Raw genomic sequence first — 57,671 nt, forward strand, 5'->3', positions numbered from 1 at the left:
TTCGCGACGGACGCCGACGCGGTGACCCGGCAGGTCCTCGACGGGGTGCGGCCGGGTTCGGTCGTCGTCATGCACTGCACGCGCAGCGCCGCCCCGGTGACCGAGGAGGTGGTACGGGCGGTCGTGCCCGAGCTGCGCCGTCAGGGATACCGCTTCGTGAAGGTGTCGGAGCTGGTCGGCGCGACGAACGGCCGCGGCTGACGGGCCCGGGCCTACGCTGGAGGCATGAGCAGTGACGACGACCACGGCTCCGACCCCGGCGACTACTGCCTGATCGACGCGACCCGCCCGCCCCGGGCCGACGGCCCGCCGTACGCGGAGTGCGTGCTGTGCCGGGAGCCGACGGAGTACCCGGAGTCGTACAAGGGCATCACGCTCTGCCCGGTCTGCGAGTGGCAGGAGGCACAGCGCACGGCCTGCTCAGGCTGATCTGCGCGAGCTGAGCCGGCAGGCCGCGGCGGTCGCGGCCGAGGCGATGACGGCCGCCGCGACCAGCGGCAGCAGCGGCAGCGGGACCGCGCCCGACTTCGACCCGGCGACCAGGCCGCTGACCGCCGCCCGTGCCGGGGAGCCCGTCGCGACCAGCGCAAGCAGGGCCGCCAGGAGCAGCGCCGGTACCGCGCGGCCGGGCGAGCGCAGCACCGGCCAGGCGGTGAGCGCGCCGACGGCGGTGCCGAGCAGGGCGCACACCAGCGCGGCGAGCAGTCCGGCGCCGCCCGCCGGGAGCGGCGGTACGCGCGTGCCGTGACCGGTGCTGACGGGGTCGCTGATCAGCGTCACGACGACGGTCGCCGCCGTGCCCAGTACCGCCGCGGCGGCGAGGGCCACCAGCACGCACGCCAGGTGGGCCCGAGCCGGGCCGCGCGCCGCCGACACGCATCCCCGGGCCGCGGGCGGCTCACCGGTGACGCAGACCCGCACCAGCCAGGCCGCGACCGGCAGCAGCATTGCCGCCGCCCAGCCCAGCGAGTCGAGCACCGGCTGCCCGCCCTGCACCCCGATGCCGAGGGCGGCGGCGTACAGGACGACGGGCGGGAGCCAGCGCTGGGAACGCAGCAGGAGGGCGGCCTGGTAGCGCAGGAGGGCGGTCATCGGTGGTCCTCGGGGGCCTGCACGCTCACCACGTGCCAGGGCGGCCGGGCGGTCAGGAGCGCACGGAGCAGCACGTCGGAGTGGGAGGCGACGACGGTGAGCGCGCAGGAGCCGGGGCGGGTCTCCTCGGCGGACACGGCGATGCGCAGTGCGTCGGCGGGCGGGGCGGCGCCGGGCGGCCCCTGCACCCGGACGACGACGCGCGGTCCGGCCGGTGCCTTCGCGGGTGCGGTACGGCGGTGCAGGGTGCCGTCGCGCACGGCGTACGCGGCGTCGGGCGCGTCGGCCAGGCGGCGCGGGTCGTGGTCGACGAAGACGACGGCACCACCCGCTTCCGTGCGCTCGGCGACGGCCCGTTCCAACTCGGCCCGGGCGTCCGTGTCGAGGCCGGTCCAGGCCTCGTCGAGGACGAGCAGCTCCGGTTCGGCGAGCAGCGCCTGCGCCACGGCCACCTTCTGGCTGCTGCCCTTGGACAGCCGGGAGAGCGGGGTGGCGGCGTACCCGGCGGCCCCGAGCCGCTCCAGCCACTGCCCGGCGGCGCGGGCCGCGGCCCGGCGGGACAGCCCGTGCACGGTGCCCAGGTGGGTGAGGTAGGAGACGGCGGTGAAGGGCAGGGCGGCCGGGAAGCGTTCGGGGACGTAGGCGGTGCGCGGGCGGCCCGTGACCCGGCCCTCGGTGGGGGCGTCTATGCCGGCGAGCATGCGCAGCAGGGTCGACTTGCCGGTGCCGTTGGTGCCCTCGACGCGGACGAGGGCACCGGGCGCCACGCTCAGGTTGACGCCGCGCAGCACCCAGGGGCCGCGGATGCCGTAGCGGCGTCCCACGCCGTCCAGCCGTAGCTCGGGTTGCATGGGGACATACTCTCGCGGGCGGTCGGTTGGCAGACTGTAGGGCGTGAGCAACGACCCGACGACGCCCGTCCCCGTCCCCGTCCCTGTCCCCGACAGCCCCTTCCGTCCCGAGCCCGGCGACCGCGACCTCGCGCCGCAGTTCGTCCTGCCGCTCGTCGTACGCGTCGAGCGTGCGGCGCCGCCGCCCCGTACCGACGCGCTGGAGACCGCGGCCCGGGCGGTGCTGGTGATGCTCGGCGACGAGCGGTCCAGCGGTGACGGCGAGTGGGCGCGGGCGATGCGGGACTGGCAGGACGCCCGTATCCGCAAGGTCGTGCGGCGGGCCCGCGGCGCCGAGTGGCGGCGGGCCGAGGCCCTGCCCGGCATCACCGTCACCGGCAAGACGGCCGAGGTGCGGGTCTTCCCACCGGTCCCGCTGGACGGCTGGCCCAAGGACCTGGCCCGTCTCCAGGTCTCCGGCACCGACCTCGACGACCCGGAGCCCCCGCTCGACGCCGACCTCTCGGCGCCGGTGCTCTGGATGAACCCCGACCTGGACATGTCGGCGGGCAAGGCGATGGCCCAGGCCGGTCACGGTGCGCAGCTCGCCTGGTGGGAGCTGGACGACGCGGCCCGGGCCGCCTGGCGGGACGCGGGCTTCCCGCTGGCGGTGCGCACCGCGGCCCCGGCCCGGTGGGGCGGCCTCACGACGAGCGGCCTGCCCGTGGTGCGCGACGCCGGGTTCACGGAGATCGCGCCCGGGTCGTGCACGGTGGTGGCGGACCATCCGGCGTTGCGGCGGGGCAACCCGTAGGCGGCGCCGTCCCGCGCTCCGTGGCATCGTGGGGGCATGACCATCGACGTCCGCCCGGCCTCGGTCTTCGAGGACGTCCGGGCCCTGCTCGGCCCCAAGTCGCCGCAGGCCAACGTCTGTTGGTGTCTGAGCTACCGCGTCCCCTCCAAGGTGAACAACGAGCTGCGCGGACCGGCCCGCGGCGCCTACGTCGCCGAGCTGTGCCGTACGGGACCGCCTTTGGGGGTGCTCGCCTACGACGGCGACGAGCCGGTCGGCTGGGCCGCGGTGGCGCCGCGGGCGGACACATCCTTCGCACGCAACCGCAAGATCCCGCACGTGGACGATCTGCCGGTCTGGTCGTTGTGGTGCGTCCGCGTGCGCCCCGGGCACCGGAAGAAGGGGATCTCGCACTCCCTGATCGCCGGGGCCGTCGACTTCGCCCGCTCCCGGGGTGCCCCGGCGATCGAGGCGTATCCGCTCGACAACGGGGGCGCGAAGGTCGACCTGACCATGGCATACGCCGGGATCCGGAGGAACTTCGAGCGTGCCGGGTTCGTCCACGCCGCCGACACCACCTCGGTACTGGCCGGACACCCCCGAGTGCTGGTTCGGCTCGACCTGCGCTGAGGCCCGGGGCCGCCCGCGAACCTCAAATGTTCCTCTGAAGACGCCCCCCTCGGGGTTCGGGCCCGGCCGCTCGGGCGATACCCCGGTCATGACGACAGTGAGGGAGGGATCGACCATGCGACGACTGGGCACCGGTATCGGATGGCGCCCGGAAATCGCGGACGTCGTCGAGGGGATGCCCGGCATCGACTGGGTCGAGGCCGTGTCCGAGAACCTCTGTCCGGGGCATCTGCCCGACTCGCTGCTGCGGCTGCGCGAGCGCGGGGTGACCGTCGTGCCGCACGGGGTCTCGCTCGGGCTCGGCGGCGGAGAGCGGCCGGACGCGGGCCGGCTGGCGGCGCTGGCCGAGGGGGCGGAGGTGCTGGGGTCGCCGCTGGTCACCGAGCACATCGCGTTCGTCCGGGCGGGCGGGGCGCTGACCGCCTCCCCGCTCCTTGAGGCGGGGCACCTGCTGCCCGTGCCGCGCACCCGTGACGCCCTCGACGTGCTCTGCGAGAACGTGCGCATCGCGCAGGACGCGCTGCCGGTGCCGCTCGCCGTGGAGAACATCGCCGCGCTGTTCTCCTGGCCGGGCGAGGAGATGACGGAGGGGCAGTTCCTGTACGAGCTGGCCGACCGGACGGGGGTGCGGCTGCTGATCGACGTGGCGAACCTGCACACCAATCACGTCAACCGGGGCGAGGACCCGGCCGAGGCGCTCGCCGAACTGCCCCTGGAGGCCATCGCCTACGTCCATGTCGCGGGCGGCTTCGAGCGGGACGGCGTCTGGCACGACAGCCACGCCCACCCCGTTCCGCGGCCGGTGCTCGACATCCTGACCGACCTCGCCTCGCGCGTGGCACCGCCGGGCGTCCTGCTGGAGCGGGACGAGAACTTCCCCCACGGCGACGAGATGCGGGGTGAGGTGGAGGCGATCCGCGTCGCCGTGGAGAAGGGGCGGCGGGCGGCGGGTACGGCAGCCGCCGGGAGCGCGGTGGCGCCGCGCATCTCGCGTATCGGTTCCGGTCCCGGTTCTGGTTCTGGTTCCGGTTCCGGTTCCGGTTCCGGTTCCGGCGCCGACGACGCCGTACGGCAGCGGCTCGGGCTCGCGCAGGCCGCGCTGCTGTCCGCGCTGGTCGCGGGGACGCCGGTGCCCGAGGGGTTCGACCGGGTGCGGCTGGGGGTGCAGGCGCGGGCGCTCGCCGGGAAGCGGGCCGACGTGGTCGCGAAGGTCGCGCCCGAACTGCCGGTGATCCTGGGGCGGGAGTACCGGCCGGCCTTTCTCGCCTACGCGCAGGGGTGCCCGATGAGCGGCGGCTACCGGCGGGACGCCCTCGACTTCGCCGCGCACGTGCTGCGGTCGGCTCCGGGGGACCTGGACTCGGGCGTGCGGGGGGAGTTGCGGGAGTGGTGGCTGGAGCGGTCGGGGCCGGTGCCGCGGTCGGCGCGCCCCGGGGTCCGGTTGGCCCGTGCGACCAGGCGTGTTCTGCTGCGCCGCTGAGCCGGGCACGACCACGCCGGGACATCACCAAACGGAACGTCACATACCCGCAACACTGCGTCCCGAAATATGAACAGGGCATGGCGCCGGCGAAAGCCTTTGGCATAGAAGTACGGCATGTTCTGGGTCCTTTTCCTCCTCTCGGCCTGGGCCGTCGCCGGCCTGTCTTGCCTGCGGCTGTGTCTGGCCGCCGTGCGCGCGGCGGCCGTCGATCCGCACGCCGTCGCCCGTGAGCACGCGCTGACGTTGTACGAGGCGGCGTTCCTTTCCGGCGGCCCGCGGCGGGTGGCCGACCTGACGCTGGTCTCCATGGCACGCCAGCGTCGGCTGCTGCTCGCGCACACCGGCTGGGCGACCGTCGTCGATCCGTGCGGGCGCGACGACATGGAACGGTCGGTCATAGGCGCGATAGGACCCGGGGGACAGTCCCGGATAGCGCCCGTACGGAGCACCGCGGCCACCGCGGAGGCGGTGCGGGGGCTGTCCGACCGGCTGGTCGACGCGGGTCTCGCCGTGCCGGACGACGGCGCCGACGGTGTCGCGGCCGGGGTCCGGCGGGTGCGGGTCGCCGCGGTGGCGGTGTGCGCGCTGGGCGCCGCCGCCCTCGCGCTGCCCCTTCCCGCGGGCCAGCCGCGCCCGCTGGTCGCCCTGTGGTTCGCGCTGCCGCTCGCCCTGGCCCTGGGCTGTCTCGCCATCACGCGGATGGAGGTCCACCCGTACTCGCGCTGGGCCTCCCCGGCCGGGCAGCGGCTGATCGGTGCCCTCGTCCAGCAGGCCGACGGCACGGCCGACGACCGTACCTACCTCACCTCGGTCGCCGTACGCGGCGTACACGCGATCGGCGAGCCGGACCTGCGGGCGGCCTTCGCCCACCGCGAGAAGTACGCCGGGGACCGCTGGGAGCGCCAGGCCTGACGCGCCGGGGGCGTACGGAGGCACTCGGCGCCGACACTCGCGGGCGGTGCTTGCCCCGCCCGGCCGCCGCACCAAACATCCCTTGTGTCACGCCGTGCACCGAAGGGATACGCGATGCGAGCTGCCGCCCTCCACTGGGCCGCCGGGTCCTTGCTGCTGACGACCCTCGCCGTCGCCCCGGCGCGGGCGGCCCCGGCGAGCCCGGCGCCCCCGACGGCCGGCCCGGGGTCCGCCGAGGCGCGCGGCACCGCCGTGGCCGCCGAGGCGCGCGGCACCGCCGTGGCCGCCGGGCGCGCGGCGGCGGCCGGCATCGAGTTCGGCAGGTGCCCGAAGGCCGAGGAACTGCCGGGCAGCATGCACTGCGGGACGGTCGATGTACCCCTGGACTACGCGCACCCCGACGGGAAGCAGATCAGGCTCACCGTCAGCCGGGTGCGGGCCACGCACAAGGACCCGGACGACGGCGAGCACGAGGTTCCCGGCCAGGGTGCCCTCCTCTACAACCCGGGCGGCCCCGGCGCCTCCGGGCTGTACTTCCCGCTGGTGGGCATGGTGCCCGAGTGGAAGCGCATCGCGGCCGCCTACGACCTCGTCGGGTACGCCCCGCGCGGGGTCGCGCCCTCCGCGCCGCTGTCCTGCCAGGACCCCGGGACCTTCTTCAAGGGGCCCCGGCCGGCGCCGACGCGGCCCTCGGACGCGTACAAGGAGCAGCGCGCCGCCGAGGCCGAGGCGTACGCGCGCGACTGCGCCGAACGGAGCGGGGACGCGCTGCGGCACTACCACTCGCTCAACAACGCCCGTGACCTGGAGGTCGTCCGCGCCGCACTGGGCGAGCGACGGCTCACGTTCATGGGCGCGTCGTACGGGACCTACCTCGGGGCGCTGTACGCCGAGCTGTTCCCCTCGCACGTACGGCGAATGGTGTTCGACTCGGTGGTGAACCCGGACCCCGGGCAGGTCTGGTACCGCAACAACCTCGAGCAGTCGGAGGCGTTCGAGGACCGCTGGGACGCCTTCAAGGAGTGGGTCGCCGAGCACAACGACGTGTACGGGCTCGGGGACACGGCGAGGGAGGTGCAGGACAGCTACGAGGAGGCGAGCGCGCGGCTGGCGGAGAAGCCCGCGGGCGGGACGGTGGGACCCGCGCAGTTGCAGGGGGCGATGCTGAAGGCCGGGTACTACGACGACTACTGGCCGCACCGCGCCGAGGCGCTGTCGGCCTATCTGAAGGGGGATCCGCAGCCGCTGGTCGACCAGGCGGGGACGCGGACCGAGGAGGGTGCCGTCGCGGCGGAGAACTCCAACGCCGTGTACACGGCCGTCGAGTGCAACGACGCGCCCTGGCCGACGGACTTCGAGGTCTGGGACCGGGACAACACGCGGCTCGCCCGCCGGGCCCCGTTCGAGACCTGGGACAACGTGTGGACGAACCTGCCCTGCGCCTATTGGCAGGTGCCCCGGCAGCGGCCCCTCGACGTGCGCACCGCGCCGGGTGAGCTGCCGCCGACGCTGATCCTGGCCGCCGAGCGGGACGCGGCCACCCCGTACGAGGGCGCGCTGGAGCTGCGGCGGCGGCTGTCGGGCTCGGTGCTGGTGACCGAGCGGGACGCGGGGACGCACGGCATCGCCGCCGGCCCGAACGCCTGCGTCAACGCCCACCTGGAGGCGTACCTGCTGCGGGGCCGCCTCCCGGCGCGGGACGCGTCGTGCGCCGGGAGGCCGGAGCCGCGGCCGAGGCCCACGGCCGAACCGAGGTCCACGGCCGAGCCAAGGTCCACGACCCCGAAGGCGTGATCAGGCCAGCCCGGCCACCAGCTCCGCGATGTCCTTGCGGCGCCCCGTGTAGAACGGGATCTCCTCGCGGACGTGCCGGCGGGCCTCGGAGCCGCGCAGGTGGCGCATGAGGTCGACGATGCGGTGCAGTTCGTCGGCCTCGAAGGCGAGGATCCACTCGTAGTCGCCCAGCGAGAAGGAGGCCACCGTGTTGGCGCGCACGTCCGGGTAGCCGCGGGCCATCTTGCCGTGGTCGGCGAGCATGCGGCGACGGTCCTCGTCGGGCAGCAGGTACCAGTCGTAGGAGCGCACGAACGGGTAGACGCTGATGTAGTTCCGCGGCGTCTCGTCGGCCAGGAAGGCCGGGATGTGCGCGCGGTTGAACTCGGCCGGCCGGTGCAGCGCCATGTTCGACCACACCGGCTCCAGCGCACGGCCCAGCTTCGTGCGGCGGAAGAGGTTGTACGCCTCCTGGAGCTGGTCGGCGGTCTCGGCGTGCCACCAGATCATCAGGTCGGCGTCGGCGCGCAGACCGGAGACGTCGTAGGTGCCGCGGATCGTCACGTCCTTCGCGGCGAGCTGGTCGAACAGCTCCTGGACCTCGTCGGCGTACCCCGCGCGCTCCTCGGGGAGGGTGTCCTTGAGCTTGAAGACGGACCAGAGGGTGTAGCGGATGGCCTCGTTGAGGTCCTTGGCCAGCTTGCCCTTGTTGGGGATCCGGTCGGCAGCGGGGGTGGTGGCGTCGTCACTCATGCCCCTATTCTCCCGCTCCGCCGTGCAGACTCCGCACCGGGTGGGCCGTGAGCTGCTCCACACCCCGCAGGTCGCCCCGGAGCCGGTCCGCGGCGGCGTACGCGCTCGCGATGCTCGCCGGGATGCCGACGCCGTCGTAGGCCGCGCCGCACACCGCGAGACCCGGGAGCTTCGCGACGTGCTCGCGCACGCGGGCCACGCGCGCGTGGTGGCCGACGGGGTACTGGGGCAGGCCGTCCCGCCAGCGGGTGACGCGGGTGGCGACGGGCTGGGCGGTCAGTCCGGTGGCCTCCGCGAGGTCGTGCCGGGAGACGGCGACGAGGCCCGCGTCGTCGCGGCCGAGGATCTCCGTGTCGCCGTACCGGCCGACCGAGGCGCGCAGGACGACCAGGTCCGGGTCCTCGTCGGCGATCCAGCCCCACTTGCGGGAGGCGAAGGTGGACGCCTTGATGGTGTGCCCGTCGACCGGCGGCACGAGGAAGCCGCTGCCCTCGGGGAGCGCGGTGGCCTCGGAGCGGCGGTAGGCGAGGGTGATCAGGGCCATCGAGGCGTACTCCACCGCGGACAGCTCGGCAGCGGCGGCGGGCGCCTCGGCGCGCAGCAGTCCGGCGGCCGGGCCTGCGGGCACGGCGACGACGACGGCGCCGGCGTGCAGCACCCGGTCGCCGGCCGAGATCCGCCAGCCGCCGGTGGCGGTGCGGCGCAGCTCCGTGACGGGCGCCCGGGTGACGATCTCGCCGCCCCGCGCGCGCACCGACTCGGCGACGGCGAGGGGGAGGGTGCCGATGCCGCCCTCGATGCCCATGAACACCGGCCCGCTCGCCGGCGAGGTGGCCGTCCGGCCCTGGAGCGCGCGCACCGCCTCGGTGAGGGAGGTGTGGGTGCGGGCGGCCTCGAAGAGCTGGGGTACGGCCGAGCGCAGGGAGATGCGGTAGGCGTCGCCCGCGTAGACGCCGCCCAGCAGGGGTTCGACGAGGCGGTCGACGACCTCGCGGCCCAGGCGCGCGGCGACGTACTCCCCCACGGCCACGTCGTCGCCGACCTCGGTGCGGGGCAGTTCGGCGTCGCGCTCGATGCGGGCGAGGCCCTCCTCGGAGACCACGCCGGTCAGGGCGGCGGCGGTGCCGGGGACGCCCATGACGTGGCCCTTGGGCATGGGGCGCAGGGTGCCGCGGGTCCACAGGGAGGCGGACGCGGTGGACGGCGGCTGGAGGCGGTCGGCGAGACCGGCCTCGCGGGCCAGGCCGACGGCCTCGGGGCGGCGGGCCAGCATCGACTCGGCGCCGAGATCGACGCGCACCCCGGCGATCTCGCCGGGCAGCAGCTTGCCGCCGACGCGGTCGGACGCCTCAAGGACGGTCACCCGCGCGCCGCGCTCCAGCAGGCGGTGGGCGGCGGCCAGTCCGGCGATGCCTGCTCCGACGACGACTACATGTCCCGTGCCCGTGGGAATCTCACCCGCGGGGCTCTCGCTTGCGCACATGACCCAAGCGTCTCAGACCCCGCCGCCCCGGCCCCGGGGCCGGGTGGCCCCGTCACCGGGCCCACAGGTCCCGCAAGGTCCCGCAAGGTCCCGCGAGTCCGGACCGTGATCTCTTCGGAACCGTTCCGCGCCGTCGTCGGCGCCCCTCCGCGCGTCGTAGAGACATCAGTTGTCACGACCCTCGGGGGGACTCACCATGCAGTCACGACGATCAGCGACACGACGGTCCGCACCGCCCGCCCGCGCCCTGGCCGGCCTGCTGCTGGTCACGGCACTCGCGCTCACCGGCTGCAGCGGGTCGGGCGGCGGTTCCGACTCGGCCGGCGCCGCCGCCAAGGCCCCCGCGTCCAAGGCGGACTCCCAGGCGGACGGCCGGGCCGGGGCGGCCGGTGAGAGCGGCCAGGCTGACGGCGCCGGGGCGAGCGCGCCGCCGAAGCTCGCCCCGGCCCACATCATCCGCACCGTCTCCCTGAGCGTGCAGGTCAAGGACACCGCCAAGGCGCTCGACGCGGCCCGCACCGCGACCGAGAACGCCGGTGGCTACGTCGGCGACGAGACCACGAACCGGGACGCGGAGGGGCATGAGCGGACCGAGGTGACGCTGCGTGTGCCCGTGGAGCGGTACGAGGACGTGCTCGACGACCTGGAGGGCGCCGGGAAGCTGCTCCGGCGCGACGCGAAGGCCGAGGACGTCACCGACCAGGTGGTGGACGTCGAGAGCCGCGTGAAGTCCCAGCGCGCCAGCGTGGCCCGCGTCCGCGAGCTGATGGACCGGGCGACGAAGCTGAGCGACGTGGTGGCCCTGGAGGGCGAGCTGAGCACCCGCCAGGCGGAGCTGGAGGCGCTGCTCGCCCGGCAGGCGTCCCTGAAGGACCGTACGAGCCTGGCCACCATCACCCTCTCCCTGTCCGAGACGCCGGTGAAGCGGGTGGAGAAGAAGGAGGAGGACGAGGACCCCGGGTTCACGGACGCGCTGGCCGGCGGCTGGGACGCCTTCGTGACCATGCTGCGCTGGGTGGCGGTGGTGCTCGGCGCGGTGCTGCCGTTCGCCGCGGTCGCGGCGCTGCTCGCGCTGCTGTGGCTGCGGGTCGTACGCCCCCGGCTGCCGCGCCGCCCGGCCCCGACAGCGGCAGCGGCACCGGCACCGGCGCCCGAGGGCGCGCGCCGCGAGGAGGCGCACGGCGAGGAGCCCGGCGCGCAGGACTGACAGGGCAGGACCGACGGGACTGAAATGCCCCGCCCACGTACCGTGTTCGCATGAACATGAGTGCTGCGGGCGGTACGAGGGAGCGACTGGTCGTGATCGGCGGTGACGCCGCGGGGATGTCCGCGGCGTCGCAGGCGCGCCGGCTGAAGGGACCCGGCGAGCTGGAGATCGTGGCGTTCGAACGCGGCCACTTCAGTTCGTTCTCGGCGTGCGGCATCCCGTACTGGGTGGGCGGTGACGTGGCCGAACGGGACCGGCTGATCGCGCGCACGCCCGAGGAGCACCGCGCCCGGGACATCGACCTCAGGATGCGCACCGAGGTCACGGAGATCGACGTCGCCGGCGGGCGGGTACGCGCGCGTGACGTCGATTCCGGGGCCGAGTCCTGGACGTCGTACGACAAGCTCGTGATCGGGACCGGGGCGCGCCCGATCCGGCCGGAGCTGCCGGGCGTCGACGCGCCCGGTGTGCACGGGGTGCAGACGCTGGACGACGGGCAGGCGCTGCTCGACACGCTGGCACGCGCGCGTGGCCGTCGCGCCGTGGTCGTCGGCGCCGGGTACATCGGTGTGGAGATGGCCGAGGCGCTGATCAACCGCGGTTACGAGGTGACGGTCGTCAACCGCGGCCGGGAGCCGATGTCGACGCTGGACCCGGACATGGGCCGCATGGTGCACGAGGCGATGGAGGGCCTCGGCATCACCATGGTGAACGGCGCCGAGGTCACCAAGGTGCTGACCGGGGACGACGGCCGGGTCCGGGCGGTGGCCACCGAGGACGCCGAGTTCCCGGCGGACGTGGTGGTGCTCGGCATCGGCGTACGTCCCGAGACGGGGCTCGCCGGGGCCGCGGGGCTGCCGCTCGGCGCCCACGGCGGACTGCTGACCGACCTGGCGATGCGGGTGCGCGGGCACGAGAACATCTGGGCGGGCGGTGACTGCGTGGAGGTACTCGACCTGGTCTCCGGGCAGGAGCGGCACATTCCGCTCGGCACCCACGCCAACAAGCACGGTCAGGTCATCGGCACCAACGTGGGCGGCGGTTACGCCACCTTCCCGGGCGTGGTCGGCACCGCGGTCAGCAAGGTCTGCGACCTGGAGATCGCGCGGACCGGGCTGCGGGAGAAGGACGCGCTGCGGGCGGGGCTGCGGTTCGTGACGGCGACGATCGAGTCGACCAGCCGTGCGGGCTACTACCCGGGGGCCTCCCCCATGACGGTGAAGATGCTCGCCGAGCGGCGCACCGGACGGCTGCTCGGCGTCCAGATCGTCGGCCGTGAGGGCGCGGGCAAGCGGGTCGACGTCGCCGCGGTGGCCCTCACGGCCGGGATGACGGTCGAGCGGATGACCGCCCTGGACCTGGGGTACGCGCCGCCCTTCTCACCGGTGTGGGACCCCGTCCTGGTGGCCGCCCGCAAGGCGGCGCGGGCGGTGGAGCGGCAGCGCTGAGCGGCAGCGCTGAGCGGGCCGCCGGGGCCTACGCCGTCCCGTTGATGCGGTCGATAGCCTGCCGCGCCTGCTCGGCCGGCGGCCGTGCGGGCAGGGAGGACACCGAGGCCGGGGTGCCCATCGACGCCGGAGCGGTCGCCGGTACGGGGGCGGTCGCCGGTGCCGGGGCGCTCACGGCGGGCGGCTGCTCACCGGCCCGCTTGGCGTGGGACGCGCCCCGCGCGGAGCGCAGCCGGCTGCTCACCGCCTCGTCCAGTGTCACCGGCCGCTGAAGCTGCGCGGCCAGCCGCCCGGCCTCCTGACCGAGCCGGGCGACGTCCTCCCAGGGCAGGCGCAGCACGAGGGAGACCTCGGCCTCGCCGTCGGGGAGGGCCTGCATCGCCGGAGCCGGTGTGACCCGTTCGTTCATCGCCTGTGTCCTCACGTCGTCCCCACGCCCCGCCTTCCCCGGGCCGCGGGCGGTTGAGAGGACATACGTCCACACGGACGGGGGCGTTCAAAGGGCCGGACCGGTTCACGGACCGTCAGGGGGGCAGTAGTGTCCCGTGGTCATCCCCGTCCATGACGTGAATCCGGCGCGCCGTACCCCGTGGGTGACGTACGCCCTGATCCTCGCGAACGTCCTGGTGTTCCTGTTCACCCCCGGCACGACCGGGTCCGCGACGGGCGACGGCTCGCTCGCGCAACTGTGTGACCTCCAGGCGTTCCTGGACCACTACGCGGCGGTGCCGCAGGAGTTGCTCCAGCACCGGATGCCGCGGCTGGTGCCGACGGGAGCGACCGGGATCGGCCCGCAGGGGCCGGGCTGCGTGGTCGCGCCGCCCGGCTACGACAAGTCGCCCGAGCTGAGCGTCCTGACGGCGATGTTCCTGCACGGCGGCTGGCTGCACCTGCTGGGCAACATGCTCTTCCTGTGGATCTTCGGCAACAACGTCGAGGACCGCATGGGCCACCTGCGTTTCCTGCTCTTCTACGGCGTCTGCGGCTACGCGGCGACCTACGGCTTCGCCCTCCTCAACGCCGACTCGGGCGCTCCGCTGATCGGCGCCTCGGGCGCGATCGCCGGTGTGCTCGGCGCGTATCTGGTGCTGTATCCGAGGGCGCGCGTCTGGGTCCTGGTCCCCTTCCTGATCTTCCTGCCGCTGCGGCTGCCGGCCTGGCTCGTGCTGGGTTTCTGGTTCGGGCTCCAGGCGGTCTACTCGTCCGGCGGCGCCGTCTCGGACGCCGGCACCGTGGCGTACGTGGCCCACGTCGTCGGCTTCGTCGTCGGCATGCTGGTCGCCTGGCCGCTGCGGCGGGGCACGCCTGACCCGCCGGAGCCGCGCGGGCTGCTGTTCGGCAGGCGGGCGCGGCCGGGGTGGTGACCGTCGGCGCCCGTGCGCGCCCGTGCGCTCAGGCGTGGGAGGCCTCGCCGGGGACGACGGGGGCGGCCGGGGCGGTCCAGCGGATGCGGGTGCTGCACAGCGCGACGGCGACGGCCGACGCGGCCACGGCGCCCATGCCCCAGGAGAGGTTGCTCGCGCCCGCGATGAAGCCGATGAGCGGCGGGCCGGCCAGCAGTCCGGTGGTGCCCATGGCGGCGACCAGGGTCAGCGCGTCGGAGCCCTGGCGGGCGGCGGCGGCGTAGACGCAGGGGGTCACGGCCGCGATCCCCAGGCCCATGCAGGCGAAGCCGGCCAGGGCCGGTGCGACGCCGCCGCTGACCAGGGCGACGGCGAGACCGGCACCGGCCACCGCGCTGCCCAGGAGGACGACGCGTCCGTCGCCCCAGCGGCCCCGCCAGCCGTCGGCGAAGAGGCGGGCGACGACCATCATTCCCGAGACGACGGCGATGCCCAGGGGCGCGAGTTGCGCCGAGGCCTCGGCGACGTCCTTGAGGTAGAGGGCGGACCAGTCGTTCATGGCTCCTTCGGCGACCGTGCCGAAGACCATGGCGCAGCACATCCACAGGGTCAGGCTGGAGGGGACGGTCCAGCGGCGGCGGCCCGGCTTCGGACCGGCGGGGGTGCCGGGGTCGGCGCCGGTCTCGGGGGCGGTGTCAGGGTCGGTGCCGGTGTCGGGGGTGGCCCGGTCGGCGGGGGCTTCCTCGTCGAGCAGTCCCGTCCGCGCGGACGCGCCCAGTACGGCGAGGAGGGCGGCGGCCACGGCGAAGTGCGCCGCGACCGATCCGGTGGCGGCGGTCATGCCGGAGGCGAGCAGGGCCGCGAGCAGTGATCCGGCGCTGAAGGTGGCGTGCAGCTTGGCCATGGTGTTGCGTTCGTGGCGGGTCTCCAGGGCCGCTCCCTGCGCGTTCATGGCCACGTTCAGGCAGCCGACGAGGACGCCGTCGGCGCACATCACCACCAGGGCCGTCGGATAGTCCGGGGCCGCCGCCAGGGCGAGCAGCAGCAGGGCCAGGCCGAGCTGGGAGACCAGCGCGAGCCGGCGCGATCCCAGGCGCCGCATCAGCCAGGCCACCACGGGGAAGGACACCGCCGCGCCGACCCCAGCGGCCATCAGGAGCACGCCCACCTCGGCCGCGCTCAGGTCCAGGTCGGCCTTGACGGCCGGGATCCGCGCGGCCCAGGTGGCGTACTGGAAGCCGAGGGACAGGAACAGCGCGGCGATCGCCACCTGGCCGCGCAGGAAGGGATCGTGGAGGCGGGACACGCGTATCAGCTCACTTCGCGCAGGGTGGTGGACGGGGAGGGGGCCGGGTGGGCCCGTACCGACTTGGACATGTACACGGCGCCCTGGCCGTACGCGCCGACGGGCACGACGCCCGGCTCGGCCACGAATCCGCGCGCCGACCAGAACCGTTCGGTGCCGCCCACGGCGACCAGGGAGATCCGCTCGTCCCCGCGTGCCCGGGCGGTGCCGGTGAGGTGGCGCAGGAGGTGCCGCGCGAGGCCCCTGCGGCGCAGGCCCGGGGCCACGACGATGTCGTGCAGGTGGAGGTTGCCGGGCGGGAGCGCGGGCGCGGTCCCCTCCGTCCGCGTCAGGTCCGGGTAGTGGTGCGGCGGATAGGGCAGCGCGAGCACGTAGCCGGCCGTGCGGGCGCCGACGTCCGCGACGAAGCAGGTGTCCGGCGAGGCCGCCGCCCGGGACTGCAGCGCCGCCCGGCCCTCCGACAGGCCGAGGCCCGTGTAGGCGTCCCGTTCCAGCGCCACGACCGCGTCCCAGTCCTCGTCGGCGAGGGGGCGTACGCGCACGGTGTCAGCCATCGGCGCCGGTCCCGTCCGGGCGGCCCGCACAGGCGTACGGGAGGGGGGCGAAGCCGTTGAAGCCCAGGGTGGTGTAGCCGGCCGCGTACGCGCCGCAGGACAGCACCCAGACCGGGTCGCCCGAGGCCAGCGCCGCGGGCACCGGGACGAGTCCCTCCTCGTGGGAGTAGGCGTCGTCGCTGTCGCAGGTGGGTCCGGCGATCACGGCCGGGACGTACGGGCCGTCGGAGTGGCCCGGGAAGACGAGCCGGTACTGGAGGCCGTCCATCTCGTACAGGCCGTTGAACTTGCCGCAGCTCAGGTACAGCCAGTGCTGCGGTCGGCCGTCGGCCGCCCGGCGTTCGGTGAGGCGGGCGACGTGGGCGCGGATCGCGCCGTGGTCGGCGACGAGGTGCCGTCCGGGTTCGATGACGAACTCCAGGGGGCCGCCGTGGATCCGGCGCAGCTCGTCCATGCCCTCCCGGATCACCGCGAAGATCTTGTCGAGCGGTGGGTCGAGGGGGGTGCCGCGCCGGTCGCGGTAGCCGAGCGCGGGCAGGCCGCCGCCGAGGTTGACGTGGTCGACGCGGATGCCGCGGCGGCCGAGTTCGCGCAGGACGTCGCCCAGGTCCTCGACGGCGCCGTGCCACGCCTCGCCCGTCATCTGCTGGGAGCCGACGTGCACGGACAGGCCGGCCGGCACCAGACCGGCGTCCCGGGCCGCCTCCATGACGTGGAGGGCGTCGCCGGGCGGGCAGCCGAACTTGTTGCTCAGCCCCCACACCGCGCCCGCCCCGCCGGTCGTCACCCGGCAGAACACGCGGGAGCCGGGGGCGTGGGCGGCGAGGGCGGTCACGTCCTGGACGCTGTCGGTGGCGAAGGTGCGGATGCCGAGCCGGTACGCGTCGGCGATGTTCCGGTCGGACTTGACGGTGTTGCCGTAGTGCAGGCGTCCGGCCGGAACCCCGGCCCGCAGCGCCTGCTCCACCTCGCCGGGGCTCGCGGCGTCGACGCCGGCGCCCCGGTCCGCCAGCGCGGCGAGGACCTCGTCGACCGGGCAGGCCTTCATCGCGAACCGCACGTGTACGCCGGGCAGTTCGCGGCGCAGCGTGTCATGGCGCCGCTCGATGCCTGCCAGGTCGTAGACGATCCGGTCCTCGGTGGCAGCGGCGAGCGCGGCGGCCAGGGGCGGGCTGAGGTCCGCGCCCGTCACCGCATCCGTCACCGCGTCCGTCACCGCGCTCACCGCGGCTGCCCCGGAGAGTGGGCGAGGGGCGTGGCCCTGGCGGCGGCCACCATCCCCTCCCAGGCCTCCGTGAGCAGGGCGAAGTCCGCCATGTCGTCGCGTGCCTCGTCGAGGAGGCGGGCGCGGCGGGCGGCCAGGAGATCCGCGAAGTCGGTGTACCTGCCGCCGAGTCGCCGGTAGGCGGTGTCGAGGGCGTCGAGCCTGCGGACGTTCTCCGCGGTGTCGAGGCCGGTGCTCTCGCGGGCCAGGGCGGCGACGGCGGCGGGGCGGGCCCGGCCGTGCTCGTCCAGCAGGGTGTCGCCCGCCTCGGCCATGCGGTCGTAGACGTGGTGGAAGTAGAGCATCGACAGCAGGAACTTGGCGAAGCGGGTCTGGTAGGCGAGGAAGCCGGAGTCGGTCCTGCGTTCGCCGGTGTAGTAGTTGACGATGTTCCGGTTGTGCAGCACGCCCGGCAGCCGGGCGTCGTGCACCAGGTGGATCAGGAAGTAGTCGCTGCCGATGGTGTCCTGGGCGGGCGGCAGGGGCACCCGTTCGGTGATCGTGTCGCCGTGGAAGGCGATGTTGCACATGTCCACCCGCATCGGGTCGACCACCGTCAGCAGCGAGTGGTCGGCCGTGAAGGGCTCCGAGCCGGCGCCGGTGAAGGACTCCTCGACCAGCTCCCGCTTCTGTGCGGCGGACCAGCCCTCGGGCGCCCAGAGGGAGACGACATCGTGGTAGACACCGGGGTCGGCGTCCCGTATCTGCGCGATGTCGACGGAGGGTTCGCCCACGAAGGAGCTGCCGACCATGGCGACGCGCCGCTCGAGGAGCGGGTCCGGCAGGGTGGCCTCGGTGACGCCGGGCACGGCGTCGGTGGCGCGTGCGCCCAGGGACAGCAGTTCGTGGTGGACGGGGAAGACCGTGCGGCCGGCCACGCTCTGGTAGCGGCTGTCGGAGTCCCTGCGGTGGACGGAGTCGCAGCCGAGCGCGGCCGCGATCAGGAAGGCGCGGTTGGTGCAGGCGCCGTAGGACAGGCCGTCGGGGAGCATCAGGTCGAGGAGCAGTTCGGGCTTGGCGCTGCCGGAACGTGCCGTCACCCGTGCCAGGAAGTCCCGCTGGGCGGCCTCGTCGAGGTGGTGGGCCGTGACGCGGGGGTGGGCCGGCAGCCGCTGTAACGCAGCGGCGTGGGCGGCGTGGTCCGGGGCCGGGCAGGAGTCGAGGACCAGCACGTGGACATCGATGTCGAAGCGGTCGGCGGCGTAGGCGGCTTCCTCGCCGAGGGCCGCGATGGTGTCCGGGCAGGGCCGGTTGGTGGGGAGGGTCAGGCAGATGCTGCGCATGCGGCGTCCCCGGTGGCCTCGTCGGTCGCCTCGTCGTCCTTGTCGCCGGCGGCGTCCGCGTGCCAGGACTTGAGGCCCAGCAGCTTCTCGCCCAGTTCGGTCAGTTCGGCGGGGCCGTAGCGCTCGGACTCGTGCCGGTGGGCGTCGCCGAGGAGGGTGGCGTTCCAGTCGGGGGTGGCGAGGGTGCGCCAGGAGTCGACGCGGGAGTCGCGCAGCGTGCGGTGGCTCTCCAGCGCGGGCATCATCGACAGGTACTGGATGGCGCGCACCCCGTCGCCGGAGATGTTGGGCGCGACGCCGTGGGCCAGCAGGCCGTTCCAGATGATCAGGTCGCCGGCCTCGAGGTCGGGCCGTACGACGGGCATGTCCTCGCGGTCGATCGCGGGCCGGATGGGGTCGCGGCCGTCGGGCTGGAGGGCCTTCCAGCTCTCGAAGCGGCGGAACAGCTCGGGGCAGCACTGGAAACCGCCCTGGTCGGGCTTGGTGTCGTTGAGGGCGATGCTGCCCTGCACCCGCTGGGGCAGGACACCGAGGGTGGTGTCGACGTCCCAGTGCAGGTCGATGTCGAAGCCGCGCTCCGGCTTGTTGATCAGGGCGCGGTCACGGTTGCCGGTGTTGGGCGGGTTGAGGTTGAGCCGGTCCAGGGTGACCCACAGCTCCTCGCAGTCCCAGACGTCCACGAAGGCGTCGTAGACGCGCTGTGCCTGGCGGCTGTCCCAGATGAGCTGGTGCTGGTACGCCTCGACGAAGCCGTAGATGTGCAGCTCCTGGTCGAGGTCGGAGCGGTACTCGCGGTCCTGGTACCAGGTGTCGGGGCGGTCGGGGTCGAGGCCCTGGAACTCCCAGGCGAAGTCGAGCAGTCGGCGGGCGGCGTCGGCGGGTATCGCCTCCTTGACCACGACGTAGCCGTACGTCTGCCAGTGGGCGAAGTCCTCCTCGGACAGCACCCGCAGCGGACGTGTCTTGTCGAGGTCGCGCAACTGAGTGCGGGCCAGGTAGGTGTCGGCGTCCGCGCTGAAGTAGGGCCGGTCCGACGGGGCTCGGTGGAGGTAGGAATCGGGCGTCGCCATGTGGTGCTCCAGATCCTCGCCGTCGCCCGCTCTGGCAACGGCGGTGTGTGCGACGGGGTTCGGGCCGTCGCACATGAGGTCGGTGGTGGCAGCGTGGCCCGCTCGCGTCACGGGGCGGGAGCGGGGCGACGAGGGCGGCTCGAAGGGACGGGGTTCTCCCCGGTTCGGGGGGTCGCCCGGTCCGCGCTCTCGTCCGGAAGGGTCGTCTCGTCCGGGGTGGTCGTCACGGAAGTCGTCGTACGGAAGTCGTCGCCACGACAGCGGTCTTCGCAGTCCGGTCGCGGCAGGTGTCCGGCGCGGAAAGCTGGTGAAACTGGTGTCACATGCGTCCCTCGCTGAACGTGCGCCTCACAATGGACTAGACCAAGGGAAGGTGTCAACACCTCTCCAACACCCCTCCCGACGAGGGCAATTGTTACTTCCGAGTTCGATGACGGCTCTCTTGACACGTCTGGTTAACCTGAACGCGCACCTCTTGGTCTATACCAAGAAATCATCCGAAAGGCGCGGCCGATGTCCTCCAGCAAGCACAGCAGCGAGTCGCGCCGGCTCGCGCTCTCCGTTCTGCAGCCGGGTTTCGTGGGCACCGAGGCACCCGACTGGATCCTGCGCGACATCGGCGACGGGCTGGCCTCCGTCGTGCTCTTCTCCCGCAACATCGTCTCCACCGAGCAGGTCGCCCGGCTGACCGGACAACTGCGCGCCGAGAATCCCGAGCTGATCGTCGCGATCGACGAGGAGGCGGGCGACGTCACCCGGATCGAGTCCGCCACCGGGTCGTCCCGGCCGGGCAACTTCGCGCTCGGGACCGTCGACGACACGGAGCTGACCGAGGCCGTCGCCGCGGACCTCGGCCGGCAACTGCGCACCGCCGGGGTGAGTCTCGACTACGCGCCGAGCGCGGACGTCAACTCCAACCCCGACAACCCGATCATCGGCGTACGCTCCTTCGGCGCCGACCCGGACCTGGTCTCCCGGCACACCGCCGCGTGGATCCGCGGCCTGCAGTCCGCCGGCGTCGCCGCCTGCGCCAAGCACTTCCCCGGCCACGGGGACGTCGCCGTCGACTCCCACCACGACCTGCCGGCCTATTCGGCCGGGCGGGACGAGATCGCCGCCCAGGCGCTGCCCCCGTTCCGGGCCGCCGTCGCGGCCGGCGTGCGCGCGGTCATGAGCGGCCACCTCCTGGTGCCCGCCTACGACCCCGACCTGCCGGCCACGCTCAGTCGGCGCATCCTGCACGGCCTGCTCCGCGAGGAGTTGGGCTTCGACGGCCTCGTCGTCAGCGACGCCATCGAGATGGGCGCCGTCACGGCCCGGTACGGCATCGACGGCGCCACGGTGAAGGCCGTCGCCGCCGGGGTGGACGCCGTCTGCGTGGGCGGCGAGAGCGCCGAGGAGAACACCGTCGCCCTGCTGGTCAAGGCGCTGGTCGCCGCGGTGGCCGCCGGGGAACTGCCGGAGGAACGGCTGGCCGAGGCGGCCGGCCGGGTACGGGAGTTCGCCCGCTGGTCGGCGGGGCTGCGGGCAGCCGGGGCCGCCGGAGAGACGGTCGACCAGTCGGCCGGGGAGGCGGTCCGGGACGGCATCGGCCACGTCGCCGCGCGCCGAGCCGTACGGCTCACCGGGGCCGCGCGGGCCGCCCTGCCGCTGACCGCCGCGCCGCACGTGGTCGAGCTGGCCCCGGTCACCAACATGGCCATCGGCAAGGAGACCCCGTGGGGCGTGGCGAACCCGCTGCGGGAGCGGCTGCCGGGCACGACCTCCGTGCGGGTGCGCGGACAGGAACTGGAGGAGGGGACGGTCGCGTTGGAGAGCTGCGCCCTCGAACCGGCCGCGGGCCGCCCGCTGGTGATCGTCGCCCGCGACGCGGCCCGGCACGCCTGGATGAGCCGTGCCGTGACCGGCCTGACCTCCGCCCGACCGGACGCGATCGTGGTGGAGATGGGTCTGCCGGGCACCACCGCCGCCGCGGCCCAGATCTTCACCCACGGCGCGAGCACGGCCTCCGCAGTGGCCGCGGCGGAGATCCTCACGGGCACGCCCGCGGGCTGAGCCGACGGGGAGGGCCGCGAGTTGAGCCGGTCCGGTGGGGGCGTGCGGACTGAGCCGATCCGATAAGGAGCCGCGGACTGAGCCGATCCGGTGAGGGGGCCGCTGACTGAGCCGGCGAGGGGAGCGCATGCTGAGCCGGTGAGCGCGGCCGCGCCCCGACCGGGCGTCGGAGCAGGCCGAGCGGCCGTCGAAGCAGACGCCCGAGCCGCCGCCGAAGCGGACGCCCAGAAGCCGCCCAGGCAGACCCCAACCGGCGCCAAAGCAGACCCCGAGCCGTCACCCTCCAAGCCGACACCCAGAAGCCGCCCGACCAGACCCGAGCCGTCGCCGTCGCCGTCGCCGTCGCCGTCGCCGTCGCCGAAGCAGGCTCGCAGAGGCCGTCCGAGCAGAGAGACTCGAGGATGTCATCGCACCGTTCCGACGTTCGCCTGTCCGCCGTGATCATGGCCCATCCGCGGCGGCGAGCCGCGGCCGAAGCGCTGAGCGCGGAACATCCCGCACTCGCCGCGCGGGTCGTCACCGACCCGGACCCGCAGGGCCCGCCGTCGGCCCTGCGCACCGCGCGCCTGGCCTGGCGGTCGGTGGCCCCCGGAGCCACGCACCACCTGGTGCTCCAGGACGACGCCGTACTCTCCCCGGGATTCGCCGACACCGTCCGCGCGCTGACGGCCGCCCGGCCCCGGGACTCCGTCAGCCTGTTCACGGAGTGGGGTTCGCGCACCGCCAACGCCGTACGTGCCGCCGCGCTGCTCGGACACGCGTGGGCGCCCGTCGTGGACGACTACCTGCCGTCCGTCGCGCTGGTGCTGCCCGCCCCGCTCGCCCTGGGATTCGACGAGTACGCCGCCGCCAAGGCCGGCCCGGACGCGACCGACGACGTGACCCTGCTCGACCACCTGCGCGACGTCGACAAGGTCGTCCCGGTGGCCGGTCCGGTCGACCACGCCAACCCACCGAGCCTGGTCGGCAACGACGTGATGGGTCCGCGCAGCGCCGCCTGTCCGGCCCTCGACGGCGACCCCCGAGATGCCCGAGATCCCCGCGAGGACCCCACCCCCACCGGGTCCGTCCTCCCGGCGATGCGCGCCGTGCCGTACTTCTGCTGGTGGGAGCAGCTCGCCGTGGTGTACCTGCGTGACCCGGCGAGCCCGGACGGTTGGCGCCGAGTACCGGCCGAGGAGGCTCTCCTGGAGCGGGGCATCGAGCGGGAGCGGGTCGTGGCGTCGCTCCGCGGGGCGCTGGAGGCCCTCCCGCACCGCGACTTCGTCCACGACAGGGTCAGCGACGTACTGCTGGCCGAGCTGTGGACCGCGGCTTACGCGCTGGGCGTGGTGACCCACGACCTCGGCGGGCCTCCCGACCTCGGGCGGCCGGCCGCCCGTACCGCGCTGTCCACGCTGGCGCCGGGCGCGCTGCGCCGGGTCGTCCCGGTGCCCCGGCTGGCCGCCGTAGGAGAGGCGCTGTACCCGCTCGTGGCGGAGGCCGTGCTGGACGGCGCCAGGGCCGCGGAGGACACGGCGGCGCGGGCGACGGTGGGTGGCGGGGTGGGTGGCGGCCTCTCGTGAGGTGAGTGCCTCAGCGCGCGGTCTGCGTGTGGACGTACTCCACGAGGCGGGTCAGCGCGTCCGGGTCGGTGGTGGGCAGGACGCCGTGGCCGAGGTTGAAAACGTGGCCCTCCAGGTCCGCGGCCGCGTCAAGGACCTCGCGGGTCTTGGTCTCGACCGCCCGCGAGCCGGCGAAGAGGACGGCCGGGTCCAGGTTGCCCTGGAGCGCCTTGCCGGGGCCGACGCGGCGGGCCGCCTCGTCCAGCGGCACGCGCCAGTCGACGCCGACGACGTCCGCGCCGGCCTCGCCCATCAGGCCGAGCAGTTCGCCGGTGCCGACACCGAAGTGGATGCGCGGCACCCCGTACCCGGCGACGGCCTCGAAGACCTTGCGGGAGGCGGGGAGCACCGAGCGGCGGTAGTCCGCCGGGGACAGGGCGCCGACCCAGGAGTCGAAGAGCTGGACCGCGCTCGCGCCCGCCTCGATCTGCACCTTGAGGAAGGCGGCCGTGATGCCGGCGAGCCGGTCCAGGAGGTCGGCCCAGAGCTGCGGGTCGCCGTACATGAGGGCCTTGGTGTGCTCGTGGTTGCGGGACGGACCGCCCTCCACGAGGTAGCTCGCGAGGGTGAACGGCGCGCCCGCGAAGCCGATCAGCGGGGTGGCACCGAGCTCGCGGGTGAGCAGGCCCATGGCCTCGGTGACGTAGGTGACGTCCTCGGGGGTGAGTTCGCGCAGCCGTGCCAGGTCGGCGCGGGTGCGGATCGGGTCGGCGACGACCGGGCCGACGCCTGGCTTGATGTCGAGGTCGATGCCGATGGCCTTGAGCGGGACCACGATGTCGCTGAAGTAGATCGCGGCGTCCACGCCGTGCCGGCGCACCGGCTGGAGGGTGATCTCCGCGACCAGTTCCGGCCGCGTGCAGGACTCGAGCATCCCGATGCCCTCGCGCACCTTGTGGTACTCCGGCAGTGAGCGCCCGGCCTGCCGCATGAACCACACGGGGGTGTGCGGCACCGGCTCACGCCTGCACGCCCTGAGGAACGCGGAGTCGTACGTGGCGGTCGGCTGCTTGCCCGCGGGGCTCTGGTTGGCACTCACACCGGCAAGTCTCCCATGGCCCCCGGACAGCACCGGACCACGGGTGGGGCGGCCCCCGTACGCCCCCGCGAGGCCGCGTGATCCGGACATCGCGCCCGCACGCGGGTGTCCCTCCCTGCGCCGAGCCGCCGTTCCGCTTAATGTTCCCCGCATGGCTGCGGCTCAGGGACGACTGTCGGACGGCGCTGGCGGAATGGACGAACCGGAGGGTACCGAGGAGGACGCCCGGCACAAGGGGAGTACGGCACCGCCGCCCTTCGCGGCCGCCGTCGAGGCCTTGCGGGCCGCGCGGCTGCGGCCGCAGATCGAGGTGGAGGCGACGCGCGCACCGCAGCGCCTCGCCCCGTACGCGTACGCGCTGGAGGCCGCGGTCGTCGACGGCGACGAGGATCTGGCGGACGGGCGGCTGGTGCTGCTGCACGATCCGGCCGGGCACGACGCCTGGCGGGGCACCTTCCGGCTGGTGACGCTGGTGCGCGCCGAGCTGGAAGCCGAGATGGCCGCGGATCCGCTGCTGCCGGACGTGTGCTGGTCCTGGCTGACCGGCGCGCTCCAGGCACGCGGGCTGACGTACGGCGAACCCAGCGGCACGGTCACGCGCGCGAGTTCCCACTACTTCGGGGGACTCTCGGCGCGCCCGTCCGCCTCGCAGATCGAGATCCGGGCGTCCTGGACGCCGCGCGAGGGTCTGGGCGGCGTCCCGGACACCGCGGCGCACCTGGCCTCGTGGTGCGATCTGCTGGCCCAGGTCGCGGGCCTGCCGCCGGCCGCGCCGGGCGACGCGTCGATCGTGTCGCTGCCGCAGCGACGCGGCCCGCAGTCGCGCTGACCCCTCTGTCGTTCACCACCCGTCGCTCACCATCTGTCGTTCACCGCTTCGCGAGGGGGCTCGGCACGTCTGGAGCGCGTTCCGTCACTTTGTCGATACGGCCACTTTCGGCCTCGTATCGACAAAGTGCGGAACCGTTCGATCTTCGAATGATCGACAGCATGTCCGAATTGCTCGGATTGTTACTCACCAGATCGTGATCATTCTCTAAAGGCCGACGCGATCGGTGCCGAAGACGACTGTGACCTTGAAAGCACGGTTCGTCCGGCTTCAACCCCATGAGCCGGCCCCGTCCCCGCACCCCAGGAGGCCTGGTGTCCGTTCTCCTCGAGCAGCCTGCAAGCCTGGTCGCCTACCGCCCGAACAAGCCGACCGCCATGGTGGTCGTGGCCGACCCGCGCGTCCGCTCCACCGTCACCCGCCACCTGTGGGCGCTCGGTGTGCGCGACGTGATCGAGGCCTCGTCCGTCGCGGAGGCTCGTCCCCGCATCGGCAACCCCCGCGACATCTGCGTCGCGGACGTCCATCTCCCCGACGGCTCCGGCCTGACGCTGCTGTCGGAGACCCGCGCCGCGGGGTGGCCCAACGGGCTCGCCCTGTCCGCCGCCGACGACATCGGCGCCGTGCGCAATGCCCTCGCCGGCGGCGTCAAGGGCTACGTCGTCACCGGCACCCGTACCAACGTCGGGCTCCCCACCCGGCCGGGCGCCGCCCCCATCGGCGCCGCCGCCGCCCGCCTGCACCGCCGTCCCCCGGGCGCCCCGAGCCACCCGGGCGGCTACCGCGAGCTCTCCGGCCGCGAGGTGGAGGTGCTGCGACTGGTCGCGGAGGGCCAGTCGAACAAGGCGATCGGCGTCTCGATGGGCCTGTCCGCCCTGACCGTCAAGAGCCACCTGGCCCGCATCGCCCGCAAGCTCGGCACGGGCGACCGCGCGGGGATGGTCGCGGTGGCCCTGCGCACCGGCATCATCCACTGAACGTCCCCGATCCCACCCCTCCCGACCCCGATTCACCGACCTGACTGGTTTACGACCCCCCGGCGCCCGCCGACGGAACGTTCCGTCGGCGGGCGCCGCCGATGCACCGATACCCTTGACAGGTGACCGACGCCCACGAAACCGCAGCAGACCGTTCACTGCGAACCACCGGAGGCGCCCCTCCGGACGACGCCGGATCTTCTGTGAGTCAGGCGCCGATCCCCTTGCTCGAACCACGCGAGGGCATTCCACCGGTGATCGCCGACGCGACCGCCCTCGCCGAAGTGACCGCCGCCTTCGCCGCCGGCAGCGGCCCCGTCGCCGTCGACGCCGAGCGCGCCTCCGGGTACCGCTACGGCCAGCGCGCCTACCTGGTCCAGTTGCGCCGCGAGGGCGCCGGGACCGCGCTGATCGACCCGGTGGCCTGTCCCGACCTGTCCGGTCTCGGCGCGGCGATCGCCGACGTCGAGTGGGTGCTGCACGCGGCCACCCAGGACCTGCCGTGCCTGCGCGAGATAGGGATGGTTCCCACCCGCATCTTCGACACCGAGCTGGCCGGCCGGCTCGCCGGGTTCCCGCGCGTCGGCCTCGGCGCGATGGTGGAGAACGTCCTGGGCTTCGTCCTGGAGAAGGGCCACTCGGCCGTCGACTGGTCGACCCGCCCGCTGCCCGAGCCCTGGCTGCGCTACGCCGCGCTCGACGTCGAACTGCTGGTCGACCTGCGTGACGCGCTGGAGAAGGAGCTGGACCGGCAGGGCAAGCTGGGGTGGGCCCGGCAGGAGTTCGACGCGATCGCGTCGGCCCCGCCGCCCGAGCCGCGCAAGGACCCGTGGCGCCGTACGTCCGGCATGCACAAGGTGCGCCGGCGCCGCCAGCTCGCCGTGGTGCGGGAGCTGTGGCAGGCCCGGGACCGGATCGCGCAGCGGCGGGACGTCTCCCCCGGCAAGGTGCTCGGGGACGCGGCCATCGTCGAGGCGGCGCTCGCGCTGCCGGTCAACGCGCACGCGCTGGCCGCGCTGAACGGCTTCGGGCGGGTGAACCGCCGGCAGCTCGACCAGTGGCAGGTGTCGGTCGACCGGGCCAAGGCACTGTCCGAGTCGCAGTTGCCGCAGCCCGGCCAGCCGGTGACCGGCCCGCCGCCGCCCCGGGCGTGGGCCGACAAGGACCCGGCCGCCGCCGCCCGGCTGTCCGCGGCGCGCGCGGCGGTGACGGCGCTGGCCGAGCAGTTGAGCATGCCCCAGGAGAACCTGATCACGCCGGACACGGTGCGCCGGGTCTGCTGGGAGCCGCCCGCGACGGTCGACACCGAGGCCGTGGGCGCGGCCCTCGCCGGACACGGGGCGCGGCGCTGGCAGGTGGAGCAGGTGACACCGGTACTGGTGACGGCACTGAGCAGGGACGAGCCGTAGCGGGGCCGGAGCGACGGGTCGCAGCGGGGGCGGAGCGTCGGATTCCGGCCAAGATCCTGGGATGAGCGGTGCTCCGGTGGTGTGACGGGTGGTGTGACGTTCGCCGCTCCCGCCGGGGGGACTGGGCAGCTACGTTACTCATAAGTAGCATGGGGCTGAGCGCGCGCTCAGTGCATGCGTGCCGCAGCAGTGCCATCCCGCACCCTGGAGGAGAGCCATCGTGCCTCGTACCATCAGGGACGTCGTTTTCGTAGACGGCGTCCGCACCCCGTTCGGCAAGGCGGGACCGAAGGGCATCTACCACGAGACCCGCGCCGACGACCTGGTCGTGAAGGCGATCCGGGAGCTGCTGCGCCGCAACCCCGGTCTCGACCCCAAGAAGATCGACGAGGTCGCCGTCGCCGCGACCACGCAGATCGGTGACCAGGGCCTGACCATCGGCCGCACCGCCGGCATCCTGGCGGGCCTGCCCACCTCGGTCCCGGGCTACTCCATCGACCGCATGTGCGCGGGCGCCCTGACCGCCGTCACCTCGGTGGCCGGCTCGGTCGCCTTCGGCGCGTACGACGTCGCCGTCGCGGGCGGTGTCGAGCACATGGGCCGCCACCCGATGGGCGAGGGCGTGGACCCGAACCCGCGGTTCGTCAGCGAGAAGCTGGTCGACGAGTCCGCCCTGTTCATGGGCATGACGGCGGAGAACCTGCACGACCGCTACCCGTCGGTCACCAAGCAGCGCGCCGACGAGTACGCCGTACGCTCGCAGGAGAAGGCCGCCAAGGCGTACGCGAACGGCCAGATCCAGGCCGACCTGGTGCCGATCTCGGTGCGCCGCACCAACGAAGAGGCGGGCGAGACGGGCTGGGGCCTGGTCACCGCCGACGAGCCGATGCGCCCCGGCACCACGCTGGAGAACCTCGCCGGTCTGAAGACGCCGTTCCGCGTGCACGGCCGGGTCACCGCGGGCAACGCGGCCGGTCTGAACGACGGCGCGACCGCCTCCCTCATCGCGAGCGAGGACTTCGCCCGCGAGAACAACCTTCCCGTGAAGATGCGCCTCGTCGCGTACTCCTTCGCGGGCGTCGAGCCGGAGGTCATGGGCTACGGCCCGATCCCGGCGACGGAGAAGGCGCTGGCCCAGGCCGGCCTGTCCATCTCCGACATCGGCCTGTTCGAGATCAACGAGGCCTTCGCCGTCCAGGTCCTCGCCTTCCTGGAGCACTACGGCATCGCCGACGACGACGCACGCGTCAACCAGTACGGCGGCGCCATCGCGTTCGGCCACCCGCTGGCCTCCTCCGGCGTCCGGCTGATGACGCAGTTGGCCCGCCAGTTCGAGGAGCAGCCGCACGTCCGCTACGGCCTGACCACCATGTGCGTCGGCTTCGGCATGGGCGCGACGGTCATCTGGGAGAACCCGCACTTCGAGGGGGACAAGTGAGCACCACCGCAGAGCTGCTGAAGGGTGCGGCCGAGCTGTTCCCCGGCGAGGTCGTCACGCAGGCACACGTACGCCACTTCGACCTGCCGTTGGGCGCAGGCCGTTTCGCCCTCATCACCCTGGACAACGGCCACGACCACACCAAGCCGACCACGCTCGGCCCGCAGTCGCTGGCGAACATCGACGCCGCGATCGACCAGGTCGACAAGGAGGCCGCGGACGGCGACATCGTCGGCGTCGGCGTCACCGGCAAGCCGTTCATCTTCGCGGTCGGCGCCGACCTCAAGGGCGTCGAGCTGCTGACGGAGCACAAGGACGCGCTGGCCATCGGCAAGGGCGGCCACGACGTCCTCAAGCGCCTGGCGAACCTCGCGGTGCCGTCCTTCGCGTACTACAACGGCGCCTCCATGGGCGGCGGCGTGGAGATCGGCCTGCACTGCACCTACCGCACGGTGTCGGCGGCCCTGCCCGCCTTCTCCCTCCCCGAGGTCTTCCTCGGCCTGGTCCCCGGCTGGGGCGGCTGCACACTGCTGCCGAACCTGATCGGCGCGGACAAGGCCGTCTCGGTGATCATCGAGAACAGCCTGAACCAGAACAAGCAGCTCAAGGGCGTGCAGGTCCACGAACTCGGCATCGCGGACGCGATCTTCGAGGGCGCGGACTTCCTGGAGCAGTCGCTGATCTGGACGGCGTCCGTCCTGGGCGGCGAGATCACCGTCGAGCGCCCGCTGATCGACCGCGGCGAGGCCTGGGACCAGGCGGTCGCGAAGGGCCGCTTCATCGCCGACGGCAAGGTGCACGGCGCCGCCCCGGCCGCCTACCGCGCCCTGGACATCATCGCCGCCGCCAAGAACGGCGACCTCCAGCAGGGCTTCGACGCCGAGGACCAGGCCCTCGCCGACCTCATCATGGGCGGCGAACTGCGCTCCGGCATCTACGCCTTCAACCTGGTCCAGAAGCGCGGCAAGCGCCCCGCGGGCGCCCCGGACAAGTCGCTGGCCCGCCCGGTCACCAAGGTGGGCGTGGTCGGCGCCGGCCTGATGGCCTCCCAGCTCGCGCTGCTCTTCCTGCGCCGCCTGGAGGTCCCGGTCGTCCTGACCGACATCGACCAGGAGCGCGTCGACAAGGGTGTGGGCTACGTCCAGGCCGAGATCGACAAGCTGCTCGGCAAGGGCCGTATCAACCAGGACAAGGCGAACCGCCTCAAGGCCCTGGTGACCGGCGTCCTGGACAAGGCCGAGGGCTTCGCGGACGCGGACTTCGTCATCGAGGCCGTCTTCGAGGAGATGGGCGTCAAGCAGAAGGTCTTCGCCGAGGTCGAGGCGGTCGCCCCGGCGCACGCGATCCTGGCGACGAACACCTCGTCCCTCTCCGTCTCGGAGATGGCGTCGAAGCTGAAGCACCCCGAGCGCGTCGTCGGCTTCCACTTCTTCAACCCGGTCGCGATCCTCCCCCTCCTGGAGATCGTCCGCGGCGAGCAGACCGACGAGGCCTCGCTGGCCACGGCGTTCGGCGTCGCCAAGAAGCTGAAGAAGACCGCGGTCCTGGTCAAGGACGCCCCGGCGTTCGTGGTCAACCGCATCCTCACCCGCTTCATGGGCGAGATCCAGAACGTCATCGACGAGGGCACCCCGGTCGAGGTCGCCGAGAAGGCCGTCGAGCCGCTCGGCCTGCCGATGTCCCCGCTGGTCCTCCTGGAGCTGGTCGGCCCCGCCATCGGCCTGCACGTCTCTCAGACCCTCAACCGGGCCTTCCCGGACCGCTTCACGGTCTCCCCGAACCTCAAGGCCGTCGTCGAGGCCGGCAAGCGCGGCTTCTACGTCTACGACAGCGGCAAGCCCGAGCTGGACCCCGAGGTCGCGGCCCTCCTCAAGCAGGGCGACACCGTCCTCACCGAGGAGCAGGTCCGCGACCGCGTCCTGGACGCGGTGGCCCAGGAGATCGGCCTGATGCTCGACGACGGCGTCGTCGCCGAGGCCCAGGACATCGACCTCTGCCTGATCACCGGCGCCGGCTGGCCCTTCCACCTGGGCGGCATCACGCCGTACCTGGACCGCGAGGGCGTCGCCGAACGGGTGACCGGGAAGCGGTTCCTGGAGGCTGGGGTGGCGTCGGTTCCGGCCTGACGCCTCCTGCGACAGCGGACGGGCCGCACAGGCGAGTGCCTGTGCGGCCCGTCGGCCGTTCCGGCCCGGCGCACAGGGCGTACGGCCGGCTACCAGTCTCCTGTGAAGGGCCGGTGCTCGCAGACGTCGCCGCACGCGTGCCTCGACGCGCCGAAGGACCGGATGGGGCTTCCTTCCGGGATGCCGACGACCTTGAAGGTCGTGCTGGCCGGTGCCGACTCCGTCGCCCCGAACAGGGCGATGACATCCACCGTGTGAGTACCCGAGCGCCACGGATGGGCGTGGCTGAACGCCCATTCCCCCTTCTCGTTGACGCCGGTCGCCCCGACGAGGATGCCTTGCTCCATCAGTACGACCTTGGTGGCGCCGGACTGGACCTTCCCCGAGAAACGCGGTCGGGGCCCCGAGAACGCTCCGTCGCCAGGAGCCGAGACGACCGGCGGCGCCACCTCCGTCTGCACGGTGAAACGATGTTCCAGCACGGGAAAACAACCGTCACCGCGCAGTCCGACGCAGTGGACGACGTGCTCCCCGGCCTCCCAGTTGACGGAGCGGCGCCAGGTCCACCGGCCGGTGCCGCCCACCTGAGCACCCCCCAGGTACCGGCCCTGTTCGAAGAAGAGGACGTAGTCCGTACCGGGTGAGGCGACGCCGGAGAACTTCACCATGGGGCCTGCGAGTCCGTGTGCCACCGGCTTGGAGATGGCGGGCGACTCACCCATCGGCTGCGCGTAGTGCAGCGCCGACTCGGGAGACTGGATGGTGAACTCGGTCGAGACCGGCGGCAGGGTCGGCGGTGTCATGAGCGCCGTCACGTCCACGTCTGTCTTGTCGAGGACGCCGAGATCGCACAGCCCGGCGACCACGACACGGGCGACTTCGTAAGCGCCGGTGTGGTTCAGATGGGTCGAGTCGATGACGCCGTCGGGATGCAGCGGGTGCTCTCCCGCGTCGGTCCAGCAGAAGTAGTGACGCAGACGCGTGGGGCCCAGCCCGGCCCACAGTTCCATGGTGCGGCTCGTCAGATCGATCACCGGCGCCCCGAGTTCCCGGGCGACCTCCAGCATCGCCCGCGGGTACGGCCCGAGCGTGTTGAGCACCTCGCCCGCGCTGGAGAAGGCGTAGCGCGCACACGGGGTGACCAGGACGGGTGTCCCACCCTCGGCGTGCACGTACTGCACGAACAACCGCAGGAACTCCTGGTATTCGCGTATCGGCACATACCGTGTGCCGTTATGGATCATGTGATCCACACAGCCGAACCCGATGAGCACGATGTCCCCGCGCCGCATGCGGTTCAGCATCGCCGGGAAGCGCTCCGTGAAGTACTTCCGTGTGGTCATGGCGCTTCGGGCGTAGTTGGCCACGCCGACCGGCCCCACCAGGAGGTCCTCGATCTTCTGTCCCCAGCCCGCCATCGGAGCCTCTTGGTCCGTCCGCGGGGCCGGTACGGAGTCCCCGAGGACGAAGATGGTTCGGTTCACTGAATTCCCATTCCTAGCGGTCGACCACGTTCATGGCCATGGCTCCTGAAGCGGAGCAGTAGGGGCGCACCCACACCGGTCGGGCCGGATGAATCACCGCGAGCTCCGAGACGCCGTCCCCGGCCAGCGGCAGGGACGGGTACGCGTAGGTGCCCTTGACGTCCGGGAAGTCCTCCAGCAAGTGACACACGCGCACCTTGCGCCGGTCATGCGGGTCCGGTTGCAGCCACCAGTCCCAGTCCTCCCAGCGCTCCAGCCGATGGTCGACGGCGTGTCGCACCGGCACTTCCGCCCGGAACTCATGGCGGCCGAGGACCTGCACGGGCACGGTGAGGTTCCTTCCGTGCAGTCCACGGCGACTCACGACGAACAACGCCCCGGGCTCGATCCGGCGGCCCCCGCACAGGACGCCTCGCAGTGTGATGGCGCCGTCCCCCAGCTCGACGGTCACGCACTCGGCGTGTTCCTCGCGCAACACCGTGCGCAGCATCAGCCGGCCGTTGGGCTGGGCGTAGGGGAGGTTCCAGGCGACCGGACCGGTCGGAGGGTGGCCCACCAAGTCGGCTCGCGCGTCGATCAGGGCCCGTGTGTCACGGATGCCCGCCTTCATGTGTACGGCCTTCGACTTGGCCGTACACATCGTCACCTGCCAGCGTCCGTCACCCAGGTCGTCCAGTGCCGACGGGCCCAGCGCCGCCGTGTACCGGGTACCGCCGTTGTCGAGGTTCGTGCGTGAGGTTCTTACGGGCACATCGGGGCGCCGATTGCCGTCGGACGGCTTGTGACGCAGCACGAACTGCCAGCGGTGACGGCCGTCCCCCGGGCCTTCGGCGCTGAAGCGCAGCCATCCCGCGCCGTCGGCGACGACGTCCACGGTCGCCGCTCCGACACTCGCCGGGGGGACGGTGGCCGGGGCCGCCGCCCGGCGGGCTCCGGCCGGGGCGCGGTATCCGCGGACGGCGGCGGCACGGCGGCGGGCGGCGGCCTCGAAGAGCTTCACATAGCGGTCCGCGACGGCCGCCGGATCGTAGCGTGCGGCGTTGCGCAGAGCCGCCTCGCCCATGTCGCGTCGCAGGACCTCGTCGGCCATGAGGCGTCGCAGGCCCCAGGCGATCCCTGCCACCTCTCCGGTGGGCACCAGGAAACCGTCCTCACCGTCGCGGAGGATCTCCCGGGGCCCGACCGGGCAGTCGGTGGAGACCACGGGCAGTCCGCACCGCATCGCCTCCACCAGAGTCATGCCGAAGGATTCGGCGCTGGAGGTGACTGCGGCGATGGACCCCTTCGTCCACTCGGACTCGATCGGCGAGAAGCCGCCCATGAGCAACGCCCGGCCGGCCAGCCCGAGTTCGGTGACGAGCCCGCGCAGTTTTCCGGCCTCACCACCGTCGCCGTAAATGCGTAGCTGCCAGTCGGGGAACTCCTCGGCCAGGCTGCCGAAGGCACGAATCAGCAGGTCGTAGCGCTTGATGTGATGCATGCGGCCTGCGCTGACCACGATCTTGCGCGTGCAGTCGGAGGGCGGCACAGACGGCCGGGGCACGCTGTTGGGAATGCCGACCACGGTGATGCCGGAGATCGGTGTGTTCTCCATGAAGGACTTGGCGTCCGCCTCGGTGACCGTCGTGATCGCGTCCAGCCGCGGGTAGACGCGGGCCATCTCGGCACGCACCGCCGGTGGGATGGCGAGGTGCGTCATGTGTTCCTGGGCGACGCGCAGCGCGCCCTCCCTGGTGTGGGCGGCGACGAAGAGGTTGAGGCTGGGCCGGGTGCCGACCACCACGTCGGCGTCGGTCCTTCGCAGTTCCCGGATGATGCGCTCGTCGGTGAACCGGCTGTACTGGGCGAAGAACTCTTCCTGACGCGGCACCACTTCGCTCGGTTCGTCGCTGCCGGCGGCGCCCCGGTCGGAGGAGCCGGGACGAAGGTCGACGAGGGCCCGGACCGTGATACGTGGGGAGATCTCGAACTTGGTGGTGTGCGCACGCCGGAAGACCGAGACGATCTCCACGTCGTGGTGGACGGCGAGGGCCTCGGCGAGGTTGATGACGGTTCTGTTCGTGCCGCCGATGCCGTAGATGTTGTTGATCAGGAAGGAGATCTTCACCGGACCTCGCGCTCCTTCCGCTCGAAGGGACTGGGCACCGGGTAGTAGGCGCCGAGGAAGGCGCCGAGCATCTCGGTCTGGCGGTCGACGTCGTGACCGTCGGAAAGCGTGTCGTTGATGCAGAACGCCTGCCGGTCGCGGCGGGCCAGCAGAATGCCCAGCCGCCGTTGGACCTCGGGCCTGGCGAGGTCCAGGTAGGCGAACCGGATGTTGGACGGCACCGCACGGCCCGTGAAGTAGGCGTAGTAGTGGTACAGCGACGACGGGATGGAGATGTCGGTGGGGCTGCGGAATCGGCTGTGCGAGGTCTGCCAGTGCGCTGCGGAGTACTCGCGTTCTATCTCCTCCAGCACGCTCCGTCGCAGTGCGTAGGGTGCGTGCCGGAGTTTCTGGACGATGACCGAACCGAAGTTCTCCAGGAGAAGCCGCCGGTTGTTCTTGCCCGCCGCGTCGACCGGACGGTCCACGGGACTGGGGCCCCGGCGGGGTACCTGGGAGGGCGAGAAGAAGGTCCGAGTCATGCCGTTGGACAGGAAGAAGTCCTGCGGCGTGACGGGACGGCCCAGGAACATGTCGTCGTTGAGGTAGAGAAAGTGCTCGGACAGGCCCTTGATGTGGTGCAGCCGACTCTCGATGGCATGCGAGTTGAAGGTGGGCAGCGCGGCCGGATCGGCGAAGATGTCGGCGTGGTCGACGACGGTCAGGCGCGGGTGGCTGTCGTTGAGCCACGCCGGACGCTGCCCGTCCGTCACCAGGTAGACGTGTCTGACCCACGGGGCGTTCTGTTCCAGAGCCCGCAAGGAATAGCGCAGTTCGTCCCGGCTGATGTAGCGGGCCGCGTTCGCCGCTTCGGCGTGGTAGCCACCGTCGTAAGCACTGCGACGCCGCTGCCATGCGGGGTCGTTGCCGTCGACCCACGTGTAGACGACGTCGATCGGGAAGCGCACGTCCTCGGGCAGCGCGTCGGCGCAGGCCTGCACGGTGCGCACCGAGCGGGTACGCCGGGTGTGCAGCGCGGCGAAGCCGGTCAGCCGGCTGACCGGCACGGTCACGCGGGCCTCGCGGAGCGACACGTCCTCTGTGACACGGTTGGGGCGCGGCGCCACGAGGCGTCCGGCTTCCGGCTTCCAGAACTCGATGTCGCAACTGTGCTCGAGACCGAGCACCAGAGAACCCGTGGGGTCGCTCCACACCATGCCGACCTGGAGGACCCCGGCGTGCCGGGCCTGTTGCCGGCCGCCGTGCGAACCTGCCAGTGCCGCTCGGGCATGCGGCGTCTCGCCCCTGCACGCACGCACGTAAAGAGGGCTGTGACCGGCACAGCGCTCGAGCGCCCTGCCCACCTGCTCACGATCGGACTCGGCGACGGCGAGGACGGAACGGAAATCTGAGGTTCCGCGGATGGCGAAGTAGTCGACCCCCGCACCCTCCAGCGCGGTCACGACCAGTTCGAGGTTGGCCTCGCGCAGACCGAGCGGCGAGACGGTGGGCCGGACCAGCGCGATCCGGTCGCCGTGTCCGGCGAGTGCCGCGAGCCGCTCCCCCTCGCGGAAGAGGTGCGGCCAACGGCGGCGGGCCCGCAAGCCGCGGAACAGCCGGGAAGCGAGGGAGAGAGCGTGCAGTCGGCGAAGCAGGTGCTTGAGGACCATACGCAGCCCTGCCGGTACCCGGCGTGCGATACGGCGTCTGAGGCCCGCCGGGACCAGGCCGCGGTACGCCCCGACCGCGGCGGATGCCTCGGGGTTGCCTGTGCTCACGAATGATTGTCCGACTCTGTATCGGTCTGCGGGCGGTCGTACTCGAAGACGCTGGGGACTGGGTAGTACTGGTGCAGGAAGCGCACGACGGCGTTGGTCCCTCCTCCGAAACCCGCCTCCTCGGTGCCGAGACCGAAGAACTGGAGCTGTTGCACGTCACGCCGGACGAGCAGCCGTTCCAGGTGGGTGCCGATGCCGGGCAGTGCCGCGTGCAGCACCACGGATGCTTCCCCCGACGGATCGGCGAGACCGGCGACGTATCCGAAGTGGTGGACCATGCCGTCCATGGGATGGGTCCCGGGCACTGTGGACAGCGCCTGGTGGTTGGCCAGCGGCAGGGATCGCGCCCCCGCTTCTCCGAGCCGGGTCAAGGTGTCGGCCCGGTAGGGCTGGGGTCCCGCCGCGTAGCCGTGGCCGGTGACCCGGCCCGTGGCGGAATAGGCGGCACGGACCCACTCCGCGAAAGACTCCGACGCGTTCCAGGGACCACGCCGCGGACGGGTTCCGCCGCTGGGCGTGAAGTAGTCGAAGGGGCGGACCGGGCGGCCGAGCAGGGCGCCGGGACGCATGAGCAGAAAGTGTTCGGCGACGTCGGGCAGTTGGTCCAGCCGCCACTCGGCACCGGGCCCGGCGCGGACGACGCTGAGCCGCTCGTCCGGCTTCAGCCAGGCCGGCGGCTCCGCCTGGGCGACCACATGCACGACGTCGATCCACGGCGCGTACTGGTGCACGGAGCGCAGGGCCGCGCGCAGCAGTTCCTCACCCCATGGCGTTGGATGCTGCCACAGCAGCACCGCGTCCACGGGGAACGAGATCTCCTCGAGCCGTACGACGTCGAAGTTCTCCAGAGTGATCGTCGGTTCCATGTCGCCGTCGATGTCGCAGTAGCCGGACAGCCGGTCGAGGCCGATCTCGATGCCGGGTGCTTCGGCGGGCACGGCGCGCTGTACCCGGTTGGGACGTGGGCCGATGAGTCGTTCCTGGGGGAGGTCGGTGTTGGCCGTCCAGAACTCGATCTCGATGCCTTGGTCCTCGCCCACCCACAGGTTCTCGGTGGGATCGGTACGGAGCCACGTGAGGCGGATCACCCTGGCTCTGCCGTAGTGCTTCCACGCCTTCATGTGGCTGCCCGGAACATCGCGGGTGTCACCTGCGGAAGGGGACACGGAGACGACGTAGCCGGTGTGCTCCTCAAGCAGGGCGCGCAGCACCCGACGTACGGTCCCCTTGTCCCGCACTTCCACGGCGATGCACAGACGGCGGTCGTCCAGGGCGGGCACCGCGAACCAGGGCACCTCGGCGGCGTCCAGCGCGTGCGTGACCAGGTCGTGGTCGAGCCGGCGGGCGAGATCGACGGTGAGCCCGCTGTGCACGTGGGCGACCCTGCCGTCGGGTGCGGTCGTACGACGCTCGGACTGTCCGAGGCCCGCGCGGCGGACGCGTCGAAGGGCCCTGCGGTGCAGGCGGGCTTCGCGGCGGCTCAGGGTGCGCGCGAGGCCCCCCTTCACCTTGCGCCGCACGCCTGCGGGCACGGTGGTCGCGGCCGCAGAGCGCACCGGCTGCGGGACGAACCTCCGGTAGACGTGAACCGCGGAACTCATCGACGTCGGATTGGGCACGTCATGAACTCCGTCTCATCGCTCGAAGGGGCTGGGGGTCGGGAAATACGAGGTGAAGAAGTCGTCCAGCAGTTCTTGCTGCGCCTCTGTGTCCTCGGGGGTGGAGAAGGCGTCGTTGAGGCAGAACGAGTCCCGGTCCCGGCCGTCGAGCAGCCGTTGCAGTCGATCCGCCAGGTCGGCCACGGCCAACTGGATGTAGGTGAAGGGCATCGACGCCGGCTGCGCCCGGCCGGTCAGCGCCGCGTAGTACAACGCGAACGACGAAGTGGGCGACAGGTCCGTCATGGCCCGGAACCTGCTGGCCGATGTACGCGCCCACGCCTCGGCGAACTCCAGTTCGGCCTCCTCCATCGCCGAGCGTCGCAAGGCGTAGGGGATGTGTTCCATGGGCTGGGTGATGACCTTGCCGAAACGTTCATGCAGCAGCGCCCTGTTGTTCTTGCACGCCGCGTCCACCGGGCTGTCGGTCTCGGCGACCGGCCCCTGCGGGATGCGGTTGCGCGAGGGGAAGTAGCGTGCCGTCCCGCTCGGGGTGAAGAAGGAGTGCGGAGCCACCGGACGCCCCATGAACATGTCATCGTTGAAGTAGAGGAAGTGCTCGGCGAGACCCTCGATGTGATGAAGCTGGCTCTCGATCGAGTGCGAGTTGAAGGTGGGAAGGTCCGCCGGATTGCGGAAGATCTCCCGATGGGTGGCGATGCGGGCCCCGGGCACGTCCTCGCGCATCCAATCCGGAACCTGGTCGTCGGTGACGACGTAGATGTTCCGGATCCATGGCGCGAACAGGTGGAGGGAGCGTATCGAGTAACGCAGTTCGTCGCGGCTGATGAACCTGGCGTCACTCGCCGACTCGGCGTGGTAGGCCTCGCCCTTGGCCTGCGCCTTGCGCTGCTTCCAGGCCGGATCGTTGCCGTCGACCCACGTGTAGACGGCGTCGACGGGGAAGGCGATGTCGTCGGCGCAGTTCACCAGGAACTCGGGCCGGGTCGGCAGCGCCGGTGCGAGATGTCCCGGGGTCCAGTCCGACACGAAGCGGCTGAACAACCGGGCGGCGCCCATGACGTTCGGACCGTCGGTGCCCACCGCCCAGGTGGCGCGGTTGGCGCGCGGAGCGACGAGACAGGTGCCCTGCCGCTGCCAGAACTCGACGACGCAGCCGTACTCGTGCCCGAGCAGCAGGTGCCGACCCGGATCGGTGCGGTACCAACTGACTTGCAGCACCCGCGCGCCGACGACCTCGCGCCAGGCCCGGGGATCACGCGAAGAGACCGGCTTGGCGGGCCGGGGTGCGTCCGGGTCCACGACGGTCAGGTGCCCCGGGTACTGCCCGAGCCCGCGGAAGACCGCCTGAAGCACACGCTCCCGGTCCTCCTCGGCGACACCCACGACCGTGCCGTGGTCGACCGTGCCGCGTACGGCGAAGTGGCCGACTCCGGCCGCGTCGAGCAGGGCGACGAGTGCCGAGCGGTTGGCCTCACGGGCGGCGAGCGGGGTCAGCCCCGGCTCGACATAGACGTCGCCGTGCTCGCCCGTGAGCGTCGTCGGCGCGTTCGCGGTGGAGTGCCGCGGGCCGGCAACACCCTGCCGGGCCGCAACGGTCGCGGCGGTTGGATGCGCGGTGAAGTCAGATACGGTCGTCACGCCACTGAACCTCAAAGGACGACGCACGCAGCGGCACAGCCACCCTCCCTCTCCTCACCCGAGCCATGCCGGAGTGAGCACCAGTGACCGTGAGCCCTCGTGCCCCCCGGCTCGAATCACGACCACACCAGGCACCGACCGACCGGCCCATGCCGTCCACATTGAAACTTTAACGTTCACAGGACCGACACATCTTCACCAAGGGTCCTGATAGCTGTCAACAGCAGTCACTTATGACAGAAAATACACTGCTCTCTGACATGTTCCCGAACAACGGACATCAGGCAGATGTCCAGGGTCGCCACCCGACTCGTCCGACAATCGGTCTATAGTTCGGGAGCGCTTCGGCGACCATCGCCGCGGCCGGGCCCGGCCTCTCCCCCCACTCGTGCCCTGCATTCATGTCCGGACAAGCGAGCCGGTTGACGAGAGAGGACCGAGGTCCATGACGCACGCCCCGACGGAGACGAGCCCCCGCCGGTCCAGGCGTGCGCCCACCGGCCGCCGTTCGGCCCGACCACCGAGACGGCGCCGTCTCTGGCGCTGGATCGGGCTGAGCCTGGTGTTGTTGCTCCTCGCCGTGGGGGGTGTGGGGTACTGGCTGTACAGCGACCTCAACGGCAACATCAAGGGCGTCGACATCAACGAGGCGATAGGCGACGACCGCCCGGAGAAGCTGCCCACCTCTGGGCAGAACATCCTGGTCCTCGGGTCCGACTCACGCGCCGGGGACAACGCCGGGCTGAACGCCGGCAAGGTCGCCGGGGCGCGCTCGGACACCGCGATGGTGATGCACATTCCGGAGGGCCGCACGGAGGCCGTGGCCGTGAGCATTCCACGCGACACACTGGTCACCCGTCCCGCGTGTGCGAAACAGGACGGCACCGAGGTCGCCGCTGCGAAGCGCGTGATGTTCAACTCCGTCTACTCGCAGGTCGGTCCGGCCTGCGTGGTCAAAACGGTGGAGCAGATGTCGGGTATCCGCATGGACCACTACGTGGAGATCGACTTCGCCGGCTTCAAGGACCTGGTGGACGCCATAGGCGGCGTCACGGTCACCGTGGAGGAGGACATCCACGACTCCTCCAGCGGTCTCGACCTGACCGCCGGCACCCACAAGCTGAACGGCACCGAGTCCCTCGCCTTCGTCCGTACCCGGCACGGCGTCGGCGACGGCAGCGACCTCGGGCGCATCGGCCTCCAGCAGCAGTTCATGCTCGCCCTGCTGAGCGAGATCAAGCGTCAGGACCTGCTCGGCAGTCCCACCAAGACCTACAAGATCGCCAACCAGCTCACCGCGGCACTCACCACCGACTCCGACCTGGCCTCGCTGACCAAGCTGGCAGAGTTCGGCCGCAGCCTCAACGGCGTCGATCCGTCCACCATGGAGACCATCATGCTGCCGGTCGCCTACGACACCCAGGATCCCAACCGGGTGGTGGCGGCCCAGCCGCAGGCGGGCAGGCTGTGGGAGGCGCTCCGCAAGGACGAGGACATCCCGGAGTCGGCCAAGAAGTCTCCCGCCACGGGCGGGGACTCTTCCTGAAACCGTCGAGAAGGACGTCTGCGGCGGCCCGGCGAGGTGACGATTCCCGTCTCGTCACCTCGCCGGGCCGCCGGCCGGGGCGTATCCCTCAGACACGTACCGCGGGGTCAAGTACCAGTCCCGGACCGGCGCCCTGCCGTGCGACGCGCAACGTGCCGTCAGTGCCGATCATCGCGAGGACGACCCGGCCGTGTCCGTCCAGGGCCAGCGCCGGCGCGCCCACACTCGGCCCACCGGTCGGCGACCACCAGAGGCCCGCCCCCTCGTTCTCGGTGCCGCACGCGGCCAGCATCACCTCACCGTCGAGTCCGCGGTGGGCCAGCACCGTGCAGTCGTAACCGTCGAGCACCGCCCGCAGTACCGCGACCCGGTCCCCGGTCGACGCGTCGCCGAGCGGGATCACCCAGCCGCCAGGACGGTGGGCGACGAGCCGGCCGGTTTCCTCGTCGGCCCAGTAGTAGGTCGACCGGTCCGGCGCGGTCTCCAGCACCGAGGCGGTGCCGGGCGCCACGCGCAGGGGTATGTTCGGTTCCGGTCCGAAGTCCCCGTCGGCCTGGGCCTGCCACCACCGCATGGCATATTGCGAGTTGCTCGCGAATACCTCGATCCGCCCGGAGGAGTGGACAGCGGCGGCGAACCCGTCCCGCACCCCACTGCCCTTGAGGTCCAGCCAGGCATCCCACTTGCCGCTGGGCTTCTCCCGGCGGAGCATCAGTCCGCCCCCCGCGTTGCGCACGAGGATGTGGACGCGTCCGGTCGTGCTCACCGCGGCCACCGGCGCGCCGAGACGGGCGGCCTTCTCCCGCTGCGGGTGTGGATTGCCCAACGACCGCCACTCCGTGACCGGCCGGGCGGTCTGATACTGGATGGCGTGGACGATGTCGACGGCGGGCAGCGCGTCGCCGCCCTCGCGAGCACGTCGCCCCAAGAAGTGGACATAGGTGTCCGCCCCCTGCGCCACCGAAAGGTGCGTGAGGTCCGGCACCGCGATGAAACCCGGCTCCGACCAGTGCGGACCGCCGGGCCTGGTCTCCGTCCAGCGCACCAGACCGGCATGGGAGCGGGCATAGGCGGTCAGCCTGCCGTCCTTGCCCAGAACGAGCCAGCGACCGTCGAGAGGGCTCTCGGCGGCATGCCGCTCCCTCCCCGCCGCGACGACCCGGCCGGCCGATCTCCCTCTGGCGGCGCCGCGCCCGGATCTGGTCCGCATGACGTGACCTGCCCCTCCCGCCACTGAAGGCGACTGACCTGCCCCTCCCCAGGATGCGTCCTGCGCGGAGGCTGAGCGCGAACCATCATAGATCGAACATTCGACGAACATGATGTGACAACCTCGTGCAGGACCCTCCTGCGGGGCGGCTGGACAGCCTTCAACCGGCCCCGTCGGACATACAGGACGACCCCGGCGCGTGCCGGCCCGTCAGGACGGCCTCAGACCGCCCGCCACGCCCCCAGCGCCAGCCCCGCCTCGTCCTTCCGGCGGGACAGCAGCAGTTGTCCGGTCGACGGGGACAGGGTCGCCGCCACCAGGCGACCGTCGGCGTCCAGGGCCAGGGACACCGTCGCGTCGGCCGGCAGGGCGGGGCCCGATTCCGTCCAGGCCGCGCCCATCTCCTCGAGTTCCGAGGGGTACGCGGCGAAGGCGACGCGGCCGCTGCCCGCCGAGCGCTGGGCGATCACCGTGCAGTCGTAGCCGTCTATGACGGTGCGGGCGGCGGACACGGGGCCGGGGCCGGCGGCCGGCAGCAGGGGGGCCGGTTCCCCACCGGGGCGCAGGGCGCACAGCTCGCCGGTGTCATCGTCGGTGTAGAAGACCGTGGTGTGCTTCTCGGAGGTCGCCAGTGCGCGCAGGGTGCCCGGGCGGACCGTCACATCGAGGCGCTCCCCCAGCACCATGCGCGTGCCCGGCTCTTCCTGGCTCCAGCGCAGGATGCCGCCCCGGACGGGCGCGTACACCTCGACCAGGCCGGACTGGGTCGTCACGGCTGTCGGCGACTCCTGGACGCCGCTGCCCAACAGGTCCCGCCACGGCGCCCAGCCGCCCTTCTCCCGCTGGGCCACCATGCTCATGCCGCCGCCCCTGTTGCGGACGAAGACATGGGCGCGTCCCTGCGCGTCCACCGCGACCGCGGGTGTTCCGGTCCGGTCGCCCTGCTTGTTGGGGTGACCGGCCGACTGCCAGTCCAGCGGAGCGAGCAGCGGCCGAAAGTGCGTGGTGTGCACGAGGTCACAACGCTGGGAACCGGTGGGCCGCCAGGCGGCCAGATGGGCGTAGCCGTCGGGGCCCCGGCCGATCGCGAGGCCGCCCGGGCACAGTTCCTGGTCTCCGCCGATGCGGCGCGCGGCCTCCCAGGAGCCCGCGGGCGTGCGTTCGGCACGCCACAGGGCGGCGTCGTCGGACGGGAGGTACACACTGAGGCGGCCGTCGCGGCCGAGAAGAAGCCAGTCGCCGTTCACCGGTTCACTCTAGGCAGGGTCGTCGGCTCCGTGTCGATCGGGTACGGCCATGGAGGGCGGCGGCTCAGGCCGGTGGTGCCGTGCCACCCTGACGGCATGGACCACAACGCGCCCCTGCTCGTGATCGTCGATGCCGCGAACGTCGTCGGCTCGGTGCCCGACGGGTGGTGGCGGGACCGGCGCGGAGCCGCGGAGCGGCTGCGGGACCAACTGGCGGCGGACGGGGTGCCGGGGCGGGCCGGGCCGGTCGAGGTCGTGCTCGTGGTCGAGGGGGCGGCCCGCGGGGTGGAGTCCGTGCCCGACGTACGGGTGGAGTCCGCGCCCGGCAGCGGGGACGATCACATGGTCGAGCTGGTCGCGCGGGCGGCGGGCGACCGGCCGGTCCTGGTCGTGACGGCCGACCGCGAGCTGCGCCGCCGGGTGACGGAGCTGGGCGCGGAGGTGGCGGGGCCCAGGACGGTGCGGCCCGTGTGAGGGACCGCACACGGGCCGGGTCCCGCACGTCGAAGCGCGGGACCCGGGGACGGCCGGTGACCGGTGGCCGGTGACCGGTGGGGCCGCGGAGCTACGGGCCCTGCGGGCCGGACGGCTTGGCCGGGTCCGACGGGCCGGATGGGCCGGACGGGCCGGACGGGGTCTCCTCGCCGAGGGCCAGGCGGCTGTGGGTGCGGCCGTAGAGGAAGTACACGACGAAACCGATCGCCATCCAGACGGCGAACCGGACCCAGGTCTCGGCGGGCAGGTTCAGCATCAGCCACAGCGAGGCCGCCACCGAGACGATGGGCAGCAGCGGGACCAGCGGGGTACGGAAGGCGCGGGGCAGGTCGGGGCGGGTGCGGCGCAGGATGATCACGCTGAACGCGACGATGACGAAGGCGAAGAGCGTGCCGATGTTCACCAGTTCGGCCAGCTCGCTCAGGCTGGTGAAACCGGCGACGATCGCGATGATCACGCCGAGCAGGATGGTCGGCCGGTACGGGGTCCGGAACTTCGGGTGGACGTGGGAGAAGAAGCGCGGCAGCAGTCCGTCGCGGCTCATCGCGAAGAACACCCGGGTCTGGCCCAGGAGCAGGATCATGCACACCGTGGTCAGGCCGACCGCGGCGCCGAAGCTGATCACACCGGAGAAGAAGGGATGCCCGGTGGCCTTGAACGCGTCGGCGAGCGGGGCGTCGATGGACAGCTCCGTGTAGTGCTGCATGCCGGTGACGACGATCGAGACTCCGACGTACAGGAGGGTGCAGATGATCAGGGAGCCGAGGATGCCCCGGGGCATGTCGCGCTGCGGGTTCCTGGTCTCCTCGGCGGCCGTGGCGACGATGTCGAAGCCGATGAAGGCGAAGAAGACGACCGAGGCGGCCGTGAAGATGCCCATCACGCCGAAGTTGGACGGTGCCCAGCCGAACATCAACTGGATCAGTGGCGAGTGCAGTCCCCCGCCCGCCTCCACGGGCTGCGCCTTGGGGATGAACGGGTCGTAGTTGGCGCCCTTGACGAAGAAGGCACCCGCGATGATCACGATGAGGACGACGGCGACCTTGATGGCGACGACGACCGAGGTGACCCGCGCCGACAGCTTCATGCCGAACACCAGGATGGCGGTGAGCACCAGCACCAGGGCGGCGGCGAGGATGTCGAAGCCGAACCCCTCCGCGCCGTCCCTGCCGCCGAGTTCGGCGGGCATGTGCCAGCCCGCGTTGTCCATCAGCGAGCGGATGTAGCCCGACCAGCCGACGGCCACCACCGCCGTACCGAGGGCGAACTCCAGGACCAGGTCCCAGCCGATGATCCAGGCGGGCAGTTCGCCCAGCGAGGCGTAGGAGAAGGTGTACGCGGAGCCGGCCACCGGAACGGTGGAGGCGAACTCGGCGTAGCACAGCGCGGCGAGCGCGCACACGACTCCGGCGACCACGAAGGCCAGGGCCACGGCGGGCCCGGCGTTGTTCTTGGCGACCGTGCCGGTCAGTACGAAGATGCCGGTGCCGATGACGACGCCGATACCGAAGACGGTCAGGTCCAGCGCCGACAGGGATTTCTTGAGCGCGTGCTCCGGCTCCTCCGTGTCACGGATGGACTGCTCGATCTTCTTCGTCCTGAAGAGGGTGTTGCTCACGGGGACCTCCCACGCTTGTCGTCCTCGACATGATCGAGAGGGGGCGTACTGCGTATGCCCCGACATGGGCGATTTCACGCGGATGGGCCGGTTCCACTACTGCAACGAGTGGTGGAACCGGCCCATTCGGCGGAGTCCGCGGAATGCGCCGCGTCAGTCGCGTGCGGCCTCCACCTGGTCCACCTCGGCGCCCGCGCCGTCGTACTTGCCGTCGTACTTGCCGTCGAGCTTGGCGACCAGGCCGGTGACCTGGCGGGCGATGTCGGGCGCGGTGAGCCCGATCTCGGCCATGACCTCGGCGCGGGAGGCGTGGTCGAGGAAGCGCGACGGGATGCCGAAGTCGCGCAGCGGTACGTCGACGCCGGCGTCGCGCAGGGCCTGGGCGACGGCGGAGCCGACGCCGCCGACGCGCGAGTTGTCCTCGACGGTGACGACCACGCGGTGCCGCTCGGCGAGCGGGGCCATGGCCTCGTCGACGGGCTTGACCCAGCGCGGGTCGACCACGGTGGTGGAGATGCCCTGCTTGTTCAGCAGGCCGGCCACCTCCAGGCACATCGGCGCGAGGGCGCCGACGGAGACCAGGAGCACGTCGGGAGTGTCGGCGCCCGGGGCGCGCAGCACGTCCATGCCGCCGACGCGGCCGACGGCCGGTACGGCGGGGCCGACGGCGCCCTTGGAGAAGCGGACCACGGTCGGCGCGTCGTCCACCTCGACGGCCTCGCGCAACTGGGCGCGGACCTGGTCGGCGTCGCGCGGGGCGGCGAGGCGCAGGCCGGGGACGACCTGGAGGATCGACATGTCCCACATGCCGTTGTGGGAGGCGCCGTCGGTGCCGGTGACTCCGGCGCGGTCCAGCACGAACGTCACGCCGCACTTGTGCAGGGCCACGTCCATCAGCACCTGGTCGAAGGCGCGGTTGAGGAAGGTGGCGTACAGGGCGAAGACCGGGTGGACGCCGCCGTGCGCGAGGCCGGCCGCGGAGACCGCGCCGTGCTGTTCGGCGATGCCGACGTCGTAGACGCGGTCGGGGAAGGCCTTGGCGAACTTGTCGAGGCCGACCGGCTGGAGCATGGCGGCGGTGATGGCGACGACGTCCTCGCGCTCCTTGCCGAGCTTGAGCATCTCCTCGCCGAAGACGGACGTCCAGTCGGCGCCGGAGGTGGAGATCGGCAGGCCCGTGTCGGGGTGGATCTTGCCGACGGCGTGGAAGCGGTCGGCCTCGTCCGCCAGGGCGGGCTGGTAGCCGCGGCCCTTCTCGGTGAGGCAGTGCACGATCACCGGGCCGCCGAAGCGCTTGGCGCGGGTGAGGGCGGACTCCAGGGCCTCGAGGTCGTGGCCGTCGATCGGGCCGACGTACTTCAGGCCGAGGTCCTCGAACATGCCCTGCGGGGCGATGAAGTCCTTCAGGCCCTTCTTGGCGCCGTGCAGGGTGTCGTAGAGGGGGCGGCCGACGACCGGGGTGCGCTCCAGGAGGTCCTTGCCGCGGGCCAGGAAGCGCTCGTAGCCGTCGGTGGTGCGCAGGGTCGCCAGATGGTTGGCGAGGCCGCCGATGGTGGGCGCGTAGGAGCGCTCGTTGTCGTTGACGACGATGACGAGGGGCCGGTCCTTGGCGGCGGCGATGTTGTTCAGCGCCTCCCAGGCCATGCCGCCGGTGAGGGCGCCGTCGCCGATGACGGCGACCACGTGGTCGTCGCGCTGAAGGACCTGGTTGGCCTTGGCGATGCCGTCGGCCCAGCCGAGGACGGTGGAGGCGTGGCTGTTCTCGATGACGTCGTGCTCGGACTCGGCCTGCGCGGGGTAGCCGGACAGGCCGCCCTTCATCTTCAGCCTGGAGAAGTCCTGGCGGCCGGTGAGCAGCTTGTGCACGTAGGACTGGTGGCCCGTGTCCCAGAGCACCTTGTCCTTCGGCGAGTCGAAGACGCGGTGGAGGGCGAGGGTGAGTTCCACCACGCCGAGGTTGGGGCCGAGGTGGCCGCCGGTCTTGGACACGGCGTCGACGAGGAAGGTACGGATCTCCTCGGCCAGCCGGCCCAGCTCTTCCAGGCTGAGCCGGTCCAGATCGCGCGGTCCCGTGATGCGGGTCAGCAGCGGCACCCGTGCCTCCTTGCAGTAGAGCTGTTGCCGGGCTCGTCGAGTCTAATGTTCCGCTCTGGCGGAACGTGTCCGGGCGGTGCGTCGTACGTCACGCGTTCGGCCTTACCCACTGGTGGACCGTTCTACGACATCCGCGTCGGGGTGCCCGGCTTGGGGACACCTTTACCCGCGTGGTCCAGTCCACGCGGCGCACGATGTCAGCGCGGTGCCGGCACGGCGGCCGGGCCGGGTGACGCCCCGGCCTCGTGAATTGGTCTAGTCCCATCTTGGTCCAGACCATTGCTTTCCCCGGTGTTCCGGCGATATCCCCGTACCCGTCAACATCCCAGCACCGCAAGGGAATCGGCGTTCCACCACACACACCGGGACTGACATGAGACGCATGCGTTCCATCCGCGCGGCCCTCACCGCGGCCGTCACCACCGCCGCCGCGGCGGCCCTCGCCCTGTCGGGCACCGGCCCGGCCCAGGCGGCGACCCCGCTGCCGGACCGTGTCTTCGCGCCGTACTTCGAGGCCTGGACCGGCGAGAGCCCCGCCGCCCTGGCCGCGCAGTCGGGCGCCAAGCACCTGACCATGGCCTTCCTCCAGACGGCGACCCCGGGCTCCTGCACGCCGTACTGGAACGGCGACACCTCGATGCCGGTCGCCCAGTCGACCTTCGGCGCCGACTTCGACACCATCCAGGCGGCCGGCGGCGACGTCATTCCCTCGTTCGGCGGTTACACGGCCGACACCACCGGTACCGAGATCGCCGATAGCTGCACCGACGTACAGCAGATCGCCGCGGCCTACGAGAAGGTGATCACCACCTACGACGTCACCCGGCTCGACATGGACATCGAGATCGACGCGCTGGACAACACGGCGGGCATCGACCGCCGCAACAAGGCCATCAAGCTGGTCCAGGACTGGGCCGCCGACAACGGCCGCGACATCGAGATCTCCTACACGCTGCCCACGACCACCCGCGGCCTGGCGGGCAACGGCGTCGCCCTGCTCGAGAACGCGGTGCACAACGGCACCAGGGTCGACGTCGTGAACCTCATGACGTTCGACTACTACGACAACCAGCCGCACGACATGGCCCAGGACACCCGGACGGCGACCCAGGGTCTGCACGACGTGCTGGCCCGGCTCTACCCGGACAGGTCCTCCGCCGAGCTGTGGCACATGATCGGCGTCATCGAGATGATCGGCGTCGACGACTTCGGACCGGCGGAGACCTTCACCCTGGACAACGCCCGCACGGTCTACGACTGGGCGCTGGAGCGGGGCATCAACACGCTCTCCTTCTGGGCGCTCCAGCGCGACAACGGCGGCTGTCCGGGCGGCGCGGCGGCCGACAACTGCTCCGGCATCCAGCAGAACACCTGGGACTTCTCGCACATCTTCGCGCCGTTCACCAGCGGCAGCACCGCGCCGGAGAACGACTTCTCCCTGTCCGCCACCCCGGCATCCGGCACGGTGACCGCGGGCGCCTCGGCCACCACCACCGTGCGGACCGCGGTGAAGACCGGTGAGGCGGAGACGGTCGCCCTCGGCGTGAGCGGGGCACCGGCCGGGGTCACGGCGTCGCTCAGCCCCTCCTCCGTGACGGCCGGCGGCTCCTCGACGCTCACCCTCGACACGACCGCACAGGCCGTCTCGGGGACGTACGACGTCACCGTCACCGGCACCAGCCCGTCCGGCAGCCACAGCACGACGTACTCCCTCACCGTCACCGGTGGCGACGGCGACCAGTGCGCGGCCGCGCCGTGGGCCTCGGGCACCGTCTACACCGGCGGGCAGCAGGTCTCCCACGCGGGGCACACCTGGAAGGCCAAGTGGTGGACGACGGGCGAGGAGCCCGGGACCACCGGCCAGTGGGGCGTCTGGCAGGACCTCGGCGCCTGCTGAGTACCGCGCGGCAGGGCGCGACAGAGCACGACAGCCCGGTCACGAGCACGCGAACGACAAAGCGGTCCGCCCGCCCGCCGGGACTCGGCAGGGCGGGCGGACCGTGGTCGGCCGTACGACAGGAGCTACGCGCGGCCGGCCGTCCGCTGCGTCTTGCGGGTGATCGCGTCGATGACGACCGTCGCAAGGAGCACGCCACCGGTGATCATGTACTGGACCGGCGAGGCGATGCCCTGCAGGGCGAGGCCGTACTGGATCGAGATGATGACCATCACACCGAGCAGCGCGTTCCAGGTGCGGCCGCGACCACCGAACAGGGACGTGCCGCCGATCACGGCCGCGGCGATGACGTTCATCAGGAACTCGCCGGTGCCCGCGCCCTGGTTGGCGGCGGCGATCTTCGAGGCCACGAAGAGGCCGCCGATCGCGGCGAAGCCGCCGGCGATCGCGAAGACCGAGATCCGGATCAGTTCCACGTTGATACCGGCGCGGCGGGACGCCTCGACACTGCCGCCGAGCGCGAAGATCTTGCGACCGTAGGCGGTGCGGCGCAGGACGAAGTCCGTGAGCAGCAGGAACGCCAGGAAGATCACCACGGCCAGGGGCAGGCCCTTGTACTGGTTGAAGACGATCGCCACGACGAAGGCCAGGATCGCGAGCAGCACCGTGCGCACGATGGTCTCGTTCAGCGGCCGGGACGGCACCCCGGCGGCCGCGCGGCGGCGGTTGTCGAAGAACGCGCTGAGGAAGTACCCCGCGGTCACGACGATCGCCAGGCCGTAGGCGGCGGCCACGTCGCTGAAGTAGTAGCTGGTCATCTTGACGACGATGCCCTCGGAGTCGAGGTTGATCGTGCCGTTGCTGCCCAGGATCTGCAGCATGAAGCCCTGCCAGAACAGCAGTCCGGCCAGCGTCACGGCGAAGGCCGGCACGCCGATGCGGGCGAAGAAGAAGCCGTGGATGGCACCGGCCGCGGTGCCGGTGAGGACGGCCAGCACCAGGGCGAGCCATTCGTTCATCCCGTGCGTGACGCTCAGCACCGCGAAGGTGGCGCCCGCGACACCGCTGACCGAGCCGACCGACAGGTCGATCTCGCCGAGCAGCAGGACGAAGACGATACCGACGGCGATCATGCCGGTGCCGACCATGGCGACCGACATGTCGGAGAAGTTGCCGGCCGTGAGGAAGTTGGAGTTCAGGCTGGTGAAGATGGCCCAGATGACCAGCAGTCCGACGACGACCGGTATGGACCCGAGGTCACCGGCCTTCATCTTCCGCTTGAACTCGCCGAGGTAACCCGCGAAGCCCTGCTCGCGCACCAGCAGCCGCGGGTCGACCGCGGTGGCCGCGCCGGAGGCCGCGGCGGGGTTCTCCACCACCTCGTCGGCGGCGGGGGTGGAGGTCTTGTCGATGCTCACTTCTTGATCTCCCCATTCGCGCGTGCCGCTCGACGGGTCACGGCGTTCTCCGTGGCGCCCGTGATGGCGGAGATGATCTCTTCCTGGGAGGTCGACTTGACCTCGAAGATGCCGTTGTTGCGCCCGAGGCGCAGCACGGCGACCTTGTCGGCGACCGCCTTGACGTCGGCCATGTTGTGGCTGACGAGAATGACGGCGTGGCCGCGCTCGCGCAGCCGCTCGACGAGGTCGAGGACCTGCGCGGTCTGCTCGACGCCGAGGGCGGCGGTGGGCTCGTCGAGGATGACCAGCTTGGGCTCGCCGAGCATGGACCGGGCGATCGCCACGACCTGGCGCTGACCGCCGGAGAGCGAGGCGATCGGGATGCGGACGCTGGGGATGCGGATGGACAGCGTGTCAAGGAGCTCGCGGGAGCGGCGCTCCATCTCCACCTCGTCCAGGACGCCGCGCCTGCGGATCTCCCGGCCCAGGTAGAGGTTGCCGACGACGTCGATGTTGTCGCACAGCGCGAGGTCCTGGTAGACGGTCGCGATGCCGAGACTCTGGGCGTCGTGCGGCCTGTTGATCGAGACGGACCCGCCGTCCCACTCGATGGCGCCCTCATCGATGGGGTGCACGCCGGCGATCGTCTTGACCAGCGTGGACTTTCCGGCGCCGTTGTCGCCCACCAGGGCGACCACCTCACCGGCGTGGACCTCAAGCTCTACGTCGGTGAGCGCCTGGACGGCACCGAATCGCTTGGAGACCCCGCGCAACGCCAGCACGGGCGTAGCGGACACGTGAACCATCTCCTTCGCCGCCTGACCCGGCGGGAGGTTGTGCAGAACGTTTTCTGGGGGGGTGTTCCGTCCGGCGCCCCGCGCGTAGCTTGCGGGGCTGGTGGGCGCGGAGCGCCGGAGGAGCTGGGGCGGCCGGTCCCGGACGCTCACGCGGCGCGGGACGCGGGTCCGCTTACTTGAGTTACTTGAGGCCGATCTTGTCGCAGGCGGCCTTGTACTTGTCGGTGCAGATTTCGTCGAGCGTGTAGAAACCTTCCTTGATGACGGTTTCCTTGATGTTGTCCTTGGTCAGCGACACGACCGGGACGAGAACCGCGGGGACGTCCTTGGTCGTGGCGCTGTCGACCTTGTCCTTGGCGATGGAGTCGAGGGACTCGCCCTTGGCGAGCGCGACGGCCATCTCGGCCGCGACCTCGGCCTCCTGCGGGTAGGACTTGAAGACGCTCATGTACTGCTCACCGGTGACGATGCGCTGCACGCCCGCGAGTTCGGCGTCCTGGCCGGTGACCGGGATGTTGTTGATGCCGGCCCGCTTCAGGGCGGTGATGGAGCCGCCCGCCATGCCGTCGTTGGCGGAGTAGACGCCGTCGATGTTGTCCTTGCCGAGGGCGGAGATGGCCGCCTGCATGTTGGCGTTGGCGTTGGCCGGCTTCCACTCCTTGGTGTCGTACTCGCGGCCGATCTTCACCTTGCCGTCGAGGACGGAGTGGGCGCCCTCCTTGAACTGGGCGGCGTTCGGGTCCGTGGAGGAACCGTTCATCATGACGATCTGACTGTCCTTGGCCTTGTCGCCCAGCGCCTCCAGGAGCGCCTTGCCCTGTGTCTCGCCGACGGTGACGTTGTCGAACGAGGTGTAGGCGTCGATCGGGCCCTCGGCCAGGCGGTCGTAGGCGACGACCTTGATGCCGGCTTCGTGGGCCTTCTTCACCGAGCCCGCGATGGCCTTGAAGTCCACCGCGTCCACGATCAGCACGTCCACCTTGTTGGTGATCATCGTGTCGACCTGCTGGTTCTGCAGGCTGGCGTCCTGCTTGGCGTTGGCGTAGACGACCTCGCCCTTGTTGTTCGTGAGGTCCTTGACCTTCTTCTCGATCAAGGGCTTGTCGAACTTCTCGTAGCGCGCGGTCTGGTTCTCGGGAAGGAGCAGACCGACCTTGATGTCGTCGCCCTTCTTCGCCGCCGAGTCGGACGAGTCGTTGTCGTCGGACTCCGCGGCACTGCCACAGGCGGCGAGCGAGACAGCCATGGCACCGGCGGCAACAGCAACGGCGGCACGACGCATACGCTTGTTCACTTCAGAAACCTCCCTGACGAGGCCGCGTCGTTGCGGCCGAGGTGGCTGGAAGTCAACTCGGCCGCAGGTGCGACGTCAAGAAGTAAATCCTTAACGAGATGACAACGGTGCCATCCGTGCTCTAAGTGAAGGCAGGCGCAGCCGCCGGCAGAGCGCCGGTCACAGTTCCGTCCAAAAGGGTCGAATCGCCCATCTCGCTCAGCGCGAGGGCGAGCGCCCCCAGCACCTCCGCACGGCCCCCAAGAGCCCCGGGAAGCACGGAGAGTTGACGCGCCGCGCTGGGGATGGCGTAGCGCCCGACGGACTCTCTTATCGGTCCGAGCACCAGCTCCCCCGCCTCGGCGAGATCGCCGCCGAGGACGACTCGGCTCGGGTTGAGCAGGTTGCAGAGGTTGGCGACTCCACTGCCGATGTGGCGGCCGACGTCGGCGATCACCCGACGGCAGCCCGGGTCACCGTCCCGCGCCAGCCGCACGACGCCCTCCATCGTCAGACCGGTGCCGTGGCTCGGCTGGAGGAGCGGAAGCACATAGCGTGCTGCCGCGAACGTCTCCAGGCAACCCCGGTTTCCACAACGGCAGACGGGACCGGCCTCATCGAGGGTGATATGCCCGATTTCTCCCGCTGTGCCGCCCGGACCGCGATAGATCTTGCCGTTGATCACCAGGCCCGCGCCGACACCGCTGGCGACCTTGATGTACGCCAGGTCCCGCACCCCCCGGCCGCTGCCCCAGACGAGCTCGCCCAGGGCACCGAGGTTGGCGTCGTTGTCCACGTGCACCGGCACGCCGAGCCGCCCCCGCAGCTCCTCGGCGGGCCGGGTGCCGCCCCAGCCGGGCAGGATGGCGGTCGAGCCCAGCGTCCCGGACTCCACGTCGATCGGTCCCGGCACGCCCAGGCCCACCCCGGCGACCTTGGCGCGGTCCACGCCGGTGGCCGCGATCAGCCTGCTGACCAGTTGTTCCGCCCGGTCGAAGCCCTGTGCCGCGGACGCGTCGACGTCCAGTGGCTCGGACTCCTCGGCGAGCACCTGGTGGGCGAGGTTGCCGACCGCGACGCGCAGGTGGGTGTGCCCGAAGTCCACGCCGATGACAATGCCCGCGTCCCCCCTCAGCGAGACGCTGCGAGCCCGCCGGCCGCCCGCCGAGGTGGGCGTGACCTCGACCGTCCCGCCTTCCTTCAGTTCCCGGACGATGTTCGAGACCGTGGCCGCGGACAGTCCCGTCGTCCTCGCGATCTCCGCCTGCGTGAGCGAACCGGCGAGCCGTACCGCTCGTACGACCCGTTCCAGGTTGGCTCGGTGCAGCGACGACTGCGACCCGGGAGTCTCCATTGACTCTCACCCTCATCCCTGGGTCCGCGTCACCCTGCGTGATGCGGACCTTGTACAAGATATGAACCCCAAACTCCGCTGAATCGCCCAGTGGCGTCAAGTCCTTGACAGAAATCGGTTCCAGGCCGTGTCCACGGCCGACCATCGGCGGTACGCCACAGGGGTCCGGCCCCGGAGAGCTGTCTCCGGGGCCGGACCCCTGCATACGACGGGTGGAGCGGCGGCGAGCGTCAGCGGAAGGTGCCCTGCGACACCGAACCGGCGATCCGCCGCTGGAAGAGGCAGTACACGACCAGTACGGGGACCACCGTGACCACGATCGCCGCGAACAGCGCGCCGTAGTCGATGTCGTAGACCTGCGAGGACGCGTAGGCGGCCATGCCCTGGGTGAGGACCCACTTGTCCTGGTCGGTGTTGAGCGCCACCGGCAGCAGGAACTGGTTCCACAGGCCCAGGAAGTTGAAGATCGCCACCGCCGCCATGCCCGGACGGGCCATCGGCAGCATCACCTGGAAGAACGCCCGCCAGTCCCCGGCACCGTCGATCAGCGCGGCCTCGTACACGTCGTGCGGCAGCGACCGGAAGAACGAATAGAGGAAGAACATCGTGAACGGCAGCGCGAACGCGACATAGGTGAGGATCAGTCCGAGACGCGTGTTCAGCAGTCCGAGGTTCTGCAACTGGAAGAAGAGCGGAACGATCGCCAGGAAGACCGGGAAAGTCAGACCGGCGAGCATCACGTAGTAGATAAGCCGGCGGCCGGGGAACTCGAACCGGGCGAGAACGTAGGCGCACATCGCGCCGAGCAGCATCACCAGGATCAGTGCCGAGACCACGACGATCACGGAATTCAGGAAGTACTTCCCGATGTTCGCGTCGGTCCACGCGTTCGCGTAGTTCTCGATCCGCCAGTGATCCGGCAGCGAGAACGGCGACGAAAGGATCTCGCTGGTCGATTTGAACGACGAGATCAGCACCCACAGCATGGGCACGATCACGATCACGGACCACAGGATCAACAGGGCGTGCGAGATCGCCGCGAATCTGCGGTCGCTGCTCGCGGAGACGCGCGTCAGCTTCCGGTCGCTCGCCGGTTTCCGGTCACTGTCCGGCTTCCGGTCGGCGATAATGGCGCTCACCGTGCACCTCCCTTGGCTGCGGCACGCCGAGCCCTGGACCCAGGTGCTTTCCTCTTGCTCTCGCCCTCGCCGCCGCCCGTGAGGCGGTTGACGAGGAACACCAGCGCCGCGAACACCAGGGTGACGACGGCGAGGACGACGCCCATCGCGGTGGCGTAGCCGAACTGCTGCTTGGCGAAAGCGACGTTGAACAGACGCTGGCTGATCGTCAGGGTCGAGTTGGCCGGGCCGCCGTTCGGCACCATCGCCTGGACGTAGACGAACGCGTCGAGGGCGGCGATGCCCAGGTAGATGTACGCCGTCTGCACGCTGTCCCGGATCGCCGGCAAGGTGAGCGAGATCGTGGTGCGCAGCCGGCCGGCCCCGTCGATCCTCGCCGCCTCGTACAGCTCGGCGGGAACGCCCTTGATCGCGGCGATGAAGAGCACCGCGTAGAACCCGACGAGCCCCCAGACGATGACGAACATCAAGGCCGGCATCGCGGTCGCCTTCTCGCCCAGCCACGCGAACGCGTCGAACTGGTCGAGGCCGAGGCCGGTGAGGACGCCGTTGAGCAGGCCGGCGTTCGGGTCGAACATCTGCGCCCAGATCAGGCCGACGATGATCGCCGGCACGACGTAGGGGAAGAACGAGATGATCCGGTAGAACGAGGCTCCCCGGATCCCTCGGACGGGGCCCTTGCTGGGCCCTCCCAGGGTGACGGCCACGGCGACCCCGAGGGCGAGCGTCAGCGTCACCAGCGGCACGAAGACCGCGAGGAGTGTGATGTTGCGCAATGCCTTCAGGAAGATGTCGTCCTGGAACATCTTCGTGAAGTTGTCGAAGCCGACGAAGTTGTAGTCCGGGCTGAAGCCGCGCCAGTCGGTCATCGCCCAGAAGATCGCCTGGCCGAACGGGATCAGGACGAAGATCACGAAGATGGCCAGCGGGACACCGAGGAACGCGAGGAAGAACGTCACCCGGTCGAACGTGAGCTTGCGGCGCCGTGGCCGCCCGCCGCGAGCGGCCGGCTGGGGCCGGCGGCTCGCGGCGTCGGAGGTGGTGATGTTGTCTTTCATCGCTGTACTAGCTGATCTTGATCTTGTCGATGGAGTCGTCTTCCAAGACCTTGTCGGAGATCTTCTGCAGGGCCTCGGTGAGGCCCTTGCGGTCGAGGTCACCGGCGAGGAACGAGTTCCACGGCACCAACTGGTCGGTATTCATGCCGTATGCCTCGACGAACCTCCTCATGTCGTAGATGTTGTCGCCCGCGGCCTCGAGCATCCCCGTCTGGGAGACGAGAGCGGCCGATCCGAAGCCGTCGGCGGGCACGGTGCCCTTGACCACCGTCGGGGCCAGCTTTGTCTTGGAGAAGTTGGCGGCAGCCTTCTCGGACAGCATCGCCCGCAGCACTTCCTTGCCGCCGGCCGGGTTCTTGCCCTGCTTGGGCACGATGAACGGCTCGCCCGCTGCGGCGTGGAGCGACTCGTAGGGCAGCTTCGGCTTGTCCGTGAGCGTCATCTCCGGGAACCCGGTCATCTGGAAGTCCTTCTTGGTGGCCTTCTTCATCTCGTTCTCGATCCAGCCACCGGACGGGTAGAGCAGCGCCTTCTGGTCGTTGCTCCAGATCGCCTGCGCCTTCTGGAACTGGGTGCCGGAACCGCCGGGGACGAACATCTTCTCCTTGATCATGGTCTCCATGACCTTGAGGACGCCCTGGATGGCCGGATGCGACCAGGCGCCCTTCTCGAGATTGCCGAGAGCGAGCCGGACCTCGTCACCGCCCTCCTTGATCGCTGAGGCGAACAGCATCGTCTGGTAGTAGGTCGCGGCTTCCTTGCCGTGGACGAAGAGGTACTTGCCCTTCTTCTTCGCCTTCTGGCCGAGGTCGAGCGCCTCGTCCCAGGTCTTCGGCGGGGTCCAGCCGTTGTCCTCGAAGAGCGTCTTCGAGTACCAGACGCCGTACACCGTCATCACGTACCGGAGCGCGACGAACTTGCCGTTGTACGTTCCGGGGGCCTTGACGCCGGGATAGACGATGTCGGCGATCTTCTTGTCTTCGTAGGTGTTGGCCTCGAAGAGGTCGTCGAGCTCCTCCAGCTGATCGAGGATGCCGAGGAAGCCGATCTGGTCCTCACCGGAGTTGTCGATGAGGTCCGGCGGGTTGCCGCCGACGAAGCGGGGCTGGAGCTGGGGGGCGATGTCGACGACCGGCTTGACCTGGACCTTGAGGCCCTTGACGTGGCTGCCGAGCACCTGGTTGGTGTAGTCGACGTAGTCGGTGCCGTAGCCGCCGTCGAAGATGGCCGCTTC

Annotated in this window: 46 protein-coding genes and 1 pseudogene (1 of these 47 running past the window's edge); 20 read left to right on the plus strand and 27 right to left on the minus strand. The window is 71.5% G+C overall.

What is annotated here, in order from left to right:
- Window positions 1–201 (plus strand): annotated as a pseudogene (locus KUM40_RS38410) (polysaccharide deacetylase); the annotation flags it as partial.
- 24 nt (window positions 202–225) lie between these two features.
- A complete protein-coding gene (locus KUM40_RS38415) occupies window positions 226–429 on the plus strand; it encodes a hypothetical protein (protein WP_217170976.1) in 204 nt (67 codons plus the stop codon).
- On the opposite strand, the gene KUM40_RS41905 is transcribed toward KUM40_RS38415, so the two are convergent.
- Both KUM40_RS41905 and KUM40_RS41910 read right to left on the minus strand, forming a co-directional pair.
- Window positions 421–1,092, minus strand: coding sequence for an ABC transporter (locus KUM40_RS41905; RefSeq protein ID WP_254396323.1), 672 nt, complete (start codon window positions 1,090–1,092; stop codon window positions 421–423). The genes KUM40_RS38415 and KUM40_RS41905 overlap by 9 nt on opposite strands.
- Complete coding sequence (locus KUM40_RS41910; RefSeq protein WP_254396324.1) at window positions 1,089–1,943, minus strand: ATP-binding cassette domain-containing protein; 855 nt, start codon at window positions 1,941–1,943, stop codon at window positions 1,089–1,091. The genes KUM40_RS41905 and KUM40_RS41910 overlap by 4 nt, the downstream gene beginning before the upstream one ends.
- Before the next feature lie 43 nt (window positions 1,944–1,986).
- On the opposite strand from KUM40_RS41910, the gene KUM40_RS38425 reads away from it, so the two are divergent.
- From KUM40_RS38425 to KUM40_RS38445, 5 genes are all read left to right on the plus strand, one after another.
- A complete protein-coding gene (locus KUM40_RS38425) occupies window positions 1,987–2,736 on the plus strand; it encodes a peptidyl-tRNA hydrolase (protein WP_217170977.1) in 750 nt (249 codons plus the stop codon).
- A gap of 36 nt (window positions 2,737–2,772) precedes the next feature.
- On the plus strand, window positions 2,773–3,345 hold the full coding sequence (locus KUM40_RS38430; RefSeq protein ID WP_217170978.1) for a GNAT family N-acetyltransferase: 573 nt from the start codon (window positions 2,773–2,775) through the stop codon (window positions 3,343–3,345).
- 115 nt (window positions 3,346–3,460) lie between these two features.
- Window positions 3,461–4,825 carry a DUF692 domain-containing protein gene (locus tag KUM40_RS38435; RefSeq protein WP_217170979.1) on the plus strand — a complete coding sequence of 455 codons (1,365 nt, stop codon included), beginning with the start codon at window positions 3,461–3,463 and terminating at the stop codon, window positions 4,823–4,825.
- A 117-nt stretch (window positions 4,826–4,942) separates the two neighbouring features.
- Window positions 4,943–5,740: a TIGR04222 domain-containing membrane protein gene (locus tag KUM40_RS38440; protein WP_217170980.1), complete on the plus strand. Its 798-nt coding sequence runs from the start codon at window positions 4,943–4,945 to the stop codon at window positions 5,738–5,740.
- 114 nt (window positions 5,741–5,854) lie between these two features.
- Entirely contained in the window at window positions 5,855–7,534 is a 1,680-nt protein-coding gene (locus KUM40_RS38445) for an alpha/beta hydrolase (RefSeq protein WP_217170981.1), read from the plus strand.
- Here the strand turns inward: KUM40_RS38445 and hemQ are convergent, their stop codons facing one another.
- Complete coding sequence (gene hemQ, locus KUM40_RS38450; protein WP_217170982.1) at window positions 7,535–8,266, minus strand: hydrogen peroxide-dependent heme synthase; 732 nt, start codon at window positions 8,264–8,266, stop codon at window positions 7,535–7,537.
- A 4-nt stretch (window positions 8,267–8,270) separates the two neighbouring features.
- Window positions 8,271–9,749 carry a protoporphyrinogen oxidase gene (hemG, locus tag KUM40_RS38455; RefSeq protein WP_217170983.1) on the minus strand — a complete coding sequence of 493 codons (1,479 nt, stop codon included), beginning with the start codon at window positions 9,747–9,749 and terminating at the stop codon, window positions 8,271–8,273.
- A gap of 196 nt (window positions 9,750–9,945) precedes the next feature.
- On the opposite strand from hemG, the gene KUM40_RS38460 reads away from it, so the two are divergent.
- Window positions 9,946–10,956, plus strand: a complete 1,011-nt coding sequence (locus KUM40_RS38460; RefSeq protein ID WP_217170984.1) for a DUF4349 domain-containing protein — start codon at window positions 9,946–9,948, stop codon at window positions 10,954–10,956.
- 50 nt (window positions 10,957–11,006) lie between these two features.
- Window positions 11,007–12,404, plus strand: a complete 1,398-nt coding sequence (locus KUM40_RS38465; RefSeq protein WP_217170985.1) for an FAD-dependent oxidoreductase — start codon at window positions 11,007–11,009, stop codon at window positions 12,402–12,404.
- A gap of 28 nt (window positions 12,405–12,432) precedes the next feature.
- On the opposite strand, the gene KUM40_RS38470 is transcribed toward KUM40_RS38465, so the two are convergent.
- Window positions 12,433–12,813 (minus strand): hypothetical protein, encoded by a 381-nt coding sequence (locus KUM40_RS38470; protein ID WP_217170986.1) that lies wholly within the window; start codon window positions 12,811–12,813, stop codon window positions 12,433–12,435.
- 136 nt (window positions 12,814–12,949) lie between these two features.
- On the opposite strand from KUM40_RS38470, the gene KUM40_RS38475 reads away from it, so the two are divergent.
- Complete coding sequence (locus KUM40_RS38475) at window positions 12,950–13,768, plus strand: rhomboid family intramembrane serine protease (protein ID WP_217170987.1); 819 nt, start codon at window positions 12,950–12,952, stop codon at window positions 13,766–13,768.
- 28 nt (window positions 13,769–13,796) lie between these two features.
- Here the strand turns inward: KUM40_RS38475 and KUM40_RS38480 are convergent, their stop codons facing one another.
- The 5 genes from KUM40_RS38480 to KUM40_RS38500 are packed head-to-tail and all read right to left on the minus strand — an operon-like array spanning window position 13,797 to window position 19,224.
- A complete protein-coding gene (locus KUM40_RS38480; protein WP_217170988.1) occupies window positions 13,797–15,053 on the minus strand; it encodes an MFS transporter in 1,257 nt (418 codons plus the stop codon).
- A gap of 5 nt (window positions 15,054–15,058) precedes the next feature.
- A complete protein-coding gene (locus KUM40_RS38485; RefSeq protein ID WP_217170989.1) occupies window positions 15,059–15,607 on the minus strand; it encodes a GNAT family N-acetyltransferase in 549 nt (182 codons plus the stop codon).
- Entirely contained in the window at window positions 15,600–16,832 is a 1,233-nt protein-coding gene (locus KUM40_RS38490; RefSeq protein ID WP_308401333.1) for a type III PLP-dependent enzyme, read from the minus strand. Before KUM40_RS38490 ends, KUM40_RS38485 begins: the two co-directional genes overlap by 8 nt.
- Window positions 16,829–18,154 (minus strand): DUF6271 family protein, encoded by a 1,326-nt coding sequence (locus tag KUM40_RS38495; RefSeq protein ID WP_217170990.1) that lies wholly within the window; start codon window positions 18,152–18,154, stop codon window positions 16,829–16,831. The genes KUM40_RS38490 and KUM40_RS38495 overlap by 4 nt, the downstream gene beginning before the upstream one ends.
- Complete coding sequence (locus KUM40_RS38500; RefSeq protein ID WP_217170991.1) at window positions 18,136–19,224, minus strand: YbiU family protein; 1,089 nt, start codon at window positions 19,222–19,224, stop codon at window positions 18,136–18,138. The genes KUM40_RS38495 and KUM40_RS38500 overlap by 19 nt, the downstream gene beginning before the upstream one ends.
- 513 nt (window positions 19,225–19,737) lie before the next feature.
- Here KUM40_RS38500 and KUM40_RS38505 point away from each other — a divergent pair.
- Together KUM40_RS38505 and KUM40_RS38510 are read left to right on the plus strand one after the other, a co-directional pair.
- Window positions 19,738–21,279: a glycoside hydrolase family 3 protein gene (locus KUM40_RS38505; protein ID WP_217170992.1), complete on the plus strand. Its 1,542-nt coding sequence runs from the start codon at window positions 19,738–19,740 to the stop codon at window positions 21,277–21,279.
- A 401-nt stretch (window positions 21,280–21,680) separates the two neighbouring features.
- Complete coding sequence (locus KUM40_RS38510) at window positions 21,681–22,844, plus strand: hypothetical protein (RefSeq protein WP_217170993.1); 1,164 nt, start codon at window positions 21,681–21,683, stop codon at window positions 22,842–22,844.
- A 10-nt stretch (window positions 22,845–22,854) separates the two neighbouring features.
- Here KUM40_RS38510 and hemE read toward each other — a convergent pair whose 3' ends face one another.
- Window positions 22,855–23,922: a uroporphyrinogen decarboxylase gene (hemE, locus tag KUM40_RS38515; protein ID WP_217170994.1), complete on the minus strand. Its 1,068-nt coding sequence runs from the start codon at window positions 23,920–23,922 to the stop codon at window positions 22,855–22,857.
- Between the two features lie 151 nt (window positions 23,923–24,073).
- Here hemE and KUM40_RS38520 point away from each other — a divergent pair, with 151 nt between their 5' ends.
- The 5 genes from KUM40_RS38520 to KUM40_RS38540 all read left to right on the plus strand — a co-directional run bounded on the left by KUM40_RS38520 (window position 24,074) and on the right by KUM40_RS38540 (window position 30,701).
- Window positions 24,074–24,751 carry a DUF3000 domain-containing protein gene (locus KUM40_RS38520; protein WP_217170995.1) on the plus strand — a complete coding sequence of 226 codons (678 nt, stop codon included), beginning with the start codon at window positions 24,074–24,076 and terminating at the stop codon, window positions 24,749–24,751.
- Window positions 24,752–25,065: 314 nt separating this feature from the next.
- The gene (locus KUM40_RS38525) at window positions 25,066–25,728 is read left to right on the plus strand and encodes a response regulator transcription factor (RefSeq protein WP_003972894.1); all 663 of its coding nucleotides are present in this window, start codon (window positions 25,066–25,068) and stop codon (window positions 25,726–25,728) included.
- Between the two features lie 122 nt (window positions 25,729–25,850).
- Window positions 25,851–27,137 (plus strand): ribonuclease D, encoded by a 1,287-nt coding sequence (locus KUM40_RS38530; RefSeq protein ID WP_217170996.1) that lies wholly within the window; start codon window positions 25,851–25,853, stop codon window positions 27,135–27,137.
- 220 nt (window positions 27,138–27,357) lie between these two features.
- Window positions 27,358–28,575, plus strand: a complete 1,218-nt coding sequence (locus KUM40_RS38535) for an acetyl-CoA C-acyltransferase (protein ID WP_217170997.1) — start codon at window positions 27,358–27,360, stop codon at window positions 28,573–28,575.
- Complete coding sequence (locus KUM40_RS38540) at window positions 28,572–30,701, plus strand: 3-hydroxyacyl-CoA dehydrogenase NAD-binding domain-containing protein (RefSeq protein WP_217170998.1); 2,130 nt, start codon at window positions 28,572–28,574, stop codon at window positions 30,699–30,701. The genes KUM40_RS38535 and KUM40_RS38540 overlap by 4 nt, the downstream gene beginning before the upstream one ends.
- 89 nt (window positions 30,702–30,790) lie before the next feature.
- On the opposite strand, the gene KUM40_RS38545 is transcribed toward KUM40_RS38540, so the two are convergent.
- From KUM40_RS38545 to KUM40_RS38565, 5 genes are read right to left on the minus strand one after another with little or no spacing between them, the layout of a single operon-like run.
- The gene (locus tag KUM40_RS38545; protein ID WP_217170999.1) at window positions 30,791–32,185 is read right to left on the minus strand and encodes a GDSL-type esterase/lipase family protein; all 1,395 of its coding nucleotides are present in this window, start codon (window positions 32,183–32,185) and stop codon (window positions 30,791–30,793) included.
- Between the two features lie 13 nt (window positions 32,186–32,198).
- Window positions 32,199–34,292, minus strand: coding sequence for a glycosyltransferase family 4 protein (locus KUM40_RS38550; RefSeq protein ID WP_217171000.1), 2,094 nt, complete (start codon window positions 34,290–34,292; stop codon window positions 32,199–32,201).
- On the minus strand, window positions 34,289–36,049 hold the full coding sequence (locus tag KUM40_RS38555; RefSeq protein WP_217171001.1) for a stealth family protein: 1,761 nt from the start codon (window positions 36,047–36,049) through the stop codon (window positions 34,289–34,291). Before KUM40_RS38555 ends, KUM40_RS38550 begins: the two co-directional genes overlap by 4 nt.
- Window positions 36,046–37,668 carry a sugar phosphotransferase gene (locus tag KUM40_RS38560; protein ID WP_217171002.1) on the minus strand — a complete coding sequence of 541 codons (1,623 nt, stop codon included), beginning with the start codon at window positions 37,666–37,668 and terminating at the stop codon, window positions 36,046–36,048. The genes KUM40_RS38555 and KUM40_RS38560 overlap by 4 nt, the downstream gene beginning before the upstream one ends.
- A 15-nt stretch (window positions 37,669–37,683) precedes the next feature.
- The gene (locus tag KUM40_RS38565; protein ID WP_217171003.1) at window positions 37,684–39,309 is read right to left on the minus strand and encodes a stealth family protein; all 1,626 of its coding nucleotides are present in this window, start codon (window positions 39,307–39,309) and stop codon (window positions 37,684–37,686) included.
- Window positions 39,310–39,754: 445 nt separating this feature from the next.
- Between KUM40_RS38565 and KUM40_RS38570 the strand changes: the two genes are divergently transcribed.
- Window positions 39,755–40,855: an LCP family protein gene (locus tag KUM40_RS38570; protein WP_217171004.1), complete on the plus strand. Its 1,101-nt coding sequence runs from the start codon at window positions 39,755–39,757 to the stop codon at window positions 40,853–40,855.
- Between the two features lie 88 nt (window positions 40,856–40,943).
- On the opposite strand, the gene KUM40_RS38575 is transcribed toward KUM40_RS38570, so the two are convergent.
- Both KUM40_RS38575 and KUM40_RS38580 read right to left on the minus strand, forming a co-directional pair.
- Window positions 40,944–42,065 carry a hypothetical protein gene (locus tag KUM40_RS38575; protein ID WP_217171005.1) on the minus strand — a complete coding sequence of 374 codons (1,122 nt, stop codon included), beginning with the start codon at window positions 42,063–42,065 and terminating at the stop codon, window positions 40,944–40,946.
- Window positions 42,066–42,286: 221 nt separating this feature from the next.
- Window positions 42,287–43,312 (minus strand): hypothetical protein, encoded by a 1,026-nt coding sequence (locus KUM40_RS38580; RefSeq protein WP_217171006.1) that lies wholly within the window; start codon window positions 43,310–43,312, stop codon window positions 42,287–42,289.
- Between the two features lie 96 nt (window positions 43,313–43,408).
- Here KUM40_RS38580 and KUM40_RS38585 point away from each other — a divergent pair, with 96 nt between their 5' ends.
- Window positions 43,409–43,786 (plus strand): NTP pyrophosphohydrolase, encoded by a 378-nt coding sequence (locus KUM40_RS38585; protein ID WP_217171007.1) that lies wholly within the window; start codon window positions 43,409–43,411, stop codon window positions 43,784–43,786.
- 91 nt (window positions 43,787–43,877) lie between these two features.
- Here the strand turns inward: KUM40_RS38585 and KUM40_RS38590 are convergent, their stop codons facing one another.
- Both KUM40_RS38590 and dxs read right to left on the minus strand, forming a co-directional pair.
- Window positions 43,878–45,425, minus strand: a complete 1,548-nt coding sequence (locus KUM40_RS38590) for an amino acid permease (RefSeq protein ID WP_217171008.1) — start codon at window positions 45,423–45,425, stop codon at window positions 43,878–43,880.
- Window positions 45,426–45,578: 153 nt separating this feature from the next.
- Entirely contained in the window at window positions 45,579–47,519 is a 1,941-nt protein-coding gene (gene dxs / locus KUM40_RS38595) for a 1-deoxy-D-xylulose-5-phosphate synthase (protein WP_217171009.1), read from the minus strand.
- Between the two features lie 373 nt (window positions 47,520–47,892).
- Between dxs and KUM40_RS38600 the strand changes: the two genes are divergently transcribed.
- Window positions 47,893–49,416: a glycosyl hydrolase family 18 protein gene (locus KUM40_RS38600; RefSeq protein WP_217171010.1), complete on the plus strand. Its 1,524-nt coding sequence runs from the start codon at window positions 47,893–47,895 to the stop codon at window positions 49,414–49,416.
- 125 nt (window positions 49,417–49,541) lie between these two features.
- Here KUM40_RS38600 and KUM40_RS38605 read toward each other — a convergent pair whose 3' ends face one another.
- The 7 genes from KUM40_RS38605 to ngcE all read right to left on the minus strand — a co-directional run.
- The gene (locus tag KUM40_RS38605) at window positions 49,542–50,834 is read right to left on the minus strand and encodes a sugar ABC transporter permease (protein WP_217171011.1); all 1,293 of its coding nucleotides are present in this window, start codon (window positions 50,832–50,834) and stop codon (window positions 49,542–49,544) included.
- The gene (locus KUM40_RS38610) at window positions 50,831–51,622 is read right to left on the minus strand and encodes an ATP-binding cassette domain-containing protein (RefSeq protein ID WP_217171012.1); all 792 of its coding nucleotides are present in this window, start codon (window positions 51,620–51,622) and stop codon (window positions 50,831–50,833) included. Before KUM40_RS38610 ends, KUM40_RS38605 begins: the two co-directional genes overlap by 4 nt.
- A 172-nt stretch (window positions 51,623–51,794) precedes the next feature.
- Window positions 51,795–52,895: a substrate-binding domain-containing protein gene (locus KUM40_RS38615; protein WP_217171234.1), complete on the minus strand. Its 1,101-nt coding sequence runs from the start codon at window positions 52,893–52,895 to the stop codon at window positions 51,795–51,797.
- A gap of 133 nt (window positions 52,896–53,028) precedes the next feature.
- Window positions 53,029–54,240 carry an ROK family transcriptional regulator gene (locus KUM40_RS38620; RefSeq protein ID WP_217171013.1) on the minus strand — a complete coding sequence of 404 codons (1,212 nt, stop codon included), beginning with the start codon at window positions 54,238–54,240 and terminating at the stop codon, window positions 53,029–53,031.
- Window positions 54,241–54,470: 230 nt separating this feature from the next.
- Window positions 54,471–55,379: a carbohydrate ABC transporter permease gene (locus KUM40_RS38625; RefSeq protein ID WP_217171014.1), complete on the minus strand. Its 909-nt coding sequence runs from the start codon at window positions 55,377–55,379 to the stop codon at window positions 54,471–54,473.
- Window positions 55,376–56,437 carry a carbohydrate ABC transporter permease gene (locus KUM40_RS38630; protein WP_217171015.1) on the minus strand — a complete coding sequence of 354 codons (1,062 nt, stop codon included), beginning with the start codon at window positions 56,435–56,437 and terminating at the stop codon, window positions 55,376–55,378. The genes KUM40_RS38625 and KUM40_RS38630 overlap by 4 nt, the downstream gene beginning before the upstream one ends.
- 7 nt (window positions 56,438–56,444) lie before the next feature.
- Window positions 56,445–57,671: the 3' portion of an N-acetylglucosamine/diacetylchitobiose ABC transporter substrate-binding protein gene (ngcE, locus tag KUM40_RS38635; protein ID WP_217171016.1), read on the minus strand. 186 nt of this gene lie beyond the right edge of the window; the window shows 1,227 of its 1,413 coding nt (coding positions 187–1,413); the start codon falls outside the window, past its right edge; it ends in the stop codon at window positions 56,445–56,447.

This window comes from Streptomyces sp. AC512_CC834 (assembly GCF_019049325.1).
Lineage (GTDB): Bacteria > Actinomycetota > Actinomycetes > Streptomycetales > Streptomycetaceae > Streptomyces.

What these genes read in the sequence shown, in the direction of transcription:
- KUM40_RS38415 (WP_217170976.1), top strand. Translation starts at nt 226, where the DNA reads ATGAGCAGTGACGACGACCACGGCTCCGACCCCGGCGACTACTGCCTG.
- KUM40_RS41905 (WP_254396323.1), bottom strand. Translation starts at nt 1,092, where the DNA reads ATGACCGCCCTCCTGCGCTACCAGGCCGCCCTCCTGCTGCGTTCCCAG.
- KUM40_RS41910 (WP_254396324.1), bottom strand. Translation starts at nt 1,943, where the DNA reads ATGCAACCCGAGCTACGGCTGGACGGCGTGGGACGCCGCTACGGCATC.
- KUM40_RS38430 (WP_217170978.1), top strand. Translation starts at nt 2,773, where the DNA reads ATGACCATCGACGTCCGCCCGGCCTCGGTCTTCGAGGACGTCCGGGCC.
- KUM40_RS38435 (WP_217170979.1), top strand. Translation starts at nt 3,461, where the DNA reads ATGCGACGACTGGGCACCGGTATCGGATGGCGCCCGGAAATCGCGGAC.
- KUM40_RS38440 (WP_217170980.1), top strand. Translation starts at nt 4,943, where the DNA reads ATGTTCTGGGTCCTTTTCCTCCTCTCGGCCTGGGCCGTCGCCGGCCTG.
- KUM40_RS38445 (WP_217170981.1), top strand. Translation starts at nt 5,855, where the DNA reads ATGCGAGCTGCCGCCCTCCACTGGGCCGCCGGGTCCTTGCTGCTGACG.
- hemQ (WP_217170982.1), bottom strand. Translation starts at nt 8,266, where the DNA reads ATGAGTGACGACGCCACCACCCCCGCTGCCGACCGGATCCCCAACAAG.
- hemG (WP_217170983.1), bottom strand. Translation starts at nt 9,749, where the DNA reads ATGTGCGCAAGCGAGAGCCCCGCGGGTGAGATTCCCACGGGCACGGGA.
- KUM40_RS38460 (WP_217170984.1), top strand. Translation starts at nt 9,946, where the DNA reads ATGCAGTCACGACGATCAGCGACACGACGGTCCGCACCGCCCGCCCGC.
- KUM40_RS38465 (WP_217170985.1), top strand. Translation starts at nt 11,007, where the DNA reads ATGAACATGAGTGCTGCGGGCGGTACGAGGGAGCGACTGGTCGTGATC.
- KUM40_RS38470 (WP_217170986.1), bottom strand. Translation starts at nt 12,813, where the DNA reads ATGAACGAACGGGTCACACCGGCTCCGGCGATGCAGGCCCTCCCCGAC.
- KUM40_RS38485 (WP_217170989.1), bottom strand. Translation starts at nt 15,607, where the DNA reads ATGGCTGACACCGTGCGCGTACGCCCCCTCGCCGACGAGGACTGGGAC.
- KUM40_RS38495 (WP_217170990.1), bottom strand. Translation starts at nt 18,154, where the DNA reads ATGCGCAGCATCTGCCTGACCCTCCCCACCAACCGGCCCTGCCCGGAC.
- KUM40_RS38500 (WP_217170991.1), bottom strand. Translation starts at nt 19,224, where the DNA reads ATGGCGACGCCCGATTCCTACCTCCACCGAGCCCCGTCGGACCGGCCC.
- KUM40_RS38505 (WP_217170992.1), top strand. Translation starts at nt 19,738, where the DNA reads ATGTCCTCCAGCAAGCACAGCAGCGAGTCGCGCCGGCTCGCGCTCTCC.
- KUM40_RS38510 (WP_217170993.1), top strand. Translation starts at nt 21,681, where the DNA reads ATGTCATCGCACCGTTCCGACGTTCGCCTGTCCGCCGTGATCATGGCC.
- KUM40_RS38520 (WP_217170995.1), top strand. Translation starts at nt 24,074, where the DNA reads ATGGCTGCGGCTCAGGGACGACTGTCGGACGGCGCTGGCGGAATGGAC.
- KUM40_RS38570 (WP_217171004.1), top strand. Translation starts at nt 39,755, where the DNA reads ATGACGCACGCCCCGACGGAGACGAGCCCCCGCCGGTCCAGGCGTGCG.
- KUM40_RS38575 (WP_217171005.1), bottom strand. Translation starts at nt 42,065, where the DNA reads ATGCGGACCAGATCCGGGCGCGGCGCCGCCAGAGGGAGATCGGCCGGC.
- KUM40_RS38585 (WP_217171007.1), top strand. Translation starts at nt 43,409, where the DNA reads ATGGACCACAACGCGCCCCTGCTCGTGATCGTCGATGCCGCGAACGTC.
- KUM40_RS38600 (WP_217171010.1), top strand. Translation starts at nt 47,893, where the DNA reads ATGAGACGCATGCGTTCCATCCGCGCGGCCCTCACCGCGGCCGTCACC.
- KUM40_RS38610 (WP_217171012.1), bottom strand. Translation starts at nt 51,622, where the DNA reads ATGGTTCACGTGTCCGCTACGCCCGTGCTGGCGTTGCGCGGGGTCTCC.
- KUM40_RS38615 (WP_217171234.1), bottom strand. Translation starts at nt 52,895, where the DNA reads ATGCGTCGTGCCGCCGTTGCTGTTGCCGCCGGTGCCATGGCTGTCTCG.
- KUM40_RS38620 (WP_217171013.1), bottom strand. Translation starts at nt 54,240, where the DNA reads ATGGAGACTCCCGGGTCGCAGTCGTCGCTGCACCGAGCCAACCTGGAA.
- KUM40_RS38630 (WP_217171015.1), bottom strand. Translation starts at nt 56,437, where the DNA reads ATGAAAGACAACATCACCACCTCCGACGCCGCGAGCCGCCGGCCCCAG.